This window comes from Kitasatospora sp. NPDC059088 (assembly GCF_042738155.1).
Classification (GTDB): Bacteria; Actinomycetota; Actinomycetes; order Streptomycetales; family Streptomycetaceae; genus Kitasatospora.
Genome location: NZ_JBHYGR010000051.1, coordinates 1 through 47,697 on the forward strand (window position 1 = coordinate 1; position 47,697 = coordinate 47,697).

Sequence of the window (47,697 nt, forward strand, 5' to 3'; positions counted from 1 at the left end):
CTCACCCCCACCGTTTTTTTGGCGTTCTCTTTCCGTGGGTGGTTGGGTGGCCGGTGGGTGTCGGGGCTCCCCCCCCCACCCGCGCCCCGGTGACCTGGCTGTCCCTGGCCCGGGCGGCGGTGCGGTCCTGCCGACGCGCGGTCAGAGGTCGGCCGGGCGGGGGAGGGCGCCGCGGGCGCCGGGCGCGGTGACGGCGAAGGCCCCGGCGGCGACGGCGGTGGCGGCCGCGGCGGGCAGGTCGGCCAGCCGGGCGAGACCGGCGGCGAGCGCGCCGCAGAAGACGTCGCCGGCCCCCGTGGTGTCGACCACCCGGACGGTGGGCGCGGGCAGCCGGGTCAGTGCTCCGCCGACGGCGACCAGGGCGCCCGCGCCGCCGAGGGTGACCACCGCCCCCTCGCCCTGCCGGGCCAGCGCGCGGGCCGCCGCCTCGGCGTCCGCGGCGCCCGTGAGCTGCCGGGCCTCGACGGCGTTGGCGACCACCAGCGGGCGGCGTCCGGTGGGCCCGGGGTCGGGCAGCGCACCGGCCGGGGCGGTGTCGTGCAGCCAGCGGGTGCCGCCGCGCGGGCCCGCGGCGGGCAGGGCCGCGGCGACGGCGCGGACGCACGCCGCGGGGACCTCGTTGCTGGTGAGGACGACGTCGACCGGGAGCAGGTGGAGCCGGGCCAGGGCCGTGCCGACCTCGTCCGCGGTCAGGTGGGCGTTCGCGCCGGGCACGACCACGATGCTGTTCTCCCCGGCGGGGTCGACCAGCACGATCGCCTGGCCGGTGGGCGCGTCGGGGTGGGTGTGGACGGCGCCCGTCTCCACGTTCGCGCCGCGCAGGTCGGCTAGCGCCGCCTCGCCCTCGGCGTCGCGTCCGACCTTGGCCACCAGGTGGGTGGCGGCCCCCATCCGGGCCGCGGTCACCGCCTGGTTGGCGCCCTTGCCACCGAAGCCCCGGGTGGCGTCGGTGGCCAGGACGGTCTCGCCGGGCGCGGGGAGCACGGGGCAGCGCAGGATCCGGTCGGTGTTGACCGAGCCGATGACGACGACCCGGCCGGCGGGGAGCAGCTTCATCGTTCCTCTGTACGCGGCGGGGCGCGGCCCGCGCAAGCGGTGCGCGTGAAGGCGCCGGGCGGGGCGGGCGCGGGGCGGTGAGGGTGCCGGGCGGGGGAGTGGGAGGGCGCAGGGAGGGCGCGAGCGGCGTACGGTCGGGGCGCGCACCGGAAGTCGGCCGGTCCGACTTCCGGTGCGAACGGTGTGGCGGCGGGGTGCGGCTTTGATGGCGGCCGGTCCGCATTTATCCGTACCGGGCCCGTGGCCTGGGCACATGCCGCTGTCAAGGGGCGGGCCGGGGCGCGCGGGCGGGCGCGGCGAGCAGTTTTGGGGAGCGGCGTGGCGCGGGTACCACCACGGGTGGCGCTGGTTCGGCCGACGGGGGCGCTGCCCGGTGCGAACGGCATCGGGGCAAGTCGAGGGCAGGGGACGTTGTGATCGTCTGGGTCAATGGCACATTCGGGGCGGGCAAGACGAGCGCCTGCCGCGAGCTGGTGGAACTGCTGCCCGGGAGCGTGCTCTTCGATCCCGAGCTGGTCGGCTTCGGACTGCGCCGGATGCTTCCGGCCGACCGGCTGGCCACGGTGTCCGACTTCCAGGACCTCGCGGCCTGGCGTCGGCTGGTGCCCGAGACGGCCGCCGCGCTGCTCGGCGAGGTGGGCGGGCCGTTGGTGGTGCCGATGACCCTGCTCAGAGAGGACTACCGGGACGAGATCTTCGGTGATCTCGCCGCGCACGGGATCACGGTGCACCACTTCGTCCTGGATCCAGAAGAAACGATCCTGCGAAACCGCATAGCCCAGCGCGAGGAATGCCCGGGCGACCCGGAGCGCAGCGAGCGGGTCCGCACCTGGTGCCTGGAGCACCTGCCGCACTACCGGGCGGCCCGCCGCTGGCTGGTCGGCGACGCCCGGATGATCGACAGCGGCGCGCTCACCCCGCGCGAGACCGCGCACCGGATCGCCGAACTCGTCCGGGTCGGCGCCGCGCGCTGCCCGATCGCCCAGGCCCCCGAGCCGACCGGCGACACCGTGGCCTCGGCCGTGCTGTTCTTCGACGAGCAGGACCGGGTGCTGCTCGTCGACCCGGTCTACAAGCCCGACTGGGACTTCCCCGGCGGCGTGGTCGAACGCGGCGAGGCCCCCACCGACGCCGCCCTGCGCGAGACCGCCGAGGAGCTCGGACTGCGCCTGGACCCCTCGGTGCTGCGGCTGCTCGCCGTCGACTGGGAACCGCGCACCGGCCCGCGCCGCGGCGGCCTGCGGCTGATGTACGACGGCGGCCTGCTCGACGACGCGGGCCGGCAGAACCTGCTGCTGCAACAGGAGGAGCTGCGCGGCTGCCGGTTCGTCACCCTGGACGAGTCGGCCGAGCTGCTGCCGCCGAGCCGCTACCGGCGCCTGGCCGCCGCGCTGGACGCCCGGCGCAGCGGGGAGCTGCGCTACCTGGAGGCGGGGTGCCGGGTGGCGCTCGGCCGCCTGGCCAGCACGGCGGACGCCGCATAGGACCGGGGGAGGGCGGGCCCGGGTGCCGGTCGGCGGCGCGGCCCCGGTCGGCGGCGCGCCCCGGTTGGTGGCGGGGCCGGTGCGGGGGTCAGGATGGGGGCATGCCGTTCACCCTGAGCCATCCCGCCGCCGTCCTGCCCCTGCTGCGTCACGCCGGGGAGCGCGGGCCGCTGGTGGCCTCGGCGCTGGTGGCCGGGTCGATGGCGCCCGACGTGCCGTTCTTCGCCGAGTCGCTGCTGCCCGGGGTGTACGGGCACGGCGGGCTGACCCACGCCTGGTGGGCGGTGCCGACGCTGGACGTGGCGATCGCCGGCGTGCTGGTGGCGGGGTGGCACGGGCTGCTGCGGGCGCCGCTGGTGGGCCTGCTGCCCGAACGGTGGGCGGGCGGCGCCGAGGCGTTGACGGTCCGCCGGGCCGCGGCGGCCGGTGCGGGCGGTACCGGCGGCTGCGGCGGTGCCGGGGGCCTGGGCGCGGACGCGGCCTGGTTCGTGGTCTCGGCGGCGGTCGGCGCGGCCACCCACGTCGGCTGGGACGCGTTCACCCACGGCGGCCGGCTGGGCGTGCGGCTGCTGCCCGTACTGGACCGGACGGTGGCCGGGGTCCCGGTCTACGAGGTGCTGCAGTACGGGAGTTCGGCGCTCGCGCTGGCCGCGCTGGGCGGCTGGGCGGCGCGCGCGGTGCGGGCCGTCGAACCGGTGGCCCCGGCCGTGCGGCTCGCGCCGCGGACCCGGCGGACGGCCACCGCTGTGCTGGCCGCGGCGACCGTGGCCGGGGTGCTGCACCGGATCGGCCCGCTGCGCCGCAACCTCGTCCCGGAGGTGTGCTTCGGGGCCGGTGCCGGGCTCGCGGTGGGTGCGGTCGGCTACGCGGCGGTGGTCGCGGCCGCCCGCCGGTGGCGTGGCGGGCGGCCCGGGACCGGTGCGAACTCCCGTCAGACGGTGCGCAGTTCCGCGTAGCGGCGGAGGAAGAGTGCCTCGGTGAGGGCCATCCGCTCCAGCTCCTGCGGGTCGACGCTCTCGTTGACGGCGTGGATCTGGGTGGTCGGGTCCTCGACGCCGACCAGCACGATCTCGGCCTGCGGGTAGAGCGAGCGCAGGGTGTTGCAGAGCGGGATCGAGCCGCCCTCGCCGGCCGCGACCATCGCGGTGCCGAAGGCCTCGGCCATCGCCTCGCCCATCGCCTCGTAGGCCGGGCCGGTGGTGTCGGCGCGGAACGGCGCGCCGTTGCCGTGGCGCTGGAGGGTCAGCCGGGCTCCGAGCGGGACCCGCGCCTCCAGGTGGGCCACCAGGGCGTCCTGGGCGGCCCCGGTGTCGGTGCCCGGCGGGACGCGCAGGGAGATCAGCGCCTTGGCGGCGGCCTGCACCGAGGAGGTGGCGCCGATCACCGGCGGGGCGTCGATGCCCAGGACGGTGACGGACGGGCGGGCCCACAGGCGGTCGGAGATGCTGCCGGTGCCGGTCAGGGCGACGCCGTCGAGCACCTTGGCGTCGGCGCGGAACTGCTCCTCCGGGTACTGCACGCCCTCCCAGGTCTGGTCGGCGGCCAGCCCGGCGACCGCGACGTCGCCGTTCTCGTCGTGCAGCGAGGCGAGCACCTTGATCAGCGACTGCAGCGCGTCGGGGGCGGCGCCGCCGAAGGCACCGGAGTGCAGGTTGCCGGCCAGGGTGGTGACCGAGGCCTCGACCACCGTCATGCCGCGCAGCGAGGCGGTCACGGTCGGCAGGCCGGGGGCGAAGTTGCCGGTGTCGCCGATCACGATGGCGTCGGCGGCCAGCAGCCCGGGGTGGGCCTCGGCGTAGCGCTCCAGGCCGCCGGTGCCCTGCTCCTCCGAGCCCTCCACGATGATCTTCAGGCCGACCGGGTAGTCGTCGCCGTACACCTGGCGCAGCGCCCGCAGGGCGGTCAGGTGCATCAGGATGTTGCCCTTGCAGTCGGCGGCGCCGCGCCCGTACCAGCGGCCGTCGCGCTCGGTCAGCTCGAAGGCCGGGCTGTCCCAGCCGCTCTCGTCGAGCGGGGGCTGCACGTCGTAGTGCGAGTAGAGCAGGACGGTCGGGGCGCCCTCGGGGCCGGGCAGCTCGCCGTAGACGGACTGGGTGCCGTCCGGGGTGTCCAGCAGCCGGATGCCGGTCAGGCCCTCGGCGGCGAAGGCCTCGGCGACCCAGTGCGCGGCCTTCTGGCACTCCTCGACCGGGAACTGGCGCGGGTCGGCGACCGACTGGAAGGCGACCAGCTCGGCGAGGTCGGTGCGGGCACGGTCCATCAGGGACCGGACGGCGTCGGCCAGGGGCTGTGACATCGGGGCTCCGAAGGGGACGGGTCCGCCCGGAGGGTGGTGCGGGCGGAGGGGGTCGGTTGGGGTACCGCCGATCATAGGCGGAGCCGTCCGGGGGGCTTCGGGGAGCTTCCCCGTCGGGGGGTGGTGCGGCGTCCGGAAGGCCGGGCGGACGCATAGGATTGGTCGACGTGACTGACTCCGGAAGCCCTGATTCCCGTAGCCCGATCGACAGCCCGCCGGACGGCCCGTCGGACGAGGCGCTCGGCGTCCCGCTCGACGGGGCGCTCGACGAGGCGCCGCAGCCGCCCGACGGCGTCTGGGACGTCGTGGTGGTCGGCGCCGGACCGGCCGGGGCCTCGGCCGCGCACGCCGCCGCCGCGCAGGGCCGCCGGGTGCTGCTGCTCGACAAGGCCGAGCACCCCCGCTACAAGACCTGCGGTGGCGGCATCATCGGCCCGTCCCGGGACAGCCTGCCGCAGAACTTCGAACTGCCGCTGCAGGACCGGGTGTCGGCCGTCACCTTCGCCTACGACGGGCAGTACACCCGGACCCGGCGGTCCAAGCGGATGCTGTTCGGGCTGGTCAACCGGGACGAGTTCGACCTGCGGCTGGTCCAGTCCGCCAAGCAGGCCGGGGCGGTGCTGGTCACCGGAGTGACCGTCACCGGGGTCGAGCAGCGCGGCGGCGAGCACCGCACGGCCGTGGTCACGGCCGCCGACGGGCGCACCTTCGAGGCCCGGGCGGTGGTCGGCGCGGACGGCAGCGCCAGCCGGATCGCCCGGCACGTGGGCGTCACCTTCGACCAGATCGACCTCGGCCTGGAGGCCGAGATCCCCGTCCCGCCGCAGGTGGCCGCCGACTGGTCGGGCCGGATCCACCTCGACTGGGGCCCGCTGCCCGGCAGTTACGGCTGGGTGTTCCCGAAGACCGAGACCAGCAGCCTGACCGTGGGCGTCATCTCGGCGCGCGGCGACGGCGAGCGGACCAAGCAGTACCTCGCCGACTACATCCGGCGCCTGGGCCTGTCCGGCTTCCCGCCGCGGGTCGAGTCCGGGCACCTGACCCGCTGCCGGGCCGAGGACTCGCCGCTCTCCCGCGGCCGGGTCCTGGTGGCCGGGGACGCGGCCGGACTGCTGGAGCCGTGGACCCGCGAGGGCATCTCGTACGCGCTGCGCTCCGGCCGGCTGGCCGGGGAGTGGGCGGTGCGGATCGCGGAGGCGGGCGACGCGGGCACGGTGCGGCGCGAGGCGCTGAACTACGCGTTCGCGATCAAGGCCGGGCTGGGCGTGGAGATGCGCGCGGGCAAGCAGCTGCTGAGCGCCTTCGAGCGGCGGCCGTACCTGTTCCACACGGCGGTCACCACGGTGCCGGCGGCGTGGCGGGCGTTCGCCCGGACCACCCAGGGGCACACCACCTTCGCGCAGCTGCTGCGGCAGAACCGGGCGGCGCGCAAGCTGATGGCGATGGCCGCCCGGTAGCGGGATCCGGCCCGTGGTGCGGGGACGGTCGGCTAGGTGAGCCCGGCTACTTGAGCCCGGTGTCGAGGGCGGACATCAGGCTGCCCGCCGGGGTGTCGCCGGACATCTCCCAGATCATGCCGCCGAGCAGGTTCTTCGATTTGAGGTAGGCCGTCTTCTGGGCGATCGACCAGGCGTCGTCGAAGGTCCACCACTGCCCGTTCGCGCCCGTGTAGCCGTACGTGGCCACGGACTTGGGATCGTGGTAGACGGTGAGGCCCGGCACGCCGGTGACCAGGTTCTGGTACCCGCGGGTGCCGGCCTCCTCGGCGAACTGGCCGGGCGCCGCGCCGTTCGCGGACTGCCAGACGCCGTGGGCGCCGCCGTCCGCCACGCCCTGCCAGCCGCGCCCGTAGAACGGGAAGCCGATGGTCAGTTTGCGCGGGTTGACCCCGGCGGCGAGGTAGGTCTGGACGGCGCTGTCCACGCTGAAGTGGAAGGCGTAGGGGTCGTTCGGGTCGGGGTAGAGGTTGGAGGCCTGGCCGGTGCGGTTGGGCTCCCAGGAGTTGTCGCTGCCCGAGCCGTGGAAGTCGTAGCCCTGGACGTTGGCGATGTCGAGCGAGGTGAAGACCTTGCCGAGGTTCCAGCCGGCCGCGACCTTGGCCGGGTCGGCCGGGGTGAAGGCGGTGAGCAGCTTGTGCGGGCCGCCCAGCGCGTCGAGCTGCTTGCGGAACTCGGCGGCCAGCAGGGTCAGGTCGGTCTTGTCGTTCGCGCTCCAGTGGTTGCCCGGGTGGCCGTCGCCGGAGCCGGGCCACTCCCAGTCGAGGTCGATGCCGTCGAAGATCCCGGCGGCCACGCCGTCACCGCCGGCGCCGTTGTAGGCGGGCAGGTTGCCCTTGATCCAGGTGTCCACGCAGGACTTGACGAACTTCTGCCGGGACGCGTCGGTGGCGGCGACGTCGGAGAAGTACTTGGAGTACGTCCAGCCGCCGAGCGAGACGACCACCTTGAGGTTCGGGTACTTGGCCTTGAGCTTCTTCAACTGGTTGAAGTTGCCCCGGAGTTTGCCCCAGCCGTCGTCGGCCACGCCGTCCACCGACTGGTCGGCGCTCATCGGGCGGGCGTAGTCGGCGTCGGCGTCACCGGCGCCGGTGCCCTGGTCCGGGTCCTCCGGGTTGGCGGTGGTGCCCTTGGTGACGCCCGCGAGGCAGGTCAGGTTGACCGGATCGATGTTCTCGAAGGCGTAGTTGACGATGTCGAGCTTGGCCGCGCTGCCCGAGGTGTCGAGGTTCTTGACGAAGTACTGGCGGCCGTAGATGCCCCACTGGACGAAGTAGCCGACCCGGGCGTACTTGCCGGCGCCGACGATGTCCGCGGTGGTCACGGCGAGCGGCGCGGAGGCGGGTGAGGCGTTGTCGGCGGGGTCGCGGGCCTTCACCGTGAAGGTGTAGGCGGTGGACGGCGAGAGGCTGCCGACGGACGCGGTCAGCGTGCCGCCGTCGACCGTCGTCACCAGGGTGGCGCCCTGGTAGACGTCGTACGCGGCGACCCGGACGTTGTCGGTGGCGGCGTTCCAGGCGAGCGTCACGTCGGAGGAACCGACCGACGTGGCACGGAGGTCGGTGGGCGCGGTCGGCGGGACGGTGTCCGTGGACGGGTCGAAGGTGCTGGCGGTCACGGGGGCGCTGAGCGGGCCGGTGTTGCCGCGGCTGTCCTTGGCCCGGACGGTCAGGGTGTACGAGGTGGCCGGGGTGAGCCCGGTGACCAGGGCGTTGGCGGTCGGGCCGGAGGCGAGCACGGTGGCGCCGTTCAGCACGTCGTAGGAGGCGACCGGGAAGTCGCCGCCGGTGGCAGCCGGCCAGCTCAGGGCGAGGGTGTGCGCGGTCGACCCGGTGACGGTGGGGGTGCCCGGCGCGGAGGGCGGGACGTCGGCGGAGCCGTCGCACTTGTCGCCGTTGATGCGGCAGTTGAGCGGGGTGGAGACCGGGCCGGTGCCGACGAACCAGAAGCTGTACGGCTCGGTGGTGCTGTGGGCGTTGACGGTCGCGTTGTAGTAGGCGGCGGTGGCGGTGACGTGCCGGCCGTTGACGGTCGCGGTGCCGTTGCTGGTGTTGCCCAGGGTGACGCCGGTGGGCAGGTCGAAATCCAGGGTCCAGCCGGTGACGGCGGTGGCGTTGTCGTTGTGGACGATGTACGTGCCCTGCCACCAGGAGCCGTTGTCGGCGGTGGTGAAGGTGGCGGTGAGCTTGCCCGCCGCGAGCGCGGGGGCGGCGAGTGCGGTCAGGACGGCGAGTGGGAGGAGCAGGACGGACAGCAGTGCCAGCAGTCTGCTGCGCATGCGGGGGCGTCCCGCCCGGGATCGAGCGGACATGGTTCTCCCTGTGGCTGTGGGGGTTGGACAGGGTGACGTAGAACCGGGGTGATCCGTGGGCGACCGGTGCCCGCGCCGTGGGGGGCGGGGGCATGGGCACTGTAGGAGGACTGGACCAATGCGTCAACAGGTATGTACCAATGGGGAGTTGGGGAGGTCGCCGGGTGGCGGGGTGGCGGGGTGGCGGGGTGGCCGGGCGGCCGGTCGGCGGGCCGGCGGGGCGCTCACCGGCCGCCGGAGAGCTCGTCCCCGAGCGCGCTGCGCCGGTAGAGCACCGAACGGCCGTGCCGGGCCCGGCTGACCAGACCGGTGGCGGCCAGCACGGACAGGTGCTGGCTGACCGCCCCCGGGGTGACGCCCAGGCGGTAGGCGAGCTCGGTGGTGGAGGCCGGCTCGGCGAGCAGGCCGAGCAGCCGGGCCTTCGGTGCGCCGACCAGGGCCTCCAGCGCGCGCGGCGGCACCGGCGGGCCCTGGCCGGCCATGGCGGCCTGGCCGCGCGCCGGGTAGCAGATCTGCGGGGCGCGGGTGCTGTCGATCATGGTGATCGCGCCCCGGACGAAGAAGGTCGGGCTGAGCACCAGTCCGCGCCCGTCCACGGCGGTCTCCACGTCCCCGTCCGTCCAGTGCCGGTTGATCGACAGCGCGCCGTCCGCCCACTCCAGACGGTGGTCGAGGTCGGTGAACAGCGCCGTCGCGCCGTGCTGGGCCAGCACCCGGGCCCGGTACACCAGGTCGGCCTCCAGGACCGCGCGGGCCTGCGGCCACCAGGCGGGTGCGAGGCACGCCTCCCAGTACTCCTCCAGGGAGTCGCAGATCCGGCTCAACAGCCGGGCCGGATCCGCCAGTCCGGCGTCGAGCAGGGCGGGCAGCGGCTGCCCGTGCGGCCGGAAGGTCAGCTCCAGTTCGCCGCGCAGCTGCTCCGGCGGGAGGGCGCGGACGGTGGCGAGCTGGGTGCGGAACTCCGGTGCGGGGGAGGACGGTCGGGGGGTCAGGAAGTCGGGGACCCAGCGGTTCTCGGCGACCAGGGAGAGCAGCAGCCGGGAGTCCAGGCGCGCGAACGAGGGGCCCAGCCGCTCGAAGGCCGGGCTCTGGAGCCGGTACCGGCCCGGGTGGGTCCACATCCGCAGGCTGAGCACGGCCTCCAGGATCGGGGAGTAGGCGAACCAGGTGCTGGCGAGGTCGGCCAGCCGGAGGGTGAAGCGGTGCACCGGGGTCCTCCCGTCGGCTGCCGGTCGTCGAGCTTTTAGCCAGAGCCTAAAGGAGTGTCGGGTGCGGCCCGCCCGACGGTGGAATCCTCGGCATGACCACCACACCGGCGGAGTCCTCCGCACCAGCCTTCGGCGTGCCCGCGCACCAGCCGAACGGCCGCCTGCCCGGGGCCCTCCGGCGCCGCCTCCACCCCGATCCGACGGTCCGTCGACTGGCCGGGATCACCCTGGTCAACACGGTGGGCAACGGCCTCTCGCTGGCCGTCGCGGTGCTGTTCTTCACCCGGGTGCTCGGACTGAGCGCGGCCCAGCTGGGGTTCGGGATGACGGCCGCCGGTCTGTGCGGGGTCGCCGCCAGCGTGCCGGCCGGCCGGGCCGCCGACCGCTGGGGCGCCCGGCGGGTCCTGGTCGTGCTGGTCTCGATCGAGGCCGTGGGCACGGCCGGGTACGCGCTGGTGCACGGCTACGCCGCGTTCGTGGCCCTGGCCTGCGCCGTCTCCGCGGTGGACCGCGGCGCGGCCGCGGTGCGGAACGCGCTGTACGCCCAGGTGCTGCCCGCCGACCGCCGGGTGGCCGGTCGGGCGTACCTGCGGGTGGTGACCAACATCGGCATCTGCCTGGGGACCGGCCTCGGCGCGATCGCGCTCCAGTTCGACACCCGGCCGGTCTACCTGGCGGCGATCCTGGCCGACGCCGTCTCGTACGTGGCCGTCGCGCTGCTGATGTACCGGCTGCCGGCGGAGGCGGGCGCGGGGCCGGGTGCCTCCGCACCGGTTGCCGCCTCGGCCTCGGGCGGGGCGGGCGTCGGGCAGAGCGTCGGGCAGGGTCGGCGGCGCAACCCGGCGCTGCGCGACGGTCCGTTCCTGGTGGTGACCGCGCTGTGTTCCGTCCTCGGGCTGCAGTTCGCCGTCCTGGAGGTCGGCGTCCCGCTGTGGATCGTCCAGCAGACCGACGCGCCGCGGATCACCGTCGCCGGCGCTTTCATCGTCAACACCCTGATGGTGATCGCCCTCCAGGTGCGGGCCACCCGGGGCACCGAGGAGCGGACGGCCGCCGCCCGGGCCTGCCGGCGCGCCGGGCTGGTGCTGGCCGCCTCCTGCCTGGTCATCGCCATGGCGCACGGCCTGCCCGGGATCCTCGCCGCCGCCGTGGCACTGGTCGGGATCGGGTTGCAGTCGCTCGCCGAGGTGATGGGACAGGCGGGCGGCTGGGCGCTGAGCTACGACCTCGCGGGCGAGCACGAACACGGCGCCTACCAGGGGGTGTTCAACGCGGGCTCGGCGGCCGCGATGATGGCCGGACCGGCGGTGGTCAGCACCGCGGTGATCGGGTACGGGGTGGCCGGGTGGGCGGTGCTGGGCGCGGCGCTGCTGGCGGCGGGCCTGGCGATGGGGCCCGCCGTCCGGTGGGCCGGACGGCGGGAGGCGCGGCTGCGGGCGGCCTGAGGGGGCCGGAGCGAGGAGCTCTGGGGTGAGGAGCTCTGGGGTGAGGAGCTCTGGTGCGAGGGGGCGTACGGGCGTTACTCCGGGACGACCGCCGTCGCCTCGATCTCGATCAGCACGTCGGGCCGGAACAGCGCCGCGACCTGCATCGCCGAGGCCGCCGGGAGCGGCAGGTCGCCCAGGTACTCGTTCCGGGCGTCCCGGATCGCCGCGAGGTGGGCGATGTCGGTCATGAAGAAGGTGAACTTGACGACGTCCGAGAAGTCCGCGCCGGCGGCGGCCAGGCAGCGGCGCAGGTTCTCGAAGATCTGACGCGCCTGGGCCTTCGGGTCACCCGCGCCGACCAGGTCCCCGTGCTCGTCGAAGGCGACCTGCCCGGAGACCTGGACCAGTCGGCCGGTGCCGGTGACGACGTGGGTGTAGCCCTTCGCGGGGAAGACGCCCGGCGGCTGGGTGATGTGGGTGAGGTGCGTGGTGGTCATGGTGCCCGATCGTGCGCCACCGCAGGCCGGGACCGCAAGCGGCCGCCCCCGGTCAACCCGCCGGTCAGCGCACCACTTCGGGCAGCTCGCGCAGGAACGCCCGGTCGGTGCACGGCAGTTGGGCAGCGGGGCCGGAGGAGCGCAGCACCACGTCCAGGACCTCGCCCGGGTCGGCGGCGTAACCCCCGCTGGCCCAGGCGGCGTTGGCCTCCACCACCGCCCAGCCCCGGTCCGTCCGGCCGACGTCCACCACCACCGCGCTCGGCAGCGGGGCGTGCGAGGCCGAGGCGGCCAGCACGTCGCGGGCGAAGGCCAGCACCTCGGGGCCGTCCGCCCCGAGCGGTGCGACGGCCAGGTCACCGTCCCGCGCGTAGCGCGAGCCCGTCCGCGCCGCGCCGTCCAGGACGAACAGCCGGTACTCCGTGCGGAATCGTACGACCTCGCTCACCAGCACCGGGGTGTCCCCGTCCAGCAGCCCGGGCCCGGGCAGCGCGCTGCCGTCGGGGTAGACCCGGGCGGCGAACAGCTTGTCCGCGGGCGGTTTCACGAAGGCCGGGCCGCCCAGCGCACGGGCCTCGGCCAGCGTGGTCGCGCAGACCCGTCGGCCGGTCAGCGCGAGCGGCAGTCGGGCGAGCCAGTCCTCGGCGGGCTCCAGCAGGGCGAGGCCGAGCTCCCGGCCGACCGCGTCCGCGAACAGCGGCCCGCCGTACACGTGCACCGCGGCGCCGAGCAGCTCGCGCGGCGCCCGCCAGGAGGCGGCGGTGCACGCGCGCAGGCCGCGCAGCCCGGCGGCGGTGCGCAGCTGGAGGCCGGTCTCGTTGATGCGCGGGGCGAGCAGCAGGACCGGGGGGTCGGTGGTCATGGGCCCATGCTGACGGGCGGACCGGGGCTGCCACCAGCGGTTTTCGACCCGGCGGCCGGAGGGTGACGGTCGGCTCGGGCCGAGGGGTGCCGGTCGGCTCTGGCCGCGGGGCGGGTGGGCGTGCCAGAGTCGTGCGGGCGCGGACCTCTCCGAGGCGACCGGCGCGGACCCGACGGTGGGCCCGCGCGGCCTGGTCGAGCTGCAGAAGGCGATCGTGGACTGCACCAAGCCGGTCATCGCCGTGGTCGACGGGCACGCCCGGGCCGGCGGCCTCGGCCTGATCGGCGCGGCGGACCTCGCCGTCGCCGGACCGGCCGCGACCTTCGCCTTCACCGAGGTCCGGCTCGGCCTGGCGCCCGCCGTCATCTCGCTGCCGCTGCGCCCCAAGCTGGAGCCGCGCGCCGCCTCCCGCTACTACCTGACCGGCGAGGTCTTCGACGCCGCCGAGGCGGCCCGGATCGGTCTGATCACCCAGGCGGCCGAGTCCAGCGAGTCCACCGGGGTGCTGGTGAAGGGGCTGCTGGACGCGCTGCGCCAGGGCTCGCCGCAGGGGCTGGCGGAGTCCAAGCGGCTGGCCAACGCCGAGGTGGCGCGCTCCTTCGCGCGGGACGCGGACGAGCTGGTGCAGCTGTCGGCGCGGCTGTTCGGGTCGGCGGAGGCGCAGGAGGGGATGCGGTCGTTCCTGGAGAAGCGGCCGGCGGCCTGGGTGCGCTGAGCTCCTGGGCCGGGCCGGGCCTGGCTGGGCCTGGCTGGGTCGGGCTGGGCTGGATCGAGCCGGGCCGGGCCGGACCTGACTCCGGCCCGGCCCGACCGGGGTCAGATCGTCGCGGCGGTCCGCCAGTGGTCGAACAGGTCCTGGTCGCCGCTGAGCTCGACCCGCCCGGCCCGCTCGACGGTCAGCCGGTTCCAGAGCAGCGGGTAGAGCTCGGCCGCCGGACCGCTGACCGTCAGGTCGGCGGGCTCGGGGCGCTCCTCCGTGGTGACGGCGAGCGGCTCCCGGGAGAGCGTCAGGTGCCAGGAGCTGGCCCCGTCGGTCGGCCGGATCCGGATGGTGCGCGGGTCGTCGCTGTGCACCGTGGACCGGCCGCGGAGCAGGAAGCCGCGCAGCAGTTCGTCGATGCCGTCCAGGGCGAGCGTGCCGTCGACGCCCGGGCCCGGCGAACCGGCCGCCGCGTCGGCGTCGAAGCGGTGCACGGCGGTCTCGTGCGCCTGGCGCCGGGCCCAGAAGGCCAGCGGGCTGGGCGCGGGCAGGAAGGTCCAGCACTCGACGTCGGCGGGGGCCTCGGACAGCACGGTCAGCAGGGCGGCGTGGCCCTCCCGGTACCAGTCGAGCAGTGCGGCGTCGGAGGGGTCCGGGCCGACCACGGCCTGCCGGTCCGCGCCCTCCGGCGGGGCGCTCAGGCCCTTCGCCGGGAAGGCGGCGGCCCAGCGGTGGACCTGGCCGATGTGGCGCAGCAAGTCGCTCAACCGCCAGTCCGGGCAGGTCGGGACGGGCGTGGTGAGGTCGGTGCGGGCGGCGGCGTCGGCCAGCAGGGCGCCCTCGCGGCGGACTGCTTCGATGTGCTCGGAGATCTCCATGGGACGGAGTGTTCCACTGCCGACGGACATCGGTGGCGGATTTCGGACGGCCGCGGGGGACGGCCGCGGGGACGGTCCGGGAGTGGCCCGGGGCGGGCCCGGGGGTGGTGCTGAAGGGGGCGGTGGGGCCGGTGTGATGTCGGCCTCCCGGTCACCGGACGGACGCTACGGGCCGGTAACGTGAGCGCATGCCGATAACCCGTTCCCTCCTCTCCGCCGTCCGGGACGGCGGCCGCCGGGCCGCCGGGCGCCTCGTCCACCGGGGCTGGCGCTGGGTGCAGCGGACCGGCGCGGTCAGCAACCGGAACCCCGGTCCGTACCGGTTCGGCGAGCTGGGCGACGGCACCACCCTCGCCTTCCCGCTCGGGGCGGTGTTCAACGAACGGTGGATCACCATCGGGCCGTTCTCGATCATCGGCGAGCGGGTCACCATCAGCGCGGGCTTCCTGCCCGGGCTCGACCTCGGGCCGGAGCCGATCGTACGGATCGGCGGCGGCTGCGTGATCGGGCGGGACAGCCACATCGTCGGCCACCAGTCGATCGTGATCGGCGACGACGTCTGGACCGGCCCCGGGGTGTACGTCAGCGACCAGGCGCACGAGTACCGGGACACCGAGCTGCCGATCGGCAAGCAGTGGCCGCGCAACGAGCCGGTGGAGATCGGCGCCGGCAGCTGGATCGGCACCGGCGCGGTGATCATGCCGGGGGCGCGGATCGGCCGCAACGTGGTGGTCGCGGCCGGTGCGGTGGTGCGCGGCGAGGTGCCCGACCACAGCGTGGTCGCCGGGGCCCCGGCCAAGGTGGTCCGGCGCTGGACCGAGGAGGAGGGCTGGCAGCCGCCGCTGCGGCACGAACCGCCCCGGCCGCTGCCGGACGGGGTGACGGCGGAGCAGTTGCGGGCCCTGGTGGGGTGGGACCTGCGGCTGCCGGGGGAGCAGGACTGAGATCGTTCTGTCGACCCTGAGCTGTCGACCTCGAGATGCTGGCCCCGAGCTGCTGACCCCGGGGCGTTGATTTCGGGGCGTTGATTTCGGGACGGCGCCCGCGCCGCGGTCGGCGCGGGTGCCGTCGTTTCACGACCAGTGGGCCGGGGCCGACCGTTCGGCCGTCCGGGCCGCGATCGCGGCGGTGATCCGTAGGACGTCGGCCGGGCGCGCCGGGTCCAGCCCGGTGAGCACGGCGATCCGGCGCAGCCGGTAGTCGACGGTGTTGGGGTGCAGGTGCAGGGCGCTCGCGGTCTGTCGGCGGTTGAGGCCGCCGGCCAGGTGGATGCGCAGGGTGGTGAGCAACTCTCCGCCGTCGGCGAGGGGTTCGAGCAGGGCGGCGAGCCGGGCGCGGGCCTGGCTGGGCCGGGTGAGCTGGTACTCCAGCAGCACGTCGTCCAGCCGGTGCAGCCCGGGCGGTCGGCCGAACGCCCGGGCGACGTCCAGGACTTCATAGGCGAGGGCGGCGGCGCCGGGCACCTCTGCCGGCACCGCGGCGGCCGCTCCGGCCAGCACGGGCACACCGGCGGCTCGGGCCGCGGCGGCGAGGGTGGCGCCGAGCCGGGGCCAGTCGGCCCCGTCCTCGGAGCCGTCGGCCGATCCGTTCTCGGAGCCGTCGGCGGGCCCGTCGGCCCGGTTGGTCGGGGACGGCAGCGGGAGGAGCAGCAGGCCGCCCGAGGGGGTGAGCGTGGAGAGCGCCGACTGCCGTGTGCGGTGGTCGAGTTCGGCGAGGAAGCGGCGCAGCTTGCGGCGGGCGGCGATGGCCGGGTCGATGCCGGGGGAGTGTTCGTCCGGGTGGTCGGCGAGGGACAGGCAGAGCACGGCGTAGCCGGCCGGCAGTTCGGTGCCGGCCCGGGCGGCCACCTCCTCGGCGGGGGTGCCGGCGAGCAGTGCGGTCAGGAGGGACTGCCGGGCGGTCGAGCTCCGGTCGCCGGCCGACTGCTGCCCGTCCAGGTAGCCGGCGCCGGCGGCGGTGGTGGCCCGGCGGAGCTGGTCGAGCAGCAGGCGGTTGAGCAGCACCAGGTCGGCGGCGTCCCCGGCGTGGGCGTCCCGGGTGAGGAACTCCCAGCAGACCTCCAGTCCGAGGTGGTGGGCGAGCAGGACGGCGTCCAGCGGCAGGCCCTCCTCGGCGCGGCGCGCTGCGGCCTCCCGTACGGCGGTGAACTCCTCGGCGGGGGCGGGGAGTCCGGTGCGGACGGCGTGGGCCAGGCCGCGGATGCGGCGCTCGGTGTCCCGGGTGAGTTCGCCGGTGAGCTGCTCGCGCGGGAGGCGGTGGTAGACCGGCACCCGTTCCAGCAGGGCGGTGACCACGACGGCGGCCAACGCGCGGGCGCCGCCGAGGAGTCTCTGGTCGGCCGGGAGTCCGCCGATCACCGGGACGCGCCACGGCGAGGGGTGGTCGGCGGCGCCGGTGGCCGTGGCGGTGGCCGTGTGGGTGGCCGTGTCGGTTGCGGTGGCCGTTTCGGCAGAGGCGTCGGCGGGCCGGTGCGCGGGGAGTTCGGCGGAGCGGCTGGTGGGGGTGCAGTGGGGCGCGTTGTGACCGGTCACAGAGAACACCGTCCAGGTCTGGGGGACGCCCAAGGGCCGGGCCGGAAGGGTGACCGCATCATTGAGCCACTCGGGTTACCTGTTGGTAACAAACTTCCGCTGTGGAGGCAACAGTTGAGAACCCCACTTCTCCGCTTCTCCGCAACTCCGCTGCGCCGCCGGTTCGGCGGAGCCTTCGGCGCGGCCGTCCTGGCGGGCGCGCTGCTGGTCGCCGCTGCGGCCCCCGCCGCGGCCGCCCCGGCCGTCGCCACCCCGGCCGCTGCCGCGGCCCCAGCCTCGGCCGCGCTCCCGCCCGACGGTGACTCGGTGGCCTCGCCGCCCGGCGCCAACGACTGGAGCTGCCGGCCGTCCGCCGCCCACCCCGACCCGGTGGTGCTGGTGCACGGCACCTTCGCCAACCGCTACGAGAACTGGCTGGCGCTCTCCCCGCTGCTCAAGGGCCTCGGGTACTGCGTCTTCGCCCTCGACTACGGCACCGTTCCGGGCATCACCTCCACCGGCAGCGGTCTGCTGCTGCCGATCGGCGGCCTCGGTCCGGTGCCCGCCTCGGCGGCCCAACTCGCCCACTTCGTCGACCTGGTGAGGTCCGCGACCGGTGCGGCCAAGGTCGACATCGTCGGCCACTCCCAGGGCGGCATGCTGCCGAACTACTACCTCAAGTTCCTCGGCGGGGCCTCCAAGGTGGACAGGCTGATCGGCCTGGCACCGTCCAACCACGGCACGACCCTCGACGGGATCACCAAGCTGGCGCCGTACTTCCCCGGCGTCGCCGACCTGATCTACACCGTCTGCCAGGCCTGCCGCGACCAGGCGGTGGGCTCCGCCTTCAACGCCACCATGGCTTCCCGGCCGGACACCGTGCCGGGCGTGCACTACACGGTGATCTCGACCGTGTACGACGAGGTCGTCACCCCGTGGCGGACCCAGTTCCTGAACGGGCCGGACGTGGACAACCAGGTGCTCCAGGACCACTGCCCGGTCACCCTCGCCGAGCACGTCGCCATCGCGTTCTCGCCGACGGCGCTGCACCTGGTGACCAACGCGCTGGACCCGGCGCACGCCACGCCGGTGTTCTGCGGCTGACGCGGCCGGTGCCGCCGCTGCCCGTACCCCCGGTTCCGGCGGGGGTACGGGCAGCGGGCTGCTCAGTCGGTGGTGCGGAGTGCGGAGGTGCGGAAGGTGATCGCGGCGGTGACGCCGTCGGGCCGCAGCTCGTGGGTGCCCAGTGCGTCGAGTACTGCGGCGTCGAGGGCCGGTGCGTCGAGTACTGCGGCGTCGTAGCGGCCGAGTTCGGTGCCGCCGTCGACGACGGCCGTACCGGCCAGGCAGACCAGCAGGACGGTCGACCCCTCCGGGACGGCGACACTGCCGGGCCCGGTCCGGAGCTCCACGACGGCGTCGGCCCGGCCGCGGCGGGTCATCACGTTGAAGTCCACCACCGGGCCGCCGAGCAGCCGGCAGTCGGTGGCGGCGTCGCCCGGGAAGGCGAACGGGCGGAACGGGGCGTCGACCAGCTGCTCGACGCCGTCCACGGCGAGCGCCATGCCGGCGCCCTCGACCAGGGTGATCACCCGGTCGATCCCGGGGAACGGCGAGAACGGGCCGGCCGAGGCGACATCGGCGAGGCTCACCCGCCAGTCGAAGTCGGCCATCCCGGCCCCGGCGGGGGACCCGGCGACCTCCCGGGTCACCCCGCCCCCGTTGAGCCACGGGGTGGCCGGGCGCTCGCTCGCCCGCAGTACCTGGATGCGTCCGGTGGTGGTCATGGGTCCGCATCCTGCCACTGCCGGGGCGGGTCCGTCAGTGCCGCCCGGCCGTCAGTGCCGTTCGACCGCGAGCCCCGGCCGTCAGTGCTGCCGGACCGTCAGCGGCAGCAGGGCCGCGGCGGTGGCCGCGACCGCGACCGTGGTCAGGGCGAGCGGCAGTCCGACCGCATCGGCGAGGAAGCCGATCACCACGGGCCCGATCAGCATCCCGCCGTACCCGAGCGTCGAGGCGAGCGCGACGCCCTGCGGCCCGCCCGCCGCACCGGCGCGCGCGATGGCGAGCGGGAACAGGTTGGCCAGCCCGAGGCCGACCAGGACGAACCCGCCGATGGCCACCGGCACCGACGGGGCCAGGGCGGCGAGCAGCATGCCGGCCGCGGCGGTGAGTCCGCCGAGCAGCATCAGCCGGTTCTGGCCCAGCCGGATGGACAGCCAGGTGCCGCCCACCCGTCCGCTGGTCATGGCGAAGGCGTACGCGGCGTACCCGGCGGCGGCGGTGCCCGCGCCCGCGTGGACGTCGTCGGTGAGGTGGAGGGTGGTCCAGTCGGCGACGGCGCCCTCGCCGTACGCCGTGCACAGGGCGGTGAGGCCGAGCAGCAGGACCAGCAGGCGGACGTGCCTCCCGCCGGCCGGAGCGCCGGCCGGAACGCTGGTTGGAGCGTCGGCCGGGCCGGGGGTCCGGTCCGGGGCGACCATCGGCGCGGCCGGGCTGCGCAGCAGGACGACGCCCGCGCCGACGGTCACGGCGAGTCCCAGCAGGCCGCCGAGCGCGAGCGCCCACGCGGTGGTCAGCCGCTCGGCGAGCAGTCCGCCGATGCCCGCGCCGAGCAGCCCGCCCAGGCTGTACCCGGCGTGGAAGCTGGGCATGACCGGCCGGCGCAGCTGGGCGACCAGGTCGACGGCGGCGCTGTTCATGGCGACGTTGGCGCCGCCGTACCCGGCGCCGAACAGCACCAGCACCCCGCCGAGCGAGTACACCGAATGGGTGTGCGCGGGCAGCGGGACGGCGAGGGCGAGCAGGGCCAGCGAGGCCACGGTGACCGGGCGCGAACCGTAGCGCAGGCAGAGCCGACCGACGGCCGGCATGGTGAGGACGGCGCCGACGGACAGGCAGAGCAGGGCCAGTCCGAGGGCGCTGTGCGAGGCGTTGACCTGGCTGCGGACGTCCGGGATGCGGACGACCCAGGCGGCGAACAGGAAGCCGTCGACGGCGAAGAAGGCGGTGAGCGCGAGCCGTGCGGCGCCCCAGGGGCTGTCCGCGACCGGGGGTGTGCTGCGAGACTGGGGGGAGGTCGGGTCGGCGTGGCGGTGGGAACTGATTTTGTTTCGAAGCGACACAAAGTCACAATAGGGGCGTGCAGCTCTCACCTTCAAGCCCGCGGCCCCGCTCCGGGACCGACGCCGACGCGCAGCGCGACGCCCACCGCCGCGCGGCGCCCGACCGCGGTCGGACGCTGCTCGGCCCGGCGCTCTCGCTCATCCACACCGGCCAGACGCCCACCCGGTCCGCGCTGACCCGCGCGCTGGACGTCACCCGGGCCACCGCCGGCGCCGTCACGGCCGAACTGGAGGCGCTCGGCCTGATCACCGTCGACTCCCGCCCGGCCGGCGGCGGTCGCGGCCGTCCCTCGCACCGGCTGGCGATCGACCCGCAGGGCCCGGTCGTGGTCGCCGGCCAGATCCACGCCGACGGCCTGAGCGTCACCCTGGCCGGACTCGGCGGACTGCTCGACCCGCCCGTCCACCTGCCGCTGCCCGCCGCCACCGATCCGGTCCGGATGCTGCGCGCCGTCGCCCAGGCCGGCGCCGAGCTGGCCCGCGCGACCGACCGCCGCTGCCTGGCCGCCTCGCTCGCACTGCCCAACCCGGTCACCGAGCCGGACGGCACCGCGCTCGCCGCGCTGCACTTCGCCTGGCCCAGCGGCACCCCGGTCGCCGACCTCTACGACGTCGAGGTCGGCCGCGCCGACCACGGCCCGAAGGCCGTGCGGCCGCTGCCCGCCGTCATCGCCAACGACGCCAACCTCGCCGCCCTCGCCGAGTACCGGCACGGCGCCGGGCGCGGTGCCCGGCACCTGCTCTTCGTCACCTCCGGCCACCGCGGCGTCGGCGGCGCGCTGGTGATCGACGGGCACCTGCACACCGGCAGCGCCGGGCTCGCCCTGGAGGTCGGCCACCTCACCGTCGACCCGCAGGGCCGCCCCTGCGCGTGCGGCAACCGGGGCTGCCTGAACGCCGAGACCGACCCGGACGCGCTGTTCGCCGCCGCCGGCCTCACCCCGGAGCCCGGCCGCCCGCTGCTCGACCAGGCGCGCGAGCTGTGCTGGGCGGCCGCGACCGACGAGCGGGCGCGGGCCGCGGTGGAGCACGTGATCGACCGGCTCGGGCTCGGGCTGGCCGGGGTCGCCAACATCCTCAACCCGGACCGGGTGGTGCTCAGCGGCCTGCACCTCGACCTCCTGGAGGCCGCCCCCGACCGGCTGCGCGCGGTGGTCGCCGACCGCAGCCTGTGGGGGCGCAGCGGGCGGGTGCCGATCGTCGGCGCGGAGCTGGCGCACGGCGCGCTCGCGGGCGCCGCCGAGCTCGGCTGGGGGCCGTACCTCGCGGACCCGCAGTCGGTGCCGGTCTGAGGAGGTGGGTGGCGCGCGGCAAGCGGCAAGCGGCGGGCGGGCCGCGAGGGGCGATAAGCGGAAGCTGGGCCTACGAAAACGGTCACTTATCGTGACCCTCGTACACTCGTAGTGAGCAGCGGGGGGCCGCAACGAGGGAGTACGTGACCATGAGCACCCAGTCCGGTGGGATCGTCGGCATCGAGCCGACCGTCGACGTCGACCGCTCCGACCAGCAGTACCGCGACTGGCTCAAGGAGGCGGTGCGCAAGGTCCACGCCGACGCCAACCGCTCCGCCGACACTCACTTGCTGCGCTTCCCGCTGCCCGCCGAGTGGGGGATCGACCTCTACCTCAAGGACGAGTCCACCCACCCGACCGGCTCGCTCAAGCACCGGCTGGCCCGCTCGCTCTTCCTCTACGGGCTCTGCAACGGCTGGATCCGCCCCGGAAAGCCGGTGATCGAGGCCTCCAGCGGCTCCACCGCCGTCTCCGAGGCGTACTTCGCCCAGCTGATCGGGGTGCCGTTCATCGCCGTCATGGCCAAGAGCACCAGTCAGGCCAAGATCGACCTGATCGAGTTCCACGGCGGCGAGTGCCACCTGGTCGAGCGCTCGGACGAGGTCTACGAGGCCTCCGCGCGGCTCGCCGAGGAGACCGGCGGGCACTACATGGACCAGTTCACCTACGCCGAGCGGGCCACCGACTGGCGCGGCAACAACAACATCGCCGAGTCGGTCTTCGCCCAGCTGCGCCTGGAGCCGCACCCGGAGCCGGCCTGGATCGTGGCCACCGCGGGCACCGGCGGCACCTCGGCGACCATCGCCCGGTACGTGCACTACATGCAGTACGACACCCGGATCTGTGTCGCGGACCCGGAGAACTCCTGCTTCTTCGAGGGCTGGGTGAACCACGACCCGGACGCCGTCTGCGCGAGCGGCTCCCGGATCGAGGGCATCGGGCGGCCCCGGATGGAGCCGAGCTTCGTGCCCGGGGCGGTCGACCGGATGATGAAGGTGCCCGACGCCGCCTCGATCGCCGCGGTGCGGCTGCTGGAGCAGGTGCTCGGGAAGAAGGCCGGCGCCTCCACCGGGACGGGACTGTGGAGCGCGCTGCGGATCGTCGCGGAGATGCGGGCGGCCGGCCGGACGGGCAGCGTGGTCGGCCTGATCTGCGACCCGGGGGACCGCTACCTGGACAAGTACTACTCGGACGACTGGCTGGCCGGTGAGCGGATCGACATCGCCCCGTACCGGTCCGCCCTGGAGGACTTCCTGGCGGGCGGCGCCTGGACGGGCTGACGGGTCGTCGGCTGGCGGGTGACGACTGACAACTGACGGATGACAACTGACAGATAACAGATTTCAAAATCTGTTATCTGTCAGTTGTCATCCGTCGTCCGTCACCCGCCCGCACCCCGTCGGATCACGGCCCGGCCGCCCGCGAGGTCGATCCCGGTGCGCTTCGGTGCGCCGTCGTGCTCGTCGTCCCGCAGCACCAGCTCGACCCGGCGCTGCTCCAGCTGTGCCCGCTTGCCCGGGTAGAGCAGCGCGTGCAGCTCCTCCGTCGCGGTCGCACCGGCGCCGCGCCCGACCGGGGCGGCGTGCCGACTGCGCAGTCGCCGTACCACCGCGCCGAGGAAGAACAGCACCACCAGCCCGGCCGGTAACAGCAGTCCGCCCGCGGCGCCCGTCAGAAGCGTTTCCATGACCGGCCCAACGCCCCGTCGCCGACGGGGAGTTCCCGCACCGTCCCGCCGTCCCGCCGGCCGGCCTACGGCAGAGTTGCAGCCGGCAGGTCCGCCGGGACGAGCAGCTGCAGTTCCTCCGTGGACGGGTCGGCCAGCGAGGCCACCCGCACCGCGTGGCGCTCGACCATGGTCTCGAACACCTGCCGCGCGGTGCGCCCGTTGCCGAAGTTGGGGCCGCGCTCCAGCCCGCCGAAGTGGTCCAGCAGGGCGCCCTCGGCGGCCTCGGAGAGCGCGTACTCGTGCTCCGCGCACTGGGCCCGGGCGATCTCCAGGAGTTCGTCCGCCGTGTAGTCGGGAAAGGTGACGGTCCGTGAGAAGCGGGACGAGACACCGGGGTTGGCGGAGAGGAAGCGCTCCATCTCGGCGGTGTAGCCGGCCACGATCACGACCACCTCGTCCCGGTGGTCCTCCATCAGTTTGACCAGGGTGTCGATCGCCTCGCGCCCGAAGTCCCGGGCGCCGTCCTCGGGGGCGAGGGCGTACGCCTCGTCGATGAAGAGGACCCCGCCGCGGGCCCGGTCGAAGGCGGCGGCGGTGCGGATCGCGGTGGAGCCGATGTGCTCGCCGACGAGGTCGACCCGGGCCACCTCGACCAGGTGGCCGCGCTGGAGCACCCCGAGCGAGGCGAGGATCTCGCCGTACAGCCGGGCGACGGTGGTCTTGCCGGTGCCGGGGGCGCCGGTGAAGACCAGGTGGCGGCGGAGCGAGGGGGCCTTGAGGCCGGCCTGGCGGCGGCGCCGGCCGACCGAGATCAGGTCGATCAGCGTGCGCACCTCCTGCTTCACCGTGGCCAGGCCGACCAGCGAGTCCAGTTCGGCGAGCGCCTCGTCGGCCGGGCGGCAGTCCGGGATCGGCGCGATCGTGGCCGTCGCCGCGGCGGCGGAGCCCGCCACCGGGGAGGTCGAGAGGGCGGTCGACACCGGTGCCGCCGTGGCGTGTTGGGCGGGCCTCGGGGCGGGCAGCTCGGGCCGTCCGGCGGTGCCCGGGCCGGCCGGGGCGGGCGGGGCCACGTCGTCCGAGGTGCACCCCTCCGCGACCGGTCCGGGCTCGGAGAACTCGAAGCCGGCCCGTTCGTTCTGCTCCGCCCGGCAGCGGGTGAGCTGGGTGCGGCACCCGTCGATGATGTGGAAGCCGAAGCCCTTGCCGTGCGAGACCCGGCAGTCCTCGAAGGTGCCGCGGCCCTGGGCCGAGACGTACACCCCGGCGTCCGTGCTGGCCCGTACCGTGCACTCGCGCAGCACCGGGTCGGCGCCCTTGGTGACGATCACCCCGGTGGCGACGTCGGAGATCTCGCAGTCGGTGAGCAGTCCGCCGCTGCCGTGGTCGCGGAACCAGAGCCCGGTCCCGGCCTCCTGCACCTGGCAGGAGGCGAGCGTGACGGTGGCCCCGCCGCTGACCGAGACGGCCGAGCTGCGGATCCGGCTGAACGAGCAGCCCCGGGCGACGGCCGCGGAGTCCCGGTCGAGGACGAACAGCGCGTCCGGCAGGTCGTACAGCGAGCAGTCGGTGAGGGTCAGCCGGGCGCCGTCGCTGACCCACAGCGCCGGGTACTCACCGGTGGAGCCGTGGATCCGGCAGGACTCGGCGACCGCCTCGGTGCCCTGGTCCCAGACCGAGAGCGCGCCGCGCCCGAAGTCCCGCACGGTGCTGTTGGAGAGGCGGAGTTTGGCGCGGCCGCGCAGGTCGGCGCCGTTCTCCGGCAGGTCGTGCACCCGGCAGCCGGTGAGCACCAGTTCGGCCTCGCCGTCCAGGGTCAGGCCGTTGCCGGTGACCCGGTGGATGTCGCAGTCGACCAGCCGCCCGCCGGCCTGGGCCTCGGCCTGCACGCCGCTGCCGCGGATCTCGTAGATCTCGCAGCCGGTGAGCTCCGCGGCGCTGCCCGGGTCGGAGAGCAGCACGCCGGCGCCGGAGGCGTGGTGGATCCGGCAGCGGTCGAGGGCGGCGGTCGCCCCGCCGAGCACGGCGAGCCCGGCCTGGCCGGCCGCGGCGACCTCGCAGTCCTCGAAGGCGGCGGCGGTGCCCTCGCCGCGCAGCCGCAGCCCGAGGCCGCCGGGGTTGGCGACCACGCAGCCGCGCAGGGTCGGGCGGGCGCCGCCGCCGATCTCGACCCCGGTGGCGGAGCGGGTCTCGATCCGGCAGCCGCTGAACGCGGGCGTCGCCTGCGCTCCGGTGACCAGGACGGCCGGGGCGGAGCTGTCGCCGCCCTCGACCACCAGGTCGCGCACGGTCGCGGCGGCGGTGACGGTGATCGCCACCCCGGAGGCCGGTTCGATCCGGACGGTGCCCGGGCCCTGGGCCGCAACGATCGTCACCGGCTTGTCCAGCAGCACGTTCTCCCGGAAGGTGCCGGGCCGGACGGTCACGGTGTCGCCCGGCTCGGCGGCGGCCAGGGCCTCCGCGAGCGTGTCGTACTCGCCCGCGCGGCGGCGCCAGCGGGATGCGCTGTCCTGGGTGACCCGGACCCTGTGCTCAGCCATGACGATCTGTCGTCCCCACCTTCGTCGTGCCGGCGATCAACGGGCCGTGGGCGCGGGGGTGCGCGGGCCGTCCGCCCACCGTAGCGCGCCCGGACGGGTGATCCGTCCGTCCGTCCGGACCGGCCGGTGCGCCCGCCCGGGGCCGCTCGGCACGGGCGGGCACCGGGGGCGCCCACCGCGGCCACAGGTTCCGACCACTTGCTTCAACGAGCGCGCACAGCCGGAGTTCCGTGCCGGCGGGCCGGAGGCCGCGCTCCGGGCAGGGCGCGGGAGTCGGGGCAGGGCGCGGTGGTGGCGTCAGCGCTGGTCGGGGGACCAGTGCGCCCCGTCCTCCAGGACCTCGACGTCGTCGCCGAGGCGCAGCGTCCCCAGCACGTCGCCCTCGACACCGGCCGGGCGCTCGGGGATCAGGTTCTGTCCGAACGCGGCCCTCCGCAGCAGCCGGTGGTGCCGGGCCAGGGTGCGCAGCGGCTCGGGGCCGCGCCGCTCGCCGCTCTCCTGGTCGGTGGTGGTGACCACGCAGCGGCCGCAGGGCTTGACCACCTGGAAGGTGAGCGCGCCGATCCGGATCCGGCGCCAGCCGTCCTCGGCCCAGGGCTCGGAGCCGGCGACCACCACGTTGGGGCGGAAACGTTCCATCGGCAGGGTCTCGTGGCCGTCCGGGTGCTCGGCGGCGATCAGTTCGTTGAGCCGCTCCAGCGAGCCGGTGGCGGTGAGCAGCAGCGGGAAGCCGTCGGCCATCGAGACGGTGTCGCCGGGCCGGCCGTACTCCGGGTCGACGGGCCGGGCGCGCGGGTCGTCCAGGTGCACCAGGCGGTAGTCGCCGAGGCGGTCGGCGATCCACTCGTGGGCGTCCTTGGCGGCCTCGACGGCGCGGAAGCGGGTGCCCCAGACCTCGACCTCGGCGATCGGGTCGCCGGCGTCGGCGGCGGGCGCGGCGACCTCGATCCGGGAGCCGTCGGGGGCGGTCAGCGCGAGTGCGCCGTCCGGCAGCAGGTCGACCCGGACCTGTCCGAGGGCGGCGTTCTCGCGCTGGCTGACGAAGCGTCCGGTGGGGTCGGCGAGCATCCAGCGGCGGTCTCCGGCCAGACCCCAGGGATGGACCGCGGCGCTGTCGGGGCTCAGGCGGTACATCGACTTGACGGGGTAGACGTGGAGTCCGGTGAGGTGCATCCCTCCATCCTGCCAGCAGCGATCGGGGCGGACGCGGCTGCCCCGGGGCGCTTCGCGACCGCTGCGGACCGGTGGGGGAGCACCGGTCCGGGACCTCTCCCGGCCCCCGTACGCGCACGGACCGCCCGGTACGCCGTGGGGGGCGTTCCGGGCGGTCCGTGGATGACCCGTTCTCCGTTCGCCCGGCGTTCGGGGGGCGCCGGGTGGTGCTCAGGTGGTGCGGGTGGTGGCCGGTGGGGGCGGCCCCGTGGTGTGCTCGGGCTCAGTACCCCTGGCCCTGCGGCTGGTAGCCGCCCTGCTGGTAGCCGCCGGGCTCGCCGTACGGGCCGGGGCGCTGCGGCTGCATCGGGCGGACCGGCGCGACCGGCGCCATGGCCGGGCGCAGCTGGGCGCCGCCGAAGCTCTGGTCGCCGCCCTGGCCCTGGAAGCCGGGGCCGGCCGGGTTCTGGCCGCCGAAGGACTGCTGGCCGCCGAAGCCCTGCGGACCGCCCTGCGGGCCGCCGGGCTGGCCCTGGCCGAAACCGGCCGGTCCGCCGGTCGGCTGCGCGCCGAAGGTCTGCTGCCCGCCCTGGCCGATGAAGGTGTTCTGGCCGCCGAAGCTCTGGCCGCCGGTCGGCTGGTAGCCACCGCCGGCGGTCTGCGCGAAGGTCGGGGCGGCGGGCTGCGGTCGCTGGTACGGCTGGGGGGCGCCGTAACCGGGGACGGGCGGCTGCGGCGCGGAGGCGTACGCGGGCGCGGGCTGCGCCGGGATGTACGCCGTGGCCGGGCCGGCGGAGGGGCCGCTGCTCGGGCCGGGGCCCAGGGCGAGGCGGGCGGGCGGCAGCGCGGGGAGGTTGCTGCCGGCACTCTCGTACCCGTTGCCGTACCGGTTCTCGTAGGACTGGCCGAGGCCGGATCCGTAACCGGAGGACAGCGCCGGGGGCAGGGCCGCCGGCACGTTGATGGGTGCGATCTGGGGGACGCCGCGCTCAGCCACGAGGCTGTCGTAGATCGGCGTGCCGGAGGAGAAGGACGGAGAGGGGTAGCCGACTCCGTCGTAGGAGCGGGGCGAGGTCATGGGGCATACGGTAAGCCCACAATGCGCCTGCTGAGGAGAGCGGGAGGGGGAGCAGTTCGAGTGTTTACACAGTCTTCGCCCGCACAAAGGTTTCGAAAGTAGGAAGAACGGACATACCGGCGTTCAGTTCCGGACAGCCCTGGCACCCCGTCAGTGATCGAACAGCACCCGGACGCAGCCCCCGCAAGGCCTTGCGGTGACGGGCCGATGGCCGTTCGGGGACGCTGTGGAGAAACTTTTGCGGACAGGGCGTGCGCCGGCGCATTCGAGCCCCCGCCGACGGTCCGGCGGAGGCTCGTGAATGTTTGGGGAATAAATTTCCCGTCAGCGCCCACAGCGGGCGTTCCGGGCGCGGTCCGGTACCGGTTTGGGCGCGGTCCGGTAGCGGTCCGACCGCCGTCCGGATGCCATCCGGGGCGTCAGTGCGACTGTAGCGCCTGGGACTGCGCGGGCAGACCGGGTCGGGCGGCCACCTCGCTGGTGCAGAAGGAGCAGCGGGTCGCGGCGGCCGGGATCGAGCTCAGGCACTCCGGGCAGTCGGCCTTGGCGGCCGGCGCCGAGGCCTTCTCGAAGCGGTCCTGCAACTTGCCGACCGGCACCACCACGGCGAAGTAGATGAGCGCGCTGACCAGCACGAACCCGATCAGCGCGTTGACGAAGAGGCCGTACGGGAACTTGGTGCCGCCCACCTCGAAGGTCTTCTGGGTGAAGTCGCCGACCGCGCCGGTGGCGACCCCGATCAACGGGGTGAGGAAGGCGCTGACGAACCCGGTGACGACGGCGGTGAAGGCCGCGCCGATCACGATGCCGACCGCGAGGTCCACCACGTTGCCGCGCAGCAGGAAGCTGCGGAATCCCTTGAACACCGGGTGACTCCAAATCCGAACGGGGAAGGGGGAGATGGGGCAGAACGGCGGGCGCCCCGGCCGGACATCCTGCCGACCGGCGCGGGCCGAGGTCCAACCGCGTTCACCCGATCCGCGTAACCGGTCGGCGGCCCGGAGCGGGCACGCCCGGGCGGGGCACGGGCCCTGCGCGTACCGGCCGTCCGGCCGCCCGCGGCCCGAGGTTGACCCGTTGGGGTGACGCTTGGGTGCGCGCCGCTGCCGTGACCGCCGGTGCGGCCCCCGGTGCGGCCCCCGACGCGGCGCCGGCGGCGTGAGCCGGTCCCCGACGCGGCGTGCGGGGGAGCGGAGGGCGGCCCTGCGGAGCGGCGGGGGGCGAGGCGGGGCGCACGGCGGTCGCAACCGGCGCACGACGGCGGGTCCTCAGCGCACACCGGGTGTACGGGCGCGGGCGCACGGGCCACCACCAGGTTGCGCGAAGGGGCTGTACCGCGCCGGGCGCTGTGCCAAGGTCGGTCCATGCCCGACCCTACGGCGGCCGATTCGGCCGGAGCCCGCCCGCGCGTCCTGCACCTGATCAGCGACGAACGCCGGGGCGGCGCCCAGAACTTCGCCCGTGACCTCCACCGGGAACTGCGCCGCCGGGGCCAGGCCTCCGCGCTGTGCGCGCTCGCCCCGCACCCGGCCGTACCACCCGCCCGACCGGGCGCGGGCGCGGCCGGGGTGTGCACCGCGGGGACGGTCGTCCCGGGGACCTGCGGCGAGGGCTGCCCCGACACCGCCCGGCCGCGCGCCGCCGCCGTGCTCGGCCCCGGCCGCCTGCGCCCGAGCACCCTGTGGGCGCTGCGCTCCGCCGCCCGCGCCGCCGACGTGGTGCTCGCCCACGGCTCCGACACCCTGGCCGCCTGCGCCCTCGCCCTGGCCGGCACCCCCACCCCCTTCGTCTACGTCTCGGTCGGCCACCCCCGCTACTGGACCGCCAACCGGCTGCGCAGACTGCGCGGGGGCGCCCTGATGCACCGTGCCGCGGCCGTCACCACGCTCACCGACGAGGCGCGCGAGGTGCTGGAGGGACAGTTCGAACTGCCCGGCGGCAAGGTCCGGGTGATCCCCAACTCCCGTGCGGCCGAGAGCTATCCGCCCGCCGACGGCCGGGACGACCGGCGTGCCGCCCGGCACGCCCTGGGCCTGCCCGCCGACGTCCTGCTGGTCGCCTGGATCGGTGCGATAGCTCCCGAGAAGCGGCTCGACCTCGCCCTCGACGTGCTCGACCGGCTGCCCGACGTCCGGATGGCCGTCGCCGGGGACGGCCCGCTGCTGGAGGCCCTGGCGCGCCACCCGGCCGCCGCCCGCGCCCACTTCCTCGGCCCGCTGCCCGACCCGGCCCCGCTCTACCGGGCCGCGGACGCACTGCTGCTCACCAGCGACAGCGAGGGAGTGCCCGGGGCGCTGATCGAGGCGGCGCTGGCCGGGGTGCCCGCCGTGGCCACCGACGTCGGCTGGGTGCGCGAGGTGGTCCGGGACGGTGCCACCGGAGCGCTGGTCGCCCCCGGGGACCCGCTCGCGCTGGCCGAGGCGCTGGCCAAGGTGCTGGCCTGCAACCGTGCGGGCCTCGGCGCCGCGGCCCGGGCGCACGCGCTGGAGCACTTCGAACTGGGCGCGGTGGTGGACGACTGGCAGCGGCTGGTCGCCGAGGTGTGGGCGGGCGGCCCGCCGAGCTGAGCCGCGGCCCGGCTACGCCGTTCGGGCGAATCCGGGCCCGCCGCCCCGTACCGACTCGCCGGTAACGGGGCGTCGGCACCACACTGCCCGGTGTGAACTCGAAGTCGCTGCTGCGGTCCGCCGTCCTGCTCGCCATCGCCGCCGGGATCGCCGTGTCGCCCGTCCAGGCCGGTGCGGTGGCCCACCGATCCCCCTCCGAGGGAGCGCAGTTCGTCAAGCTCGACCACCCGCAGCCGGTGCGCGAGGACACCCGCACCGAGGCGGTCGAGTTCTTCTGGTACGACTGCGGCCACTCCCAGGCGCTGGAGCAGCCGCTGGAGGCCTGGGCCGAGAAGCACCGCTCCGACGTCGCGCTCCGCCGGGTCCCGGCGATCTGGCCGGGCGGTTCGGACGAGGGCGTGCAGCGCGCCCACGCCCGGCTGTACTACACCGTGGAGCGCCTCGGGCTGGTCGACCGGCTCCAGGTCAGCGCGTTCCGCTCGATCCACACCGACCACGCCGACCTCGCCACCGAGGCCGCCGCCACCGACTGGGCGGTGCGCCACGGCGTCGACGCCCAGCGCTTCCGTACGGCCTACCGCTCCGCCGAGGTGGGGCGGTCGGTGGACGACGCGGCCGCCCAGTTCGTCCGTTACGGCATCAACGAGCTCCCGACGGTGGTCGTCCAGGGCGAGTACCGGACCTCGCCGACCAAGGCCGGCGGCGTCGAGGCGATGCCCGAGGTGCTCGACTACCTGGTGCAGCAGGAGCAGGTGAAGGGCCACCGGACCCCGATCGGCGGGTGACTTCTGGTCAGCTCGCTCCCGCACAGGCCTATGCCTAACCGTTCAGATGCGCTTTAATGGTTAGCATGAGCGAGCTGACGATCCCCCAGGTCCACCACCACCACGTCGACCTCGACGGTCTGCGCGTCTTCTACCGCGAAACCGGCCCGGCCGACGCCCCCGTCCTCCTGCTGCTGCACGGCTTCCCCTCCGCCTCCCACCAGTACGCCCGGCTGCTCGACGCGCTCGGCACCCGCTACCGCCTGATAGCCCCCGACTACCCCGGCTTCGGTCACAGCGACAGCCCCTCGCCGGAGACCTTCCCGTACCGCTTCGACACCCTCGCCGACGTCATCGAGCGCTTCTGCCTCGCCCTCGGCCTGGACCGCTTCGCGCTCTACGTCTTCGACTTCGGCGCCCCCGTCGGCCTGCGGCTGGCCACCCGCCGACCGGAGTGGATCACCGGCCTGGTGGTCCAGAACGGCAACGCCTACGAGGAGGGACTCTCCGACCAGGCGAAGGGGTTCATCGCCAACCGGCGCGGCGTCCCCGGCGCCGAGGAGGCCGCCCGCTCGATCCTCACCCTGGACGTCACCCGCAGCCAGTACGAGGGCGGCACCACCGACCCGAGCCTGGTCGCCCCCGACGGCTGGACCCTCGACCAGCACTTCCTCGACCTGCCCGGCCGCAAGGACATCCAGGTCGAGCTCGCCCTCGACTACTTCTCCAACGTCGAGCTCTACCCGGCCTGGCAGGCCTGGCTGCGCGCCGAGCAGCCGCCCACGCTGGTGATCTGGGGGCGCAACGACCCGTTCTTCACCGAGGCCGGCGCCCGCGCCTACCTGCGCGACCTGCCCGGGGCCGAACTGCACGTCCTGGACACCGGGCACTTCGCCCTGGAGGAGAAGCTGCCCGAAATCGCCCCGCTGATCGACGACTTCCTCGCCAGGACGCAGAAGTAGCGCCTTCGGAAGGGGAGTTCAGCCCCGGCGCAGCAGGTAGCTGACGAAGCCGAGCGTCCCCCGGTAGCCGTGCAGCCATCCGGTGCGGTGCGCGTCCGCGGCCTCGCGGGCGGCCGCCGCGTCCGGGTCCTCCGGGTGATCCAGTGCCCACTCGGCCAGCGAACCCGTCCAGGAGAACTCGTAGTCGTCCCACTCGCGCACCGAGCTGACGTGCCCGTACACCGGTGTCCAACCCGCCGCGAGCACCCGGTCGGTGGTCGTCGCGAGGTCCGCGAAGTCCTCCGGGACGGCGCCCAGTCCGTCCAGCGCGGCCCGGGACGGCTCCCGCTCCCAGAACCCCTCGCCGACCAGCAACCGCCCACCGGGAGCGAGCAGTTCGCGGGCCGCCGCGAGCGTGGGCAGCAGTCCGTCGAAGGCGTGGGTGGAGCCCACGCACAGCACCAGGTCGAAGGGCTCGCGGTCGGTGAACTCCCGGGCGTCCCGGTGGTGCAGGCCGATCCGGCGCACCACGCCGAGCGCCGTCGCCGCCTCCCTCGCCCGGGTCAGCGCCGCGGCGTCCACGTCCACCCCCACCGCCCGCCAGCCCGGCCGCGCGGCCAGCGCCCGCAGCAGCCAGGCGCCCTCCCCGCAGCCGAGGTCCAGCACCCGGCCGCTGTCCTGCCCGCCCAGCGCGCGCTCCAGCAGCCGGGACACCGAGCCGTCCGACAGGGGCGCCGCGATCGGGCGGTGGGCATGGGCGAGCCGGGAGATCCGCTGACGGTCCATCCGAGCAGTATGGGCCCCGACCGGCCCGCCGCGCCGCCCTTTTCCGCCTCGGGGATCGCCTCGGGAATCGCCTCTGGGCTCACCTCGCGACTCACCTCCCGGAGTACGTCCGGCCCTTCCAGGCCGCGCCCCGGCCGCGCCAGTGCTGCACCGCCGAGTCCACCGTCATCAGCAGGTACAGCGAAGCGGTGAACGGCAGCAGCAGCACGGCCACGGCCGGCTGCCCGTAGTACCGGACCATCGGCAGATAGGTGCCCGCCATCAACGCCCAGGCCGCCCCGCCCGCCGCCGCCACCCACGGCGCCCCCGCCACCAGCCCGGCCACCAGCGCCACCGGCGGCACCAGGTACACCAGCGCCAGCCCCAGCACCGTCCCCAGCAGCAACAGCGGCGAGTGCCGCAACTGGGCGTACGCGCTGCGCGACACCATCCGCCACAACTGCTCCAGCCGCGGGTACGGGCGGACGCTGTCCACCTCCTCGGCCAGGCCCAGCCAGGTGCGCCCGCCCGAGGACTTCACCGACCGGGCCAGCGAGACGTCGTCGATCACCGCGCCCCGGATGCCCGCCACCCCGCCCGCCCGCTCCAGCGCCTCCCGCCGCACCAGCGAACAGCCGCCCGCCGCGGCCGCCGTCCGCGCACCCGGGCGGTTGCTCCGGCGAAAGGGGTACAGCTGGGCGAAGAAGTACACGAAGGCCGGCACGACCAGCCGCTCCCAGCCGGTCTCCACCCGCAGCCGGGCCATCTGCGACACCAGGTCCAGCCCGTTCGACTCGGCCGCGGCCACCAGCTCGGCCAGCGAGTCCGGGCCGTGCGCGATGTCCGCGTCCGTCAGCAGCAGGTACTGGACGTCCGGGCCGGCCAGCTCCACCCCGTGCCGCAGCGCCCACAGCTTGCCCGTCCAGCCCTCGGGCAGCGGGGGAGGGGTGGTGACCGTCAGCTCCAGTCCGTCCAGCGTCCGCAGCTCCGCCGCCACCGCGCCGGTGCCGTCCGAACTGTGGTCGTCCACCAGGATCACCCGCGCCCGACCCGGGTACTTCTGCGCCAGCAGCGTCGGCAGGCTCACCGGCAGCACGGCTGCCTCGTCCCGGGCCGGCACCACGATCGCCGCCTCCGGCCAGCGGGCCGGCGGACGGCGCGGCGGCAGCCGGACGTCGGTGCGCCAGAACGAACCGTGGCAGCACGCCAGCCAGAGCCAGACCAGCAGGGAGAACGCGGCGATCCACAGCAGCACGGTCACCCCGGCAGTCTGCCGCAGAACCGGCGGCGAGGGGTGGATCGACTAAAGTCTTGCCTCGTGAAGATCGCACTGATGGACTCCGGAATCGGCCTGCTGGCCGCCGCCGCCGCGATCCGGGAGCTGCGCCCGGACGCCGACCTGGTGCTGTCCTCCAACCCGGCCTCGATGCCGTGGGGGCCCCGCACGCCCGAAGAGGTCACCGAGCTGGCCCTCGGCTGCTGCCGGGCCGCGGCCGCCCTCGGCCCCGACGCCCTGGTGATCGCCTGCAACACGGCCTCGGTCCACGCCCTCGACACGCTGCGCGCCGAACTCGAACCCGGACTGCCCGTCATCGGCACCGTCCCGGCGATCAAGCCCGCCGCCGCCCTCGGCGGCCGGGTCGCGATCTGGGCCACCCCCGCCACCACCGGCAGCGCCTACCAGCGCGGGCTGATCCGTGACTTCGGCGGCACCGCCGAGGTCACCGAGGTCGCCTGCCCCGGCCTGGCGGACGCGGTCGAGCACGGCGACGACGCCGCCATCACCGCGGCCGTCGCCGACGCGGCCGCCCGCACCCCGGAGGGCACCGACGTGGTGGTGCTCGGCTGCACCCACTACGAACTGGTGGCCGACCGCATCCGCGCGGCCGTCGCCCCCACCGCCGCCCCGGGCCTGATCCTCCACGGCTCCGCCGAGGCCGTCGCCGCCCAGGCCCTCCGCCGCGTCGCCGACCCCACCCGCATCGGCAGCGGCACCCTCACCGTCCTCCACGCCGGCGCCCCCGCCACCCTCCCCCCCGCCGCCACCCTCTACCCCCAGGGCCTCACCCTCACCCCGGTCCCCGCCTGACCCCAGCGCCCCGGGGACCGCACCCGGTGACCCACCCCCGCGCGGCCCCTGCGGCGCTCCCGCGCACGGAAAGTCGGCCCGTCCGACTTCCCGCTCCGCAGCGCCCTGGCCCGAATCCGAGTATCGGGGTGGCAATTCCATCCCGCCGGCGCCCGGCATGTCTCGATCCGATCCGTTGCTGCGCCGCCCATCGGCACCCGTACAGGAAGTCGGTCGGGCCGACTTCTCCTGCGTCAGGGCCCGCCGGTGAGGGGGCCGGGGCGATTGCCGGCGCGGTCCCGTGCTCCAAGGCCGCCAAGCCCCCACGATCGCGTGCCGCACGGAAGGTCGGCCTGGCCGACTTCTCATGGGGAGGAGGGCCCGACCTCGAGGAGTCGGGGCGGGCAGAGACCCTTCCTCCTGGCGTAGCAAGTCGGCCTGGCCGACTTCCGGTGCGTGGGGTGGTGCCGTTCGGGCAGGGAGCCTGCCTGGGAGGCAGGGCGGGGTGCGTCCCGGAGCCCCGCGCCGCGCCGCGCGGGGAGTCGCCCGGGTCGACCTCCCGCGCGGCGGTGTCGCTGGTCAGGCCACCTCTTGGCGGCGCCAGCGGCGGTAGGCGGGTTCGAGGCCGGAGAGGATGGTGTCGAAGCGGCGGATGCTGGTGGTGGAGTCGACCTGGAGGCGGCTGATCTGGAGCGGGTGGGAGGGGAGCCGGGGGCCGAGGCGGTGGTCGGAGAGGAAGCCGAGCCGGTAGCCGAGCTCCTGCAGGACGGTTTCGGCACGGGGGTCGTGGCCGCCGTCGGGGTAGGCGAAGGCGGTGGGGGGTTCGCCGAGCCAGTGGGTCAGGGCTTCGTGGGCGCCGGTGATCTCGGCGCGGACGGTGGCGTCGTCGCAGCGGCCGAGGCACGGGTGCCCCTGGGTGTGGTTGCCGATGGCGACCCCGCCGTCCCGCAGGGCGAGCAGGTCGGCCGGGGTGAGCTGTTCCTGGCGGGGCGGCCGGCGGTCGGCACTGACCCGTAGTTCGTGCAGGCTGCGGCGCCGGTCCGGGTCGGGCATGGCCTTGAGCCGGGGGAGCAGCTGGGAGGGGTGGCCGCAGTCGAGTGAGCGGGCGCGGCCGCCGTGGCGGGCGAGGAAGTCGGCCTCGTGCCACCAGAAGGGGCGTTCGGTGCCGATGAGTTCGGAGATGACGAAGGCGGTGGCGGGGATGCCACGGGCGTCGAGGGCGGGCAGGGCGTGGGTGAGGACGCTCCGGTCGGCGTCGTCGAAGGTGACCAGGACGCTGCGCGGCGGCAGCGGCCGCCGCTCCGTGACGGCCTGGAGGACGGCCTCCAGCGAGACGGGGGTGGCGAGCCGTCGGAGCCGGTCGAGCTGGGCGCCGAAGGAGCGGTGGTCGGTCACCCCGTGGTAGGCGAGGACGGCGAGGCGCTGGGCGGCCCGGGCCCGGAACAGCGGTTGTACGGGGGCGAACCGCAGCCATTCGCCCCGTGCGTCCTGCTGTTCCTTCGCGGTGTGCTGTGCGTCTGCCTGCTTCGTCTCCAGGTGTTGGGTGTCGAGGCGTCTGGCGGCGAGCCGGGTCGGGTCGAGCAGGGTCGGGTCGATCCGCACCGTTTCGAGCCGACCCGCGTCGAGGCGCTTGGTCTCGACGGCCGGTCGGGGTCGGCCGGCGCCGTGGTGGTCGGACGCGCAGCCGGTGGTGGGTGGGAGGGGGCGCAGGCCGGGCCGGGGCCTGGCGCGTGCAGTGGCGGTCGATGGGGTGGACTGGGTCTGCGGCAACGGTTCCCCCTTGGTCGCCGAGCGGCGTGGCGGTACCGCCGGAGGACGGAGCCCGGCCTCCGGCTCCAGGGGGCGGCGGCTCCGCTCCCTGGGTATTCCGGTTCTCGGTGGGGGGTTCTCTCCCGTCCCGTGAACGGCTCCTGGATCACTCGATGCCATTGAGACCGCTGCACCGGACGGATGGTTGTACCGGGGGGACGAGGATTTTTCGTGGACTGATTGTGGAGCCCGTACACGCGTGAGCAGGCCAGGGGCACCCCCGCGGGGCTGCTCGCGCAGGGTGTCCGGGCCCTCACTCCCTGCGGGCTGCCTCGGGGGCCCGCCCGGGGTACCTTGGGCTCATGGCAGATGCGGACCGTGATCACTTCCACCTGCACGGCGCGACCCGTTGGAACCGCGCGTGCAGCGGCGGAGCCCTGGTCACCCACCGGATTCCGCTGACGGCGGCGGGTGTGGCCTGTCTCGTGCTGGGCATCGTGGTGGCCGTGATCGTTCCGGACAGTGACGGTCCGGCGTGGGCGATGGCGGTGGCCGGCTGCTTGGCGGCGGGGGTCCTGCTGCTCGGCCGGATCGCCTTCGGGGTGGTCCGGCGGCGGGGTGCCGCGCTCTGACGGAGCCCTCGGGGTCACTCCGTCGGACGTCCGATCGGATGGTCCGGCGTGAGCCGATCAACTTTTCAACAGATGCATTAACAGATAGAGCGAATTTGGTCAGAACGACCGAATTTCATCTCATCGGACAATCCCGCACCCCCTTCTCCCGCAATTCCGGGTGACACCCCCTTCCCCCCTCTCCGGTGAATGCGTTCCCGCGGCCCCGACCGCCCCGAGCCGCTGGTGGCGGTGACGGCCGGAGGCCCGAGCGGCGGGCTGGATAGGCTGCGTCGCATGGCGATCCCTCCCTTCCTCCTCGAACTCCGCTCCCTCGTGGGCCACCGTCCGCTCTGGCTGAGCGCCGTCGCCGCCGTCGTCGTGGACGACTGGGGGCGGGTGCTGCTCGCCCGCCGGGCCGACGACGGCCGGTGGGCGTCGGTCGGCGGCATCCTCGATCCCGGCGAGCAGCCCGCCGACGGCGTGGTGCGCGAGTGCCTGGAGGAGACCGGCGTGGAGGTCGTGCCCGAGCTGCTCGCCTCGACCACGGTCACCCCTCCGGTCCACTACCCCAACGGCGACGTGACCCAGTACCTGGTGCTGACCTTCCGCTGCCGGGCCGTCGGCGGCGAGGCCCGGGTGAACGACGACGAGTCGCTGGAGGTGGGCTGGTTCGGGCTGGACGAGCTGCCGCCGATGCTCGACTTCGAGCACGACCGGCTGCGCCACGCGCTGGAGTGCCAAGGCCCGGCGGTCTTCACCTGGGAGGGCCGGGAGCGCCCGTAGCGGGCCCGGCGGCGCTACGTCCCGGTGGCGGCTCTCAGCCCACCCGACGGATCTCAGCCTTTGTGCTGCCGGTAGGCCTCCTCCGCGGCGTCGAGCACCGCGGCCAGGTCCCCGCCCGCCGTGGCGGTCGCGGTGGCGGCCACCGCGCCCTCCACGAACGGCGCGTTCGCGAAGCGGACCGGGAACGGCAGGCCGTGCTCGTCGGCGTCCGAGAGCAGGGCCCGCACGGTGGTGACGGCTCCGCCCAGGTCGGCGAGCACCACCACGCCGTGGCCCTGGTCGACCCGCCGGGTGGCGGCGGCCACCAGGACCGCGCTGATGCCCGGTCCGTCCGCCGGGTCGCCGCCCGTCGCGGCGACCGGCGCGGGGGAGTCGGATCCGGTCAGCGCGAGTGCCAGGGAGCGTACGGCGGTGGCCAGTTCCTGGCTGTGCGAGACCAGGACGATCCCGACCCGGCCGTGCGCGGCCGTCCGCGCCGGGGTGGGGCGGGGCAGCGGGGTGGGCGAGGGCGGGGTGCGGGGGGCCGGCGGGTGGGCCGAGGGAGCGTCGGAGATGGGGATGACGTCGGCGCGGGTGCCGTCCCGGCGGCTCATCGGCTGCTCCCTGGGGCGAGGTGGAGGTTGGGGTGGTGAAACGGGGCGCGGGCGGGACCGTACGCGCCCTGGCAGCACTCTGGCAGCTGCCCGCGGCCCGGTCCGGCGGGACACGCCCCACCGGGCCCCGACCGCTCCTCCGCGGGCCCTTCGCCGATCCACCGGCCCCGCGCGGCGGAGGCGCGGCAGAACACGCGGTCGAGGCATGGCAGGAGACCCGGCCGAGGCGTGGCGCAGACGTGGGGGTGACCTCGCCAACCCGCTGACCGGGGCCGGTGGCTGTGGTTAGGCTGGCGCTGGAATGCCGTCGGGAGGAGATCGGTCAGTGGCAGTCAACAGCGGTACGGACACCGGGGCGAGCACCGGGACGGTCGGCGCCGAGCCGGAGCTCGCGCGGAACGGGAAGCCGAAGGTGGACTTCACCGGGGCCGAGTGGCTGTGCAGCAGCCAGGGCGTCGGGGACGTCCAGATCGCGTTCGTGGACGGGTACATCGGGATGCGGGACGGCCGTCAGGAGGACGGGCCGGTCCTGGTCTTCACCCCGGCCGAGTGGCGGGCCTTCGTGCTCGGCGCCCGGGACGGCGAGTTCGACCTCACCTGATCGTCCGCGCCGTCCGGGCGCACCCGCGGAGCGGTCCGAGCTGCAGGGAGAAGTGCGGCGTCCGGGTCCGCTCCGTCGGTGCGTCCGGGGCGGGTGGGTCGCTGATTCCGGTACCGAACATCACAACTGATGATCTTTTGAGCGTGCCCCGTCAGAATTTCTGTTGACTGTTAGACAAACGCAGCTCAGAGTATGAGCACAGGCAGACGCCGTGCCCACCGCCCCCACGCGGCCAGACACGGCGCCTGCTGTTGCGGCCCGGCAGCACTGCCAGGCCATACCTCCCAGTCATCCCCTGCGCACCGGGGTGCGTCGGCCGGTCCCGGCCCACGAGGGGCCGGCAGTCGCCGGGAGGCTGGCACCACCGCCGAGAGCGACTCGACGGACGGCACCGTTTGCTCGGGACCCGCACGCCCCCACGCGGCGGCGTCCCGAGCAGATCCACGGGAGCGACGGGCCGGGGCCCCGCGGATCTGGCTCTTGTTGCACGGAACTGCAGTGGAACTGTTGGCTTGTGTGTTCGTGCTGTGTGCGACGACGAAGCTGGGTGCTCGGCAGTTCGGCACGACGAGTGCACAGTGAGGGATACGCGTGTAGGGCCGCGTTGCGACATGCCGTCCCCCCGGAGGGTGAAACCCAGAACGGCTGTCGTGCTGAACCGAACGTAGCCCGGACGGTTGCTCAGAGTCAACATTGGTCTCTGAGCGTCGACCTCCCGCCCGCCCCCCGTCGGCGTCCCACCCGCCTCGCGAGTGTGGTGTGCCGGACACGTACGATGTTCCCATGTCTTTTCTCCGCCGTCGCTCCGGACAGCCCGCCGGCCCGGACTTCGACGTGCTCGCGATGGACCCGGGTGACTGGCCCGGTGACTTCGGTGCGGCCATGATGACCGGCCCGGACGGCTCCTGCCAGGGGATTTTCCTGCGCTACGACCTGTTCGGCGGCAGAGGCCCGGCGATGTTCATCGGCAACCTCCCCGAGGGTTCGCCCGCCCGGGACACCGGCGACGAGGTGCCCTTCGAGGTGCGGCAGCTGCTCGCGGCGCTGGAGAACGACGAGCCGGTCGAGTTCGCCTCGGCCGAGGACTTCCCGGTGATGCTCGGGGACGACCTGCTGATCGTGAAGAAGGTCAAGGTCAGCGAGGAGCGCGTGTTCTGCGCCCAGTTCGGCCGCAGCGACGGGGTGCTCGTCACCATCGCGTCGTGGGACCGACCGATTTCGGACGACCTGTATCAGCTGTTGAAGCCGCTGCCGGCCGACATGTTCCAGCAGGGCTGATTCCGGCGGGGCCGATTCCGGCACGGCCGACCGTGCCCGCCCGCGGCCCGGTCGGGGCCCGGCCAGGGCTCGGACGCTGCTTGACGGTATCGATCACCGGTTCGTACAGTCGCGAACATGCCGTGCCGTCTCCCGCTGTTGACCCGTCGCAGGCATCTGGACCTGTGCCGGACTGCCGGCGCGGTGTGTCCGGGCCGCTGAGGGGGGATCTCGCCCCCGTGGCGGCGGGTGGCCGACCGGACCGGGTCGGCGCCGAGACCGGGGGGCGGGCCGCGGGCCGGCCTCCGGGGCCGCCGGCCCGTTCGCGCGCCCGTACGGCGTGCCGTCCGCACCCGCTGAGCCCATGCTGCCGCCCGGAGGCACCAGCCCCATGACGACCATCGCCGCCAACGATCGTTCACCGAACGATCGTCCCCGAACCGATTTGTCGGATTCCGGCCATCCCGCCCCTTCCGCCCCGCCCGCGCGCCCGGCGTCCCCCGCCCGGCCCTCCCGCCCCGCGGCGCCCACGGCACCCGTCCCGCCCGCTCCCGCCGCTGCCACCCCTCCCACCGCGACCGCCGCCACCGCCGAGCCCGACCGCTCGGCGGTCGAGGCCGCGCTGGCCGGCCTGCCCCGGGTGGTCGACCTGCTCGCCGCCCGCGCCGAGGAGCACGACCGCGACGCGACCTTCCCGTACCAGGGCATCGAGGCGGTGCACGAGGCCGGGCTGCTCACCCTGACGGTCTCCCAGCGGTACGGCGGACCGGGCGGGACGCTCGCCGACACCGTCCGGGTGCTGGCCCAACTCGGCCGCGGGGACGCCTCGGTGGCCGTGGTCACCGCCTTCACCCTGCTCCAGCACGCCGAGCAGGCCCGCCGCGCGAGCTGGCCGGCGGCCGGCTACCGGCGGCTGCTGACCGAGTCCCGGCGCGGGCCCGCGCTGGTCAACACGCTGCGGGCGGAGCCCGGCGGCCGGCCGGACGAGCCGCTCGGGACGGTGGCCCGACGGGACGACGAGGGCTGGCTGCTGACCGGCCGCAAGACGTACTGCACCGGCGCCGAGGCACTCGCCTGGATGGCCGTCACCGCGCGGACCGACGAACCCGAGCCGCGGGTCGGCACCTTCCTGGTTCGCGGGGAGAGCGAGGGCCTGGAGATCGACCCCACCTGGGACCAGCTCGGCCTGCGGGCCAGCGCCAGCCACGACGTCGTCCTCGACGCGGTGCGGGTCCCGCTCGAACTCGGGCTCGGGCTGCGCACGCCCGGCCGGGAGGACGCGCAGGAGGCCGAACTCGCCCGCGCCTGGCACGACCTGGCCCTCGCCGCGGTGGCGGTCGGGGTCGCCCGGGCCGCCGAGGCCTGGCTGGTCCGTTTCCTGAACCAGCGCACTCCGGCCAATCTCACCGAGCCGCTCGGCACCCTGCCGCGCTACCGCGCCGGGCTCGGCGAGATCGACGCCCAGCTGATCGGCGCCGAGGAACTGCTGTACGGCCTGGCCCCCCGGGTGGACCGGGGCGAGGCGGACGCGGTGGCCCGGACCGGACCGGCCCACCTGCTGGCCACCCGGGCCGCCACCGCGGCCGTCCAGCAGGCCGTCGCGCTCACCGGCAACCCGGGACTGAGCCGGCGTCACCCGCTGGAGCGCTACCTGCGGGACGTGCTCAGCAGCCGGGTGCACCTGGCGCCCGAGGAGGCGGTGCTGGACGCCGCCGGCCGGGGGGGGGGGGGGGCGGGGGGGGGGGGCCGGGGCGCCCGGGGGGGGGGCCGGGCCGCGCCCCCCCCCGCCGGCGGGGGGGCCCCGCCCGCCCCGCGGCCCCCCGGGGGGCGGGGGGTCGGCGGAGGTGGTCAGCGGGTACCGACCGCCGCCCGGACCGCGCGGCGGGCCAGCGCGGCGTCGTCGTAGAGCCGGCGGATCATGATCCGCTGCTCCTCGCCGGCGCCCGGCACGTCGTACAGCCGGATCTCCCGCATCAGCACCAGCACCAGGTTGACCAGGAACGCGTCCCGGGCCATGGTGCCGCCGCTCTGGGCGAGTTGGCTGATCTGGCGGCGGGCGGCGGTGTCGCCGGAGAGCACGCCCCAGAGCACCGCCAGGTCGTAGCCCGGCAGGTACCAGCCGGCCTGCTCCCAGTCGACCAGCACCGGCCCGGACGGCGCCAGCAGCATGTTGCTGAGCAGCGCGTCGCCGTGGCACAGCTGCAGCGGGGTGTTGCCCAGGCCGTGCAGCAGGCCGCGCAGGTCGCCGGCGTCCCGGTCGGTGAGCTGGCCCACCGAGTGGTAGCGGGCGATCTCCAACTGGTAGTCCAGGCGCGGCTGGAACACGTCGCTCGGCGGCCGCCAGAGGTTCAGCGTCCGGACCGCGCCGAGCAGCGCGCGGACCTCGCCCGGGGTGGGCGCGTTGACCGGGTGGCGCTCCCGGGCGGCCGGGCGGCCGGGGATCCGCTCCATGACCAGCACGCACCGGTCGTGGTCGGCCGCGACCAGCCGGGGCAGCCGCACCGGCGGGCGGTGCCGGACGAACGCCCGGTAGACCGCGACCTCGTGGTGGAAGTCGGCCACCAGCTGCTCGAAGTACTCACTCCGCACCGCCTGCGGCGCCAGGCACTTGGCGACCACCGGCGCCCGCCCGATGGTGCCCGCCACCAGGATGTGGCGGCTGCCCTCGCGCAGGACCTGGCGCGGGGTGAACGCCGGACATATCCGCGCGATGCTCCCCAGCGCGGCCCGCACCGACGGGGTCTGCAGCGCCGCCGGGTCGATCCGCTCGGGCCCGAGCGGCTGGCCGGGGCGCCGGGTGCGCAGCACCTGGCCGTCGGCCTGCCGGGCCAGCGGGAGGCGGTGGCCGGCCGGGGGGACGGCCTCGGGGGTGCGCAGTCCCAGCGCCGTGCGGCCGACCGGGACGCGGGCGTCCGCGGCCCGGCCCTCGGTGCCCCGCGGGGCCACCGGACGGCTCGCCGGGGGCACCTGCCGGGGCCCCGGACGGCCGGTGGCTGCGGTGGGGGGGCGCAGCGCGGTGCGGCTCGCGGTCGGCGTGGGGGTCGTCGCTGAGGAGTACATGGGCTGAGGGTGGTCCCTTCCGGTCCGTCTGCGGGTTCGCCCCGCGGGGCGGGGGAGGGCTGGTGCCGCGTGCTTCCTGGCGTGACGGCGGCCCTGCTTCGGTGGGTGGTGCGCGGGCGCCGGGCACGGACGAGGGGTCAGGAACCCCTGTTCGACGGCGTCCCGGTCGTCCGCACCCTGGGGAATGCGGTCGGCCGGACTGCCGCGGCCGTGCCCGGCGCCCCCGCGCCACCCGGCCGCGCCACCCCCTCGGGTGAGGACCGGGAGCGTCCCGTGCCACGGTCGGGGGACTGCCCCGACGCTGGTGGGACGCCGCCCGACCCGAGGGGCGAGGTGGCGCATCCCTACAACACACCCGTCGGGCACTGGCTTAGTAGTCTGGCGGGCCCTGGCGAACGGTGGCGAATGCTCGCCTGGCACTTGCCGGAGCCTCTAGCCTCGGAGGTGCCGAGGAACCTGGGGGCTTCATTTGAGCAGGGAACCCAACACCCGACTCGCCGATCTGTTCGTCCTGACCGGATGGTCCAAGGGCGAACTGGCCCGGCTGGTCAACCGTCGGGGTGCCGCGATGGGTCAGCAGCAGCTGTCCACCGACACGTCGAGGGTACGGCGGTGGATCGAGCAGGGGGAGATCCCGCGCGATCCGGTGCCGAGGGTGCTGGCGGCCGTGTTCACGGAGCGGCTCGGACGTGTCGTCACCACTGAGGACCTCGGTCTGGAACGACACCGGCCCACCAGGTCCGGAGCGGAGCCGTCCGCAGCAGTCCCGTGGTCGCCGGATCGAACAGCCGCGGTCCTCACCGAGTTCACGGGAATGGACCTCATGCTGAACCGACGTGGATTGGTGGGCGCCGGAGCCGCGCTCACGGCCGGGGCGGTCGTCGCCGACTCCCTCAAGGGCTGGCTGGGCGGGGACGCGGTCGCGTACGCGGCCTCCCTGCCGGGCCCGCGCCAGGTGGTCACCGGGGGCGGCGCGCGCCCGGTGGTCGACGTGTACGACGCGGGCCCGGTCGGGCTCGACGAGGTGGAGTCGCTGGAGCGCTCGGTGCAGGTGTTCCGGGCCTGGGACGCCGCGCGCGGCGGCGGGCTCCAGCGCAAGGCGGTGGTCGGCCAGCTCAACGAGGTCGGCGGCCTGTTGACGCACCGGCACGCCCCGGTGGTGGAGCAGCGGTTGTGGCTGGTCGCGGCCAACCTGGCGGTGCTGGCCGGCTGGATGTCGCACGACGTGGGCCTGGAGCCCACCGCCCAGAAGTACTTCATGATGGCGGCCGAGGCCGCCAAGGAGGCCGGTGACCGGCCGCGGGCCGGCGAGGCGATCTCCCGGGCGGCCCGGCAGATGGTGCACCTCGGCCGGGCCGACGACGCGATCGAACTGATGTCGGCGGCCAAGGCGGGCGGCGGCCTGCTGCTGCCCAGAGCGCGGGCGATGTTCAACACCGTCGAGGCCTGGGCGCACGCCTCGATCGGGCACTCCCAGGACACCTACCGGCTGCTCGGCGAGGCGGAGGACCTCTTCACCGAGGACGCGCCGGAGCCGCCGCCGACCTGGATGCAGGTCTTCGACGAGGCCGAGCTGCGCGGCATGCAGGCGCTGGTGCTGCGCACCCTGGCCGAGCACGACCCGGCGGCGGCCCCGCGGGCCCGGCGGCACGCGGAGCGGGTGATCACCCTGCGGGAGGGCACCGGGCAGCTGCGGTCGGCGCTGTTCGACCGGATCACCCTGGCCTCGGTGCACTGGATCACCGGGGAGCCGGACGCGGCGGAGTTCCAGGCCAAGATGGTGATGAACCTGATCGGCCAGAACTCCTCGCACCGGACCTGGGACCGGCTGCGGGAGATGTACCGGCTGACCGCCCGGTACCGGGGGCTGCCGGTGGTGGACGAGCTGCGGGCGCAGCTCGGGCGGGAGCTGCGGGCGGCGGACGCGAAGAACCGGCCGCGGCCGTCGTGAGACGGGCGGCCGGTCCGGGGTCGGAGCGGCACGGGGCCGGTCGGGCAGGGCGCGAGCGGGAAAGGCTCGGCCGGGAAGGGCCCGGGGTTCAGGTCGGCGGGGCCGGCCGGAGCAGCATCCGCAGCGCGGTGACGGTGCCGTCGGCGTCGAGCACGGGCTCGCCCGCGCACTCGACGTGGTCGTGCCGTCCGCCGGGGCGTCGGATCCGCAGGGTGCCGGCGGCCGGACGGCCGTGCACCAGGGCGTCGGTCATCATCCGCCGCAGCAGCGGCCGGTCCGCCTCGGGGAGGCGGTCGGGCAGCCGGTCCAGGCTGAGCGGGCCGCGGCCCGGGTCGCAGCCGAGGAGGAGGTAGGTCGCCTGGTCCCAGCGGACTCCGTCGGTCAGCAGGTCCCACTCGGCCGAGCCGACGGGCCGGTCCTCGCCGGGGCCGCCGCCGAGGTGGGGCCCGGACGGCTCCTGCGCCGTGCCGTCCACTCTGCCGTCCGTTCCGCTGTCGGAGCCGTCGTCGGCGTTGCCGTCCGCGCCCGCCCGGACGCCGTCCACCACCGTGGCGGTGTCCGGCGGGCGGGCGGTGCCTGAGGACATGTTCATGACGGGTCCATCGCTCGGTGTGTCCCCCCGTGTGCGGGGTGTCGTGGTGGTGAGAAGACTGTCGCACAGCGTTCCGGGCGGTGTGGGCGATTTGGACAGAACGCAGGCAAAGTTCCCCTGGCATATGCCACTGTGGCAGCGGCCTTCGTCGCCCTGTGTGCGGAAGGGGGTCCGAGGCGGTAACCTTCGGTGATTCCGGCGCCCGGGCGCCCACCGCAGTACCGACCAGAGACCCCGGCGACGGAAATCCCGTTGCCACTACGACCGCCGCAACGGATGCTGACCTCATGTTCGAGCCAGTGATAGCACCTAGCGCCAGCCTCCTTGGCCTCCTGCAACGAGGCCGTGGTGACGGGCAGCTCCATGCGCTGGCCGCCGACCGTGCCGAGGCCATCGCCGCGCTGGAGGAATGCGTCACCAGGGATCCGCGGGCCGACTGGCAGGTCGAGAGCCGCTCCCTCTACTACGCACGCCTCTACATGGAGCTGGAGGCCTCCCTCGAGGGCATCGAGGACCACCTCCACTCCGCCGAGGACCTCGTCAGCGACGACGAGAGCCGCACCGGCCTCGCCCTCTCCGTCCTGGGCCACCTCGCCGCCTACGGCCGGCGCGACGCGCTGCTGATGCTGCGCGAGTACGCCGCCACGGGCGCCAACTGGGCCTGGGCCCTCGACGAACTCGCCCTGCGCGACGACGACCGGGGCCTGCTGCTGCTCGGGACGGCCGTGCTGGACCGGTTCCCGCCGGGCCCGGAGGGCGACGCCGAGCTGCGCGACTTCATCCGCAACGCCTACGAACCCAGGCCCTGGCGGCTCTGGGCGGCCTACCACCCGAGAGTGGCCGCCGCCGCCGAGCAGTCGCCCTTCGACCTCTGGCAGCGCCAGCTCAACCGCGGTGGCGTCACCCCGGGCTGGTCCACCGCCGACGTCCTGGCCTGGGCCGACCAGGGCCAGCTGGGCGACCTCGGCGCCGGTGCCTTCCTGAGCCGCCCCGAGCCCGTGCGCACCGACGAGGACCGCTCCGGCCCCGACGCGGTGGACCGCCGGGCCGCCGCGGCCGCCCGCTGTCTGACCGCCGTGGTCCGCCCCGAGGACCGTCCGCTCCTGCTGGAGGCCGCCCGGGACGGCCTGCCCGGCGCCCGGCGGGCCGCCCTGCGCTACCTGGTCGACCAGCGTGACCGGGCCGCCCTCGAACTGATCGAGGCCGCCGCAGCTGACGTGGACGACCGGATCGTCCGGGCCGCGTTGGAGCTGCTCGGCCGGATGCGCGGCCCCGAGGTGCTGGCGCAGGCCCGCCGCTGGGCCGACCCGGCCAGCGGGGGCGCCGACAGCGCGCTGGGCGAGACCGCCGTGCGCCTGCTCGCCGACGCGGGCGAGCCGGCCGACGCCCCGCTGGTGGTCGCCGGTCTGCGCCGCTGGATCTCCGTGCACGGGGTCAGCGGTACCGGGCTCGGGTCCCTGGTCGACGGTGCGGGGCGGCTGGCCGCCGCCGACGCCGTCCCGGTCCTGCGCCACGTCTACGGGGAGGCCGCCTCCTCCGAACTGCGCGGCCGCGCCGCCCGGGCGCTCGCCGTGACCGATGTGCGCTTCCCCGAGGGGCCCGCCGTCGAGTGCCTCTGGGACTGCGAGGAGTCCACCCGCGAGCTCGCCGCGCGCCATGTCGCCACCACCGGCGACGCGCGTGTGCTGGAGCGACTGCGCAGGCTCGCCGCCGACCCGGCCGAGGAGGCCGAGGTCCACGCCGCCGTCCGCGGCCGGCTGACCGCCCGGGAGCCCGGGCGGTAGGTCCGTCCGGCACCGGGTGGGCCGGGGCAC

41 protein-coding genes and 1 pseudogene are annotated in these 47,697 nt (G+C 75.1%); 21 read left to right on the forward strand and 21 right to left on the reverse strand.

Translation table 11 applies throughout. The features are described 5' to 3' along the window. Positions 1 to 141: 141 nt before the first annotated feature. Positions 142 to 1,056: a PfkB family carbohydrate kinase gene (locus ACFWXO_RS22985; RefSeq protein WP_380525598.1), complete on the reverse strand. Its 915-nt coding sequence runs from the start codon at positions 1,054 to 1,056 to the stop codon at positions 142 to 144. Between the two features lie 413 nt (positions 1,057 to 1,469). On the opposite strand from ACFWXO_RS22985, the gene ACFWXO_RS22990 reads away from it, so the two are divergent. Continuing rightward, on the forward strand, positions 1,470 to 2,540 hold the full coding sequence (locus tag ACFWXO_RS22990) for an NUDIX domain-containing protein (RefSeq protein WP_380525599.1): 1,071 nt from the start codon (positions 1,470 to 1,472) through the stop codon (positions 2,538 to 2,540). A 101-nt stretch (positions 2,541 to 2,641) separates the two neighbouring features. Then, positions 2,642 to 3,496 (forward strand): DUF4184 family protein, encoded by an 855-nt coding sequence (locus ACFWXO_RS22995; RefSeq protein WP_380525600.1) that lies wholly within the window; start codon positions 2,642 to 2,644, stop codon positions 3,494 to 3,496. Here the strand turns inward: ACFWXO_RS22995 and ACFWXO_RS23000 are convergent. After that, the gene (locus ACFWXO_RS23000) at positions 3,472 to 4,836 is read right to left on the reverse strand and encodes a dipeptidase (protein WP_380525601.1); all 1,365 of its coding nucleotides are present in this window, start codon (positions 4,834 to 4,836) and stop codon (positions 3,472 to 3,474) included. The two genes, ACFWXO_RS22995 and ACFWXO_RS23000, sit on opposite strands and share 25 nt — an antisense overlap. A 167-nt stretch (positions 4,837 to 5,003) precedes the next feature. Between ACFWXO_RS23000 and ACFWXO_RS23005 the strand changes: the two genes are divergently transcribed. Then, the gene (locus tag ACFWXO_RS23005) at positions 5,004 to 6,293 is read left to right on the forward strand and encodes a geranylgeranyl reductase family protein (protein WP_380525602.1); all 1,290 of its coding nucleotides are present in this window, start codon (positions 5,004 to 5,006) and stop codon (positions 6,291 to 6,293) included. A 46-nt stretch (positions 6,294 to 6,339) separates the two neighbouring features. On the opposite strand, the gene ACFWXO_RS23010 is transcribed toward ACFWXO_RS23005, so the two are convergent. Together ACFWXO_RS23010 and ACFWXO_RS23015 are read right to left on the reverse strand one after the other, a co-directional pair. Continuing rightward, complete coding sequence (locus ACFWXO_RS23010; RefSeq protein WP_380525603.1) at positions 6,340 to 8,610, reverse strand: glycosyl hydrolase family 18 protein; 2,271 nt, start codon at positions 8,608 to 8,610, stop codon at positions 6,340 to 6,342. A 257-nt stretch (positions 8,611 to 8,867) separates the two neighbouring features. Next, on the reverse strand, positions 8,868 to 9,851 hold the full coding sequence (locus ACFWXO_RS23015; protein WP_375892392.1) for an ArsR/SmtB family transcription factor: 984 nt from the start codon (positions 9,849 to 9,851) through the stop codon (positions 8,868 to 8,870). Between the two features lie 92 nt (positions 9,852 to 9,943). Between ACFWXO_RS23015 and ACFWXO_RS23020 the strand changes: the two genes are divergently transcribed. Continuing rightward, positions 9,944 to 11,296: an MFS transporter gene (locus tag ACFWXO_RS23020; protein WP_380525604.1), complete on the forward strand. Its 1,353-nt coding sequence runs from the start codon at positions 9,944 to 9,946 to the stop codon at positions 11,294 to 11,296. A gap of 74 nt (positions 11,297 to 11,370) precedes the next feature. Here ACFWXO_RS23020 and ACFWXO_RS23025 read toward each other — a convergent pair whose 3' ends face one another. Next, positions 11,371 to 11,775: a RidA family protein gene (locus ACFWXO_RS23025; protein WP_375892389.1), complete on the reverse strand. Its 405-nt coding sequence runs from the start codon at positions 11,773 to 11,775 to the stop codon at positions 11,371 to 11,373. Positions 11,776 to 11,839: 64 nt separating this feature from the next. After that, positions 11,840 to 12,637, reverse strand: a complete 798-nt coding sequence (locus ACFWXO_RS23030; RefSeq protein WP_380525605.1) for an ATP-grasp domain-containing protein — start codon at positions 12,635 to 12,637, stop codon at positions 11,840 to 11,842. Positions 12,638 to 12,770: 133 nt separating this feature from the next. On the opposite strand from ACFWXO_RS23030, the pseudogene ACFWXO_RS23035 reads away from it, so the two are divergent. Beyond that, a pseudogene (locus tag ACFWXO_RS23035) lies at positions 12,771 to 13,352 on the forward strand (enoyl-CoA hydratase-related protein); the annotation flags it as partial. 101 nt (positions 13,353 to 13,453) lie between these two features. On the opposite strand, the gene ACFWXO_RS23040 reads toward ACFWXO_RS23035, so the two are convergent. Beyond that, positions 13,454 to 14,215, reverse strand: coding sequence for a maleylpyruvate isomerase family mycothiol-dependent enzyme (locus ACFWXO_RS23040; protein ID WP_380525606.1), 762 nt, complete (start codon positions 14,213 to 14,215; stop codon positions 13,454 to 13,456). Positions 14,216 to 14,403: 188 nt separating this feature from the next. Between ACFWXO_RS23040 and ACFWXO_RS23045 the strand changes: the two genes are divergently transcribed. Continuing rightward, a complete protein-coding gene (locus ACFWXO_RS23045) occupies positions 14,404 to 15,159 on the forward strand; it encodes an acyltransferase (protein ID WP_380525607.1) in 756 nt (251 codons plus the stop codon). Between the two features lie 129 nt (positions 15,160 to 15,288). Here ACFWXO_RS23045 and ACFWXO_RS23050 read toward each other — a convergent pair whose 3' ends face one another. Further along, complete coding sequence (locus tag ACFWXO_RS23050) at positions 15,289 to 16,746, reverse strand: PucR family transcriptional regulator (protein WP_380525608.1); 1,458 nt, start codon at positions 16,744 to 16,746, stop codon at positions 15,289 to 15,291. Between the two features lie 189 nt (positions 16,747 to 16,935). Between ACFWXO_RS23050 and ACFWXO_RS23055 the strand changes: the two genes are divergently transcribed. Further along, positions 16,936 to 17,829 (forward strand): esterase/lipase family protein, encoded by an 894-nt coding sequence (locus ACFWXO_RS23055; protein ID WP_380525628.1) that lies wholly within the window; start codon positions 16,936 to 16,938, stop codon positions 17,827 to 17,829. Positions 17,830 to 17,891: 62 nt separating this feature from the next. Here the strand turns inward: ACFWXO_RS23055 and ACFWXO_RS23060 are convergent, their stop codons facing one another. Then, a complete protein-coding gene (locus ACFWXO_RS23060; protein WP_380525609.1) occupies positions 17,892 to 18,512 on the reverse strand; it encodes a HutD family protein in 621 nt (206 codons plus the stop codon). 81 nt (positions 18,513 to 18,593) lie between these two features. After that, positions 18,594 to 19,850, reverse strand: coding sequence for an MFS transporter (locus tag ACFWXO_RS23065; protein WP_380525610.1), 1,257 nt, complete (start codon positions 19,848 to 19,850; stop codon positions 18,594 to 18,596). Between the two features lie 17 nt (positions 19,851 to 19,867). Here ACFWXO_RS23065 and ACFWXO_RS23070 point away from each other — a divergent pair, with 17 nt between their 5' ends. Next, entirely contained in the window at positions 19,868 to 21,142 is a 1,275-nt protein-coding gene (locus ACFWXO_RS23070) for an ROK family protein (protein ID WP_375892374.1), read from the forward strand. 149 nt (positions 21,143 to 21,291) lie between these two features. Then, positions 21,292 to 22,422, forward strand: a complete 1,131-nt coding sequence (locus tag ACFWXO_RS23075) for a PLP-dependent cysteine synthase family protein (protein ID WP_375892372.1) — start codon at positions 21,292 to 21,294, stop codon at positions 22,420 to 22,422. Positions 22,423 to 22,523: 101 nt separating this feature from the next. Here ACFWXO_RS23075 and ACFWXO_RS23080 read toward each other — a convergent pair whose 3' ends face one another. From ACFWXO_RS23080 to mscL, 5 genes are all read right to left on the reverse strand, one after another. Then, a complete protein-coding gene (locus ACFWXO_RS23080; RefSeq protein ID WP_380525611.1) occupies positions 22,524 to 22,829 on the reverse strand; it encodes a DUF6191 domain-containing protein in 306 nt (101 codons plus the stop codon). A gap of 65 nt (positions 22,830 to 22,894) precedes the next feature. After that, positions 22,895 to 25,348: a right-handed parallel beta-helix repeat-containing protein gene (locus ACFWXO_RS23085; protein WP_375892368.1), complete on the reverse strand. Its 2,454-nt coding sequence runs from the start codon at positions 25,346 to 25,348 to the stop codon at positions 22,895 to 22,897. 297 nt (positions 25,349 to 25,645) lie between these two features. Next, positions 25,646 to 26,521: an MOSC domain-containing protein gene (locus tag ACFWXO_RS23090; protein ID WP_380525612.1), complete on the reverse strand. Its 876-nt coding sequence runs from the start codon at positions 26,519 to 26,521 to the stop codon at positions 25,646 to 25,648. 262 nt (positions 26,522 to 26,783) lie between these two features. Next, positions 26,784 to 27,578, reverse strand: a complete 795-nt coding sequence (locus tag ACFWXO_RS23095) for a DUF6643 family protein (RefSeq protein ID WP_375892364.1) — start codon at positions 27,576 to 27,578, stop codon at positions 26,784 to 26,786. A gap of 419 nt (positions 27,579 to 27,997) precedes the next feature. Further along, the gene (gene mscL / locus ACFWXO_RS23100) at positions 27,998 to 28,444 is read right to left on the reverse strand and encodes a large conductance mechanosensitive channel protein MscL (protein ID WP_375892363.1); all 447 of its coding nucleotides are present in this window, start codon (positions 28,442 to 28,444) and stop codon (positions 27,998 to 28,000) included. 498 nt (positions 28,445 to 28,942) lie between these two features. On the opposite strand from mscL, the gene ACFWXO_RS23105 reads away from it, so the two are divergent. The 3 genes from ACFWXO_RS23105 (at position 28,943) to ACFWXO_RS23115 (ending at position 31,871) form a co-directional block, all read left to right on the forward strand. After that, positions 28,943 to 30,145, forward strand: a complete 1,203-nt coding sequence (locus ACFWXO_RS23105; RefSeq protein WP_380525613.1) for a glycosyltransferase family 4 protein — start codon at positions 28,943 to 28,945, stop codon at positions 30,143 to 30,145. A gap of 92 nt (positions 30,146 to 30,237) precedes the next feature. Further along, the gene (locus ACFWXO_RS23110; protein WP_380525614.1) at positions 30,238 to 30,930 is read left to right on the forward strand and encodes a thiol:disulfide interchange protein DsbA/DsbL; all 693 of its coding nucleotides are present in this window, start codon (positions 30,238 to 30,240) and stop codon (positions 30,928 to 30,930) included. 65 nt (positions 30,931 to 30,995) lie between these two features. After that, positions 30,996 to 31,871 carry an alpha/beta fold hydrolase gene (locus tag ACFWXO_RS23115; protein WP_380525615.1) on the forward strand — a complete coding sequence of 292 codons (876 nt, stop codon included), beginning with the start codon at positions 30,996 to 30,998 and terminating at the stop codon, positions 31,869 to 31,871. Positions 31,872 to 31,889: 18 nt separating this feature from the next. Here ACFWXO_RS23115 and ACFWXO_RS23120 read toward each other — a convergent pair whose 3' ends face one another. Both ACFWXO_RS23120 and ACFWXO_RS23125 read right to left on the reverse strand, forming a co-directional pair. Next, entirely contained in the window at positions 31,890 to 32,636 is a 747-nt protein-coding gene (locus ACFWXO_RS23120; RefSeq protein WP_375892357.1) for an SAM-dependent methyltransferase, read from the reverse strand. A 91-nt stretch (positions 32,637 to 32,727) separates the two neighbouring features. Further along, complete coding sequence (locus tag ACFWXO_RS23125) at positions 32,728 to 33,876, reverse strand: glycosyltransferase (protein ID WP_380525616.1); 1,149 nt, start codon at positions 33,874 to 33,876, stop codon at positions 32,728 to 32,730. A gap of 57 nt (positions 33,877 to 33,933) precedes the next feature. On the opposite strand from ACFWXO_RS23125, the gene ACFWXO_RS23130 reads away from it, so the two are divergent. Next, a complete protein-coding gene (locus ACFWXO_RS23130) occupies positions 33,934 to 34,704 on the forward strand; it encodes a glutamate racemase (RefSeq protein WP_380525617.1) in 771 nt (256 codons plus the stop codon). 558 nt (positions 34,705 to 35,262) lie between these two features. Here ACFWXO_RS23130 and ACFWXO_RS23135 read toward each other — a convergent pair. Continuing rightward, positions 35,263 to 36,453 carry a polysaccharide deacetylase family protein gene (locus ACFWXO_RS23135; protein WP_380525618.1) on the reverse strand — a complete coding sequence of 397 codons (1,191 nt, stop codon included), beginning with the start codon at positions 36,451 to 36,453 and terminating at the stop codon, positions 35,263 to 35,265. Between the two features lie 341 nt (positions 36,454 to 36,794). Here ACFWXO_RS23135 and ACFWXO_RS23140 point away from each other — a divergent pair, with 341 nt between their 5' ends. Further along, positions 36,795 to 37,064, forward strand: a complete 270-nt coding sequence (locus ACFWXO_RS23140) for a hypothetical protein (RefSeq protein WP_375892349.1) — start codon at positions 36,795 to 36,797, stop codon at positions 37,062 to 37,064. Between the two features lie 276 nt (positions 37,065 to 37,340). Next, a complete protein-coding gene (locus ACFWXO_RS23145) occupies positions 37,341 to 37,829 on the forward strand; it encodes an NUDIX domain-containing protein (protein ID WP_380525619.1) in 489 nt (162 codons plus the stop codon). Between the two features lie 53 nt (positions 37,830 to 37,882). Here ACFWXO_RS23145 and ACFWXO_RS23150 read toward each other — a convergent pair whose 3' ends face one another. Next, complete coding sequence (locus tag ACFWXO_RS23150) at positions 37,883 to 38,422, reverse strand: PTS-dependent dihydroxyacetone kinase phosphotransferase subunit DhaM (protein ID WP_380525620.1); 540 nt, start codon at positions 38,420 to 38,422, stop codon at positions 37,883 to 37,885. A 412-nt stretch (positions 38,423 to 38,834) separates the two neighbouring features. Here ACFWXO_RS23150 and ACFWXO_RS23155 point away from each other — a divergent pair, with 412 nt between their 5' ends. The 4 genes from ACFWXO_RS23155 to ACFWXO_RS23170 all read left to right on the forward strand — a co-directional run bounded on the left by ACFWXO_RS23155 (position 38,835) and on the right by ACFWXO_RS23170 (position 42,186). Continuing rightward, positions 38,835 to 39,023 carry a DUF397 domain-containing protein gene (locus ACFWXO_RS23155; RefSeq protein ID WP_360243590.1) on the forward strand — a complete coding sequence of 63 codons (189 nt, stop codon included), beginning with the start codon at positions 38,835 to 38,837 and terminating at the stop codon, positions 39,021 to 39,023. 783 nt (positions 39,024 to 39,806) lie between these two features. Next, a complete protein-coding gene (locus ACFWXO_RS23160; protein WP_375892343.1) occupies positions 39,807 to 40,301 on the forward strand; it encodes a hypothetical protein in 495 nt (164 codons plus the stop codon). A gap of 117 nt (positions 40,302 to 40,418) precedes the next feature. Further along, positions 40,419 to 40,502: a putative leader peptide gene (locus ACFWXO_RS23165; protein WP_375892426.1), complete on the forward strand. Its 84-nt coding sequence runs from the start codon at positions 40,419 to 40,421 to the stop codon at positions 40,500 to 40,502. A gap of 223 nt (positions 40,503 to 40,725) precedes the next feature. Next, positions 40,726 to 42,186 (forward strand): acyl-CoA dehydrogenase family protein, encoded by a 1,461-nt coding sequence (locus tag ACFWXO_RS23170; RefSeq protein WP_380525621.1) that lies wholly within the window; start codon positions 40,726 to 40,728, stop codon positions 42,184 to 42,186. Here the strand turns inward: ACFWXO_RS23170 and ACFWXO_RS23175 are convergent. After that, entirely contained in the window at positions 42,129 to 43,340 is a 1,212-nt protein-coding gene (locus ACFWXO_RS23175; RefSeq protein WP_380525622.1) for a phosphotransferase, read from the reverse strand. The two genes, ACFWXO_RS23170 and ACFWXO_RS23175, sit on opposite strands and share 58 nt — an antisense overlap. A gap of 469 nt (positions 43,341 to 43,809) precedes the next feature. Between ACFWXO_RS23175 and ACFWXO_RS23180 the strand changes: the two genes are divergently transcribed. Continuing rightward, positions 43,810 to 45,291: a hypothetical protein gene (locus ACFWXO_RS23180; protein ID WP_375892337.1), complete on the forward strand. Its 1,482-nt coding sequence runs from the start codon at positions 43,810 to 43,812 to the stop codon at positions 45,289 to 45,291. An 88-nt stretch (positions 45,292 to 45,379) separates the two neighbouring features. Here ACFWXO_RS23180 and ACFWXO_RS23185 read toward each other — a convergent pair whose 3' ends face one another. Next, entirely contained in the window at positions 45,380 to 45,883 is a 504-nt protein-coding gene (locus ACFWXO_RS23185) for a PAS domain-containing protein (protein WP_380525623.1), read from the reverse strand. A 287-nt stretch (positions 45,884 to 46,170) separates the two neighbouring features. Here ACFWXO_RS23185 and ACFWXO_RS23190 point away from each other — a divergent pair, with 287 nt between their 5' ends. Next, positions 46,171 to 47,667: a HEAT repeat domain-containing protein gene (locus ACFWXO_RS23190; protein WP_380403461.1), complete on the forward strand. Its 1,497-nt coding sequence runs from the start codon at positions 46,171 to 46,173 to the stop codon at positions 47,665 to 47,667. The last annotated feature ends 30 nt before the right edge of the window (positions 47,668 to 47,697 follow it).

What these genes read in the sequence shown, in the direction of transcription:
- ACFWXO_RS22985 (WP_380525598.1), bottom strand. Translation starts at nt 1,056, where the DNA reads ATGAAGCTGCTCCCCGCCGGCCGGGTCGTCGTCATCGGCTCGGTCAAC.
- ACFWXO_RS22995 (WP_380525600.1), top strand. Translation starts at nt 2,642, where the DNA reads ATGCCGTTCACCCTGAGCCATCCCGCCGCCGTCCTGCCCCTGCTGCGT.
- ACFWXO_RS23000 (WP_380525601.1), bottom strand. Translation starts at nt 4,836, where the DNA reads ATGTCACAGCCCCTGGCCGACGCCGTCCGGTCCCTGATGGACCGTGCC.
- ACFWXO_RS23010 (WP_380525603.1), bottom strand. Translation starts at nt 8,610, where the DNA reads ATGCGCAGCAGACTGCTGGCACTGCTGTCCGTCCTGCTCCTCCCACTC.
- ACFWXO_RS23020 (WP_380525604.1), top strand. Translation starts at nt 9,944, where the DNA reads ATGACCACCACACCGGCGGAGTCCTCCGCACCAGCCTTCGGCGTGCCC.
- ACFWXO_RS23025 (WP_375892389.1), bottom strand. Translation starts at nt 11,775, where the DNA reads ATGACCACCACGCACCTCACCCACATCACCCAGCCGCCGGGCGTCTTC.
- ACFWXO_RS23030 (WP_380525605.1), bottom strand. Translation starts at nt 12,637, where the DNA reads ATGACCACCGACCCCCCGGTCCTGCTGCTCGCCCCGCGCATCAACGAG.
- ACFWXO_RS23040 (WP_380525606.1), bottom strand. Translation starts at nt 14,215, where the DNA reads ATGGAGATCTCCGAGCACATCGAAGCAGTCCGCCGCGAGGGCGCCCTG.
- ACFWXO_RS23045 (WP_380525607.1), top strand. Translation starts at nt 14,404, where the DNA reads ATGCCGATAACCCGTTCCCTCCTCTCCGCCGTCCGGGACGGCGGCCGC.
- ACFWXO_RS23060 (WP_380525609.1), bottom strand. Translation starts at nt 18,512, where the DNA reads ATGACCACCACCGGACGCATCCAGGTACTGCGGGCGAGCGAGCGCCCG.
- ACFWXO_RS23075 (WP_375892372.1), top strand. Translation starts at nt 21,292, where the DNA reads ATGAGCACCCAGTCCGGTGGGATCGTCGGCATCGAGCCGACCGTCGAC.
- ACFWXO_RS23080 (WP_380525611.1), bottom strand. Translation starts at nt 22,829, where the DNA reads ATGGAAACGCTTCTGACGGGCGCCGCGGGCGGACTGCTGTTACCGGCC.
- ACFWXO_RS23085 (WP_375892368.1), bottom strand. Translation starts at nt 25,348, where the DNA reads ATGGCTGAGCACAGGGTCCGGGTCACCCAGGACAGCGCATCCCGCTGG.
- ACFWXO_RS23090 (WP_380525612.1), bottom strand. Translation starts at nt 26,521, where the DNA reads ATGCACCTCACCGGACTCCACGTCTACCCCGTCAAGTCGATGTACCGC.
- ACFWXO_RS23095 (WP_375892364.1), bottom strand. Translation starts at nt 27,578, where the DNA reads ATGACCTCGCCCCGCTCCTACGACGGAGTCGGCTACCCCTCTCCGTCC.
- ACFWXO_RS23105 (WP_380525613.1), top strand. Translation starts at nt 28,943, where the DNA reads ATGCCCGACCCTACGGCGGCCGATTCGGCCGGAGCCCGCCCGCGCGTC.
- ACFWXO_RS23115 (WP_380525615.1), top strand. Translation starts at nt 30,996, where the DNA reads ATGAGCGAGCTGACGATCCCCCAGGTCCACCACCACCACGTCGACCTC.
- ACFWXO_RS23120 (WP_375892357.1), bottom strand. Translation starts at nt 32,636, where the DNA reads ATGGACCGTCAGCGGATCTCCCGGCTCGCCCATGCCCACCGCCCGATC.
- ACFWXO_RS23140 (WP_375892349.1), top strand. Translation starts at nt 36,795, where the DNA reads ATGGCAGATGCGGACCGTGATCACTTCCACCTGCACGGCGCGACCCGT.
- ACFWXO_RS23145 (WP_380525619.1), top strand. Translation starts at nt 37,341, where the DNA reads ATGGCGATCCCTCCCTTCCTCCTCGAACTCCGCTCCCTCGTGGGCCAC.
- ACFWXO_RS23150 (WP_380525620.1), bottom strand. Translation starts at nt 38,422, where the DNA reads ATGAGCCGCCGGGACGGCACCCGCGCCGACGTCATCCCCATCTCCGAC.
- ACFWXO_RS23160 (WP_375892343.1), top strand. Translation starts at nt 39,807, where the DNA reads ATGTCTTTTCTCCGCCGTCGCTCCGGACAGCCCGCCGGCCCGGACTTC.
- ACFWXO_RS23165 (WP_375892426.1), top strand. Translation starts at nt 40,419, where the DNA reads ATGCCGTGCCGTCTCCCGCTGTTGACCCGTCGCAGGCATCTGGACCTG.
- ACFWXO_RS23175 (WP_380525622.1), bottom strand. Translation starts at nt 43,340, where the DNA reads ATGTACTCCTCAGCGACGACCCCCACGCCGACCGCGAGCCGCACCGCG.
- ACFWXO_RS23185 (WP_380525623.1), bottom strand. Translation starts at nt 45,883, where the DNA reads ATGAACATGTCCTCAGGCACCGCCCGCCCGCCGGACACCGCCACGGTG.
- ACFWXO_RS23190 (WP_380403461.1), top strand. Translation starts at nt 46,171, where the DNA reads ATGTTCGAGCCAGTGATAGCACCTAGCGCCAGCCTCCTTGGCCTCCTG.